This is a genomic window from Bacillus sp. BSL6 (genome assembly GCF_052928345.1).
Map to the genome: position 1 here is coordinate 403701 of NZ_JAVGCW010000005.1, position 45316 is coordinate 449016.

General features: G+C 35.4%; 42 protein-coding genes and 1 pseudogene (1 of these 43 running past the window's edge). 10 read left to right on the forward strand and 33 right to left on the reverse strand.

Annotation, left to right across the window (positions count from 1 at the left end; translation table 11 throughout):
- Positions 1-334, forward strand: the final stretch of a protein-coding gene (gerSC, locus tag RCJ96_RS18850; protein ID WP_074609115.1) for a spore germination protein GerSC. It extends 803 nt beyond the left edge of the window; 334 of the gene's 1137 nt are visible here — the last part of the coding sequence; its start codon lies off the left edge, out of view; its stop codon occupies positions 332-334.
- Positions 335-412: 78 nt separating this feature from the next.
- On the opposite strand, the gene RCJ96_RS18855 is transcribed toward gerSC, so the two are convergent.
- From RCJ96_RS18855 to RCJ96_RS18870, 4 genes are all read right to left on the reverse strand, one after another.
- Positions 413-547, reverse strand: coding sequence for a phosphonate ABC transporter permease (locus RCJ96_RS18855; RefSeq protein ID WP_074609113.1), 135 nt, complete (start codon positions 545-547; stop codon positions 413-415).
- A 57-nt stretch (positions 548-604) separates the two neighbouring features.
- Positions 605-3967, reverse strand: coding sequence for a tubulin-like doman-containing protein (locus RCJ96_RS18860; protein WP_074609111.1), 3363 nt, complete (start codon positions 3965-3967; stop codon positions 605-607).
- A gap of 73 nt (positions 3968-4040) precedes the next feature.
- Positions 4041-6140 (reverse strand): vWA domain-containing protein, encoded by a 2100-nt coding sequence (locus tag RCJ96_RS18865; RefSeq protein ID WP_074609109.1) that lies wholly within the window; start codon positions 6138-6140, stop codon positions 4041-4043.
- A 250-nt stretch (positions 6141-6390) separates the two neighbouring features.
- A complete protein-coding gene (locus tag RCJ96_RS18870) occupies positions 6391-6726 on the reverse strand; it encodes a hypothetical protein (RefSeq protein ID WP_000842904.1) in 336 nt (111 codons plus the stop codon).
- 134 nt (positions 6727-6860) lie between these two features.
- Here RCJ96_RS18870 and RCJ96_RS18875 point away from each other — a divergent pair, with 134 nt between their 5' ends.
- Positions 6861-7256, forward strand: coding sequence for a hypothetical protein (locus RCJ96_RS18875; protein ID WP_042875367.1), 396 nt, complete (start codon positions 6861-6863; stop codon positions 7254-7256).
- A gap of 40 nt (positions 7257-7296) precedes the next feature.
- On the opposite strand, the gene RCJ96_RS18880 is transcribed toward RCJ96_RS18875, so the two are convergent.
- The 10 genes from RCJ96_RS18880 to RCJ96_RS18925 form a co-directional block, all read right to left on the reverse strand.
- Positions 7297-8016 (reverse strand): class I SAM-dependent methyltransferase, encoded by a 720-nt coding sequence (locus RCJ96_RS18880; protein ID WP_074609105.1) that lies wholly within the window; start codon positions 8014-8016, stop codon positions 7297-7299.
- 112 nt (positions 8017-8128) lie between these two features.
- A complete protein-coding gene (locus RCJ96_RS18885) occupies positions 8129-9835 on the reverse strand; it encodes a peptide ABC transporter substrate-binding protein (RefSeq protein ID WP_074609103.1) in 1707 nt (568 codons plus the stop codon).
- Positions 9836-10115: 280 nt separating this feature from the next.
- Positions 10116-11822: a peptide ABC transporter substrate-binding protein gene (locus tag RCJ96_RS18890; RefSeq protein ID WP_074609101.1), complete on the reverse strand. Its 1707-nt coding sequence runs from the start codon at positions 11820-11822 to the stop codon at positions 10116-10118.
- 376 nt (positions 11823-12198) lie between these two features.
- Positions 12199-13911, reverse strand: a complete 1713-nt coding sequence (locus RCJ96_RS18895; RefSeq protein ID WP_446699830.1) for a peptide ABC transporter substrate-binding protein — start codon at positions 13909-13911, stop codon at positions 12199-12201.
- A gap of 347 nt (positions 13912-14258) precedes the next feature.
- Complete coding sequence (locus RCJ96_RS18900) at positions 14259-15521, reverse strand: dicarboxylate/amino acid:cation symporter (protein ID WP_074609099.1); 1263 nt, start codon at positions 15519-15521, stop codon at positions 14259-14261.
- 205 nt (positions 15522-15726) lie between these two features.
- Complete coding sequence (locus tag RCJ96_RS18905; protein ID WP_074609097.1) at positions 15727-16764, reverse strand: LCP family protein; 1038 nt, start codon at positions 16762-16764, stop codon at positions 15727-15729.
- A 17-nt stretch (positions 16765-16781) separates the two neighbouring features.
- Positions 16782-17780, reverse strand: a complete 999-nt coding sequence (locus tag RCJ96_RS18910; RefSeq protein ID WP_074609095.1) for an anti-sigma factor — start codon at positions 17778-17780, stop codon at positions 16782-16784.
- 12 nt (positions 17781-17792) lie between these two features.
- A complete protein-coding gene (locus RCJ96_RS18915; protein ID WP_074609093.1) occupies positions 17793-18326 on the reverse strand; it encodes a sigma-70 family RNA polymerase sigma factor in 534 nt (177 codons plus the stop codon).
- Between the two features lie 290 nt (positions 18327-18616).
- Positions 18617-19423 carry an ABC transporter permease subunit gene (locus RCJ96_RS18920; protein ID WP_074609091.1) on the reverse strand — a complete coding sequence of 269 codons (807 nt, stop codon included), beginning with the start codon at positions 19421-19423 and terminating at the stop codon, positions 18617-18619.
- Complete coding sequence (locus RCJ96_RS18925; RefSeq protein WP_000626600.1) at positions 19416-20309, reverse strand: ABC transporter ATP-binding protein; 894 nt, start codon at positions 20307-20309, stop codon at positions 19416-19418. The genes RCJ96_RS18920 and RCJ96_RS18925 overlap by 8 nt, the downstream gene beginning before the upstream one ends.
- A 155-nt stretch (positions 20310-20464) precedes the next feature.
- On the opposite strand from RCJ96_RS18925, the gene RCJ96_RS18930 reads away from it, so the two are divergent.
- Positions 20465-21067 carry a TetR/AcrR family transcriptional regulator gene (locus RCJ96_RS18930; RefSeq protein WP_002036855.1) on the forward strand — a complete coding sequence of 201 codons (603 nt, stop codon included), beginning with the start codon at positions 20465-20467 and terminating at the stop codon, positions 21065-21067.
- Between the two features lie 24 nt (positions 21068-21091).
- Here the strand turns inward: RCJ96_RS18930 and RCJ96_RS18935 are convergent, their stop codons facing one another.
- From RCJ96_RS18935 to RCJ96_RS18970, 8 genes are all read right to left on the reverse strand, one after another.
- The gene (locus RCJ96_RS18935; protein WP_074609089.1) at positions 21092-22123 is read right to left on the reverse strand and encodes an oxidoreductase; all 1032 of its coding nucleotides are present in this window, start codon (positions 22121-22123) and stop codon (positions 21092-21094) included.
- Between the two features lie 151 nt (positions 22124-22274).
- On the reverse strand, positions 22275-24698 hold the full coding sequence (gene parC, locus RCJ96_RS18940) for a DNA topoisomerase IV subunit A (RefSeq protein WP_001147474.1): 2424 nt from the start codon (positions 24696-24698) through the stop codon (positions 22275-22277).
- A gap of 1 nt (position 24699) precedes the next feature.
- On the reverse strand, positions 24700-26664 hold the full coding sequence (gene parE / locus RCJ96_RS18945; RefSeq protein WP_001062205.1) for a DNA topoisomerase IV subunit B: 1965 nt from the start codon (positions 26662-26664) through the stop codon (positions 24700-24702).
- Positions 26665-27039: 375 nt separating this feature from the next.
- Positions 27040-27453, reverse strand: coding sequence for a CoA-binding protein (locus RCJ96_RS18950; protein WP_000151382.1), 414 nt, complete (start codon positions 27451-27453; stop codon positions 27040-27042).
- A gap of 79 nt (positions 27454-27532) precedes the next feature.
- On the reverse strand, positions 27533-28774 hold the full coding sequence (locus tag RCJ96_RS18955) for a S1C family serine protease (protein ID WP_316151578.1): 1242 nt from the start codon (positions 28772-28774) through the stop codon (positions 27533-27535).
- A 202-nt stretch (positions 28775-28976) separates the two neighbouring features.
- Positions 28977-29654 (reverse strand): response regulator transcription factor, encoded by a 678-nt coding sequence (locus RCJ96_RS18960; protein ID WP_001044683.1) that lies wholly within the window; start codon positions 29652-29654, stop codon positions 28977-28979.
- Between the two features lie 19 nt (positions 29655-29673).
- Complete coding sequence (gene nrdG, locus RCJ96_RS18965; RefSeq protein WP_000867063.1) at positions 29674-30126, reverse strand: anaerobic ribonucleoside-triphosphate reductase activating protein; 453 nt, start codon at positions 30124-30126, stop codon at positions 29674-29676.
- The gene (locus RCJ96_RS18970) at positions 30123-31979 is read right to left on the reverse strand and encodes an anaerobic ribonucleoside triphosphate reductase (protein ID WP_074609087.1); all 1857 of its coding nucleotides are present in this window, start codon (positions 31977-31979) and stop codon (positions 30123-30125) included. Before RCJ96_RS18970 ends, nrdG begins: the two co-directional genes overlap by 4 nt.
- 225 nt (positions 31980-32204) lie before the next feature.
- Between RCJ96_RS18970 and plsY the strand changes: the two genes are divergently transcribed.
- Entirely contained in the window at positions 32205-32801 is a 597-nt protein-coding gene (gene plsY / locus RCJ96_RS18975) for a glycerol-3-phosphate 1-O-acyltransferase PlsY (RefSeq protein ID WP_000258977.1), read from the forward strand.
- 108 nt (positions 32802-32909) lie between these two features.
- Positions 32910-33200: a HesB/YadR/YfhF family protein gene (locus tag RCJ96_RS18980; RefSeq protein ID WP_001054442.1), complete on the forward strand. Its 291-nt coding sequence runs from the start codon at positions 32910-32912 to the stop codon at positions 33198-33200.
- A gap of 26 nt (positions 33201-33226) precedes the next feature.
- On the opposite strand, the gene RCJ96_RS18985 is transcribed toward RCJ96_RS18980, so the two are convergent.
- Entirely contained in the window at positions 33227-33646 is a 420-nt protein-coding gene (locus tag RCJ96_RS18985; RefSeq protein WP_000495810.1) for an acyl-CoA thioesterase, read from the reverse strand.
- 109 nt (positions 33647-33755) lie between these two features.
- Between RCJ96_RS18985 and RCJ96_RS18990 the strand changes: the two genes are divergently transcribed.
- A complete protein-coding gene (locus RCJ96_RS18990) occupies positions 33756-35048 on the forward strand; it encodes a glycosyl hydrolase family 18 protein (RefSeq protein WP_044793403.1) in 1293 nt (430 codons plus the stop codon).
- 28 nt (positions 35049-35076) lie between these two features.
- On the opposite strand, the gene tlp is transcribed toward RCJ96_RS18990, so the two are convergent.
- The 5 genes from tlp to RCJ96_RS19015 form a co-directional block, all read right to left on the reverse strand.
- A complete protein-coding gene (gene tlp, locus RCJ96_RS18995) occupies positions 35077-35274 on the reverse strand; it encodes a small acid-soluble spore protein Tlp (protein ID WP_001133509.1) in 198 nt (65 codons plus the stop codon).
- 99 nt (positions 35275-35373) lie between these two features.
- Entirely contained in the window at positions 35374-35508 is a 135-nt protein-coding gene (gene sspN / locus RCJ96_RS19000) for an acid-soluble spore protein SspN (RefSeq protein ID WP_000527987.1), read from the reverse strand.
- Between the two features lie 43 nt (positions 35509-35551).
- A complete protein-coding gene (locus RCJ96_RS19005; RefSeq protein WP_001254697.1) occupies positions 35552-35695 on the reverse strand; it encodes an FbpB family small basic protein in 144 nt (47 codons plus the stop codon).
- A gap of 139 nt (positions 35696-35834) precedes the next feature.
- Entirely contained in the window at positions 35835-36782 is a 948-nt protein-coding gene (locus RCJ96_RS19010; RefSeq protein ID WP_074609085.1) for a 3'-5' exonuclease, read from the reverse strand.
- A 117-nt stretch (positions 36783-36899) separates the two neighbouring features.
- Positions 36900-37475 (reverse strand): TlpA family protein disulfide reductase, encoded by a 576-nt coding sequence (locus RCJ96_RS19015; protein WP_074609084.1) that lies wholly within the window; start codon positions 37473-37475, stop codon positions 36900-36902.
- Between the two features lie 251 nt (positions 37476-37726).
- Between RCJ96_RS19015 and RCJ96_RS19020 the strand changes: the two are divergent.
- A pseudogene (locus RCJ96_RS19020) lies at positions 37727-37983 on the forward strand (hypothetical protein).
- 24 nt (positions 37984-38007) lie between these two features.
- Here the strand turns inward: RCJ96_RS19020 and RCJ96_RS19025 are convergent.
- On the reverse strand, positions 38008-39723 hold the full coding sequence (locus RCJ96_RS19025) for an ABC transporter ATP-binding protein (RefSeq protein ID WP_416503863.1): 1716 nt from the start codon (positions 39721-39723) through the stop codon (positions 38008-38010).
- 51 nt (positions 39724-39774) lie between these two features.
- Positions 39775-42498, reverse strand: a complete 2724-nt coding sequence (gene acnA, locus RCJ96_RS19030; protein ID WP_000238572.1) for an aconitate hydratase AcnA — start codon at positions 42496-42498, stop codon at positions 39775-39777.
- 290 nt (positions 42499-42788) lie between these two features.
- On the opposite strand from acnA, the gene sspO reads away from it, so the two are divergent.
- Complete coding sequence (gene sspO, locus RCJ96_RS19035; RefSeq protein WP_074540648.1) at positions 42789-42938, forward strand: acid-soluble spore protein SspO; 150 nt, start codon at positions 42789-42791, stop codon at positions 42936-42938.
- A 41-nt stretch (positions 42939-42979) separates the two neighbouring features.
- Here sspO and pdaB read toward each other — a convergent pair whose 3' ends face one another.
- Together pdaB and RCJ96_RS19045 are read right to left on the reverse strand one after the other, a co-directional pair.
- A complete protein-coding gene (gene pdaB, locus RCJ96_RS19040; protein WP_416503914.1) occupies positions 42980-43705 on the reverse strand; it encodes a polysaccharide deacetylase family sporulation protein PdaB in 726 nt (241 codons plus the stop codon).
- A gap of 45 nt (positions 43706-43750) precedes the next feature.
- Complete coding sequence (locus RCJ96_RS19045) at positions 43751-44014, reverse strand: hypothetical protein (protein WP_001146294.1); 264 nt, start codon at positions 44012-44014, stop codon at positions 43751-43753.
- Between the two features lie 121 nt (positions 44015-44135).
- On the opposite strand from RCJ96_RS19045, the gene RCJ96_RS19050 reads away from it, so the two are divergent.
- Positions 44136-44258 carry a small acid-soluble spore protein P gene (locus RCJ96_RS19050; protein WP_000042141.1) on the forward strand — a complete coding sequence of 41 codons (123 nt, stop codon included), beginning with the start codon at positions 44136-44138 and terminating at the stop codon, positions 44256-44258.
- A gap of 124 nt (positions 44259-44382) precedes the next feature.
- Positions 44383-44769 carry an Hsp20/alpha crystallin family protein gene (locus RCJ96_RS19055; RefSeq protein WP_000516745.1) on the forward strand — a complete coding sequence of 129 codons (387 nt, stop codon included), beginning with the start codon at positions 44383-44385 and terminating at the stop codon, positions 44767-44769.
- Positions 44770-45078: 309 nt separating this feature from the next.
- Here the strand turns inward: RCJ96_RS19055 and RCJ96_RS19060 are convergent.
- Positions 45079-45316 (reverse strand): transposase (locus RCJ96_RS19060; RefSeq protein ID WP_446699831.1); only part of this gene is annotated, 238 nt, incomplete at its 5' end.

The following is a 45316-nucleotide window of genomic DNA, read 5'->3' on the forward strand; positions in this document are numbered from 1 at the left end:
TATCCGTACAGGCTATAGCGATAACCACTTCAAATTTAATGTTAAAATGGATTTAAAAATCGCTGTATCTGAACTTACATTCAATATGGATATAGACAAAGATAGAAAGAAATTAACTTCTCTTATTACAAAACAACTAAACAAAGATTTGAACGATTTAATCCACAACATTCAAAAACAGCAGCTTGATCCATTCGGATTTGGTGATTATGCGAGAGCGTTTCAATATGAAGAATGGAAAAAAGTTGAAGACGATTGGCCGAGTGCCTTTTCAAAAGCTAACGTAAAAGTAGTACCTACTATTAAAATTTTAGAAAATGGGATTATTAAATAGCAAAAACACGCTACTTGTTCTTATACGTTTAAAGAATAAGTAGCGTGTTATCATTTTATTTTGAAACTTCCTATATAATTACGCTTCTGTTTCTGATTCTTCGTTTTCCGCTTGTTCCAACCTTTGCTGCTCCGCAATTTCAGCTGAAATCATCCCATAATAAATTTCTGGATACAATCCAAATATTTGATATACACTTCCTAAAAACGGCATCGGAATCCCTCTTTTCTAAAGTTGTATTGCCACTTTTAAGGATTCCCTTTTCATTCATTATACATTCGTTTTTGGCGTTTCTTCTTCATCATGAACGCTTAATAAATTTTGCCATTTTTTATAAGGCGCACTATTTGGATCTACGTATCCTTTCGCGTACGAACGATCCCACAATTGTTTAATAAACATTTCTTTCTCTTTCTTGGCAACCATATCGGCACCTGTACCGTAATAGTTTTGGAAATATAACTCAATTTCATCAAGGAATAACCTTAATAATTCATCAGAAGTTTCTTCTAACGTTGGATCATATTTCGCTTCACGGTCATACATTAAAATCATATCTAAAATATTATGGACATGCTCTTTACGTAGCCATCTAATATCTTGAGCACCTAATACAAATGGATGCGTATATAAATGTCCACCTTGTATCATCGCCTTTTCTTGTTCTTCTTCAAATCTGGATAAGATGTTTTCATAAATGAACGGATTATGAAGTAATGCTCTGTGCAATTTATAACTTTCGCTTGAAATATTTTTCCCCATCGACTGAATTAAGAAACTACGTCCAACGCCGTTATATTGATACACGAATTGACCATCAACAGCAACTAAACTAATCCAGCGATACATATACGCGTATAGAAGAGCTCGATTACATTTATCATAATCTAACTTCGTTTGCGTTGCATTTAAGTCTGGCATGAATGCTGGTAAGTGCCAATACTTATCTAAATGCGGTGTTAAACTAGATTTTTTACTATTCAACTTGTTTACACGGCGATAGTACGACTGAAAATAATCACCTTTATCATTCATAAATCCATTTGCAATATGTCCAGACGAAAGCTTAGGAAAGTCTTGTAGTGATAAACCGTAATGTGCACGATAACAAATGACTTCAAATGGCGAGAAAGCTTCATTTACTGTATCTTTTTCTTTAAACATTTCTTGCATTAATTCCTCTTGCAGTTCTTTCTTTAAAGATGGATGTATGCCCCAATATTGTAATTCCCTATGATGAGAAACTTTCGGCACGAATGGACTTGCTAAATGGAACAAGTCTTCAATTTTTTCACGAACATATTCATCACGATCACGATTCTTATAATCCGCTTCTTTTCGTAATGCTTCAACGATGTTCAGCTCTAATTTATCGCGATAGCGTATTTGTAATTCATCATAGCAATAACTTAGTATGTGCTCACGATAAAAGTCTTCTACCTTTTTCGATTGAATCTCTTCTGTTTTTGCATCCCGGCAATATTCCCCGTATAAGCTCATATAAATTTCCGCGCATATATCTTTCGGTAATACACCTAAATTTAAATGTTGTTGCATATCTTGCCATATCTTTTCTTGCAACTTCTCTTCAGCTAATACGTATACATTCGTTGGGTTTGTTTTTCCTTCAAATTCCTTGCTTCGTTTTTGAATTTCGAACAATAAATTTTCACGTGTTTCATGTAAATTATCAAAAAACCTTTCCCAATATTGAATCATTTTATTAACTGCTTGATATAGCGATTGATAAACGAGTTCTAATAGCATTTCTTTACGGTATTCGTTTAATTTGTGTACGTACTGCGTTACAATATCTTCAAATTCCTTTTTAAATAAACGCTGCTGGTTATTAATCATTTTTCCAAACCAGCCTTGTTGCTGCGCAATTTCTACTCGGCGTACAGCTGTTACCGTTCCATCAATATTACTCACATTAAATTTCTTATCGTAGTTTTGAATTAAATTACGCTTTTGTTCATTATTTTCATGTAGTCGATTCATTTTTTCGACTAACTGCTTTCGAATTTCATACAACATAAAACGAGCTGCTACTGGATGAACAGAATCTGTTTTCTTTAAAAACCATGTATTTAGTTGATATGACTGTCCTTCAGAACCACTTGGTGAAAAACGATCTGATTCAATCATGTCATATAAAAGTGTCGTTACATGTTCATGTACGCGGCTCGGAATCGCATACGCATATAAACGAACCGCATGGTCTACCCTTGCTACTTCACCTTTCATTTGTTCCGTCATTTTTAGCTTCGCAGCTGAAATTTTACACTCATGCTGCAGACGATTTAATTCCTCGTCTTTTTGTACCGTACGCTGTACATAACTTTCTACAGCTTCTAAAAACAGTTTAGATTTCGCAACACCAACCTTGCCGCCTTCTGCTCCTTCACGCGTTTCATTGTACATTTGTCTATAGAAAATATGAGCCTGCTCTGGACGAGTAGCAAGATGTTCTAAATCTTCTAAATAACTTTTCCCGCGCTCTGGCTTTTCACGCTGCATACCACGTTTTACATCTTGGTCATATCTATGCTTCTTCTCTTGAAACAATTGATCTAAATGAAGCCACGATTCATCTAAACCTTGCACGGCCCATTTTAAAGCACAATATTTTAACACATGCTCATATGGATAAATAATCTTTGCCGTTCCGGCCCCGCAATATCGCCCTTTCCCACTTGATTCTGCTAATTGCTGAATTTGATTATCTTCCTGTGCAAAATGATTTGCAGACATCGGACTAAATAACTGTAAATAAATCGTATTTGCCATTTGCTCCATATAATCTGATAAATTATGCAAATGGTGTCCATGTAAATTTTCATAATCGTATAAGAAACAATAATTGTACGGTAAATGGTGTTGTTTAATCGTGTGATTTGTTCTCCCATCCTCATCTACTTGATCCGGTCGATACTCTAATTCAATCGTAACCCCGCCGCGTTTTGATAACTCTCCAGTAGAACCGAGCGTAATGGCATGTAATTCTTTTAACGAAGCATAGCCATTTGCTTGCACCGTTTCAAACTCTTTCGCACTAACCGTTCTCGTCTTCACTAACACGTCCGGCATTAGAAACGCACCACGTATTAAAATGTTGTGATGTTGCAGTTTTTTCCGAAGCATTTCGCGTAAATATAGTGCAATTTGTAGAAACATTCCTGAACCTGTTCCGCCCGCTAGTGATGTTACGATAATGACACGCACTCCATATTCTGTTTGATCGCTCGTAACCGGAAAAATCTTCTCGATTTCTTGCCAAAAGGACGTGAGTTTATCTTCTTTCATTGCAGCACGTAACGCTAAACGGGAAATAACGCGTAACTGTCCTGCCCCTTCTGTCAGTGGTTTATCAAGTATAGTCGGGTCCATTGGAAACCATTCTGGAATCGTTGGATCTCCTGCAATATACTCCCTAGGCGTTTTGCTCGAACTCGTTTGCGTCTTAAACTTTCGAATATGATCAAATTTACTCAATGTATTCACATCTGTATCAAATACGTGCATTGCTACTTTTTTTCGGCGCTCCTCAGGCAGCCTTTCATATATTTGATGTGTCACAGTACTACCGATTCCACCTAAACCAATTAATATCGTTGGAACTTGTAACGTCATGTGAACCACCTTCCTATTCTTGCTTGTTTGAAAAAAGGAGGGAAAAATAATACTCTCCTCTTTTCCCCATCTACTATTCACACTCGTATTTGTAAATTTCCTTACCATATCCTCTATCAATTACTAAAAGTTCATTTGGATATAGTGTCTTATGTTCCATTCCAACCTCATCCTCTGTTATAAACATCCCATCAATAATCATTCCTACTACTTGTGACTCTTTCGCTACAAATATCGATTTCGATCCTTTCTTTGCTATAAACGTAACGGATTGCACAGTCTTTCTTTCTGCTCTAAACGGAATGCCAAAATAATGTTTCCACCATTTATTTTTAAGTAATTCTGGCTCAGATTGATATAACCAATCTTTCGCTACTTCTTGATCCCATTCGTAATACAATAGTGCTTTCCGGTGAAATCTCGGACGGACAATCCATCCTAAAACGATTATTCCTACTATTAACAGTAATAAAGTGATAGGAATAACAAACTTAAAAATAAGCGCATACTTTTCATAAAACGGTGCATTTTGAATATGGAGTGTTATTTTTTTCTTTACTTCTTGTAATTTTGAATCCTGCACTACGATGGTAGCTTCTACGGTGCCGGTATCTGTAAAATTGAACGTGTCGGAGTAATGAGGGCGAGGATAAATATAAATTTGATTACCATGCTGTTTTATTTCATAGTTGATTGATTGTTTAGATGTGACACCAGTAGATTTTAATAGTTTTTTTACAGCCTCTTCTGTCATCGGCTTATCATCTAACTGTGGTTGTATAATAAATGGTTTACTATTCTCTAAATTTGTTACTTTTTCTTCATAATCTTTCGTGACAGTTTGAAGTGATAATTTAGGCTTTTTCGTTGTTTCGATTTTAAATTCTTTCGTCTGTCTGTAAAACCCCTTTATGTTCATATGAACTTTCCCGCGTACTAATCCTTTAGTAAGCTTCGTTTCGTAATAAAATACATGTCTTTTATCGTCCCACTTCATCGCATGTTGCTTCCCGTCTATTTCTACTTCTGCCTGAAAGTAAGAAGACTGAACTGGCAACTCAGTAGGTTTTGCTTCAATAACAGCTGTCACATCTTCATACATTTCCTCAACATTTTTTCTATCCTTATCCTCTTTGTCATAAGTAGAAACAGTATAATTAAGTGCCGGTTCGACTAGTACTTGTAATCCTTCTTTCTCAATATCTCGGTCCACTTCTATCGTATACGTTCCTGGTTTAATAACTTCCTTATTTTCCGTACTTATATGAACTATATTTCCGAACAATTTCGCTTCGCCTGGTGCATGTATGGAAAAAGAAGATTGTAATTGTAATGGTTTAGAAATTTGTGTGACCTGATAATTAGACAAAGAAGGCGATTGTCGCACAAGCGTCATACGCTTTAATGGAAATGGTGTTGTAATCTCTACTTTCTTTCCTACCACTTTCGTTTTTACAATCGATTCCACAGAGGAGAACGGATCACGATTTGCAACTAATGCCGCCACTTGATTGACGCTTTTTACAATACCATCCTCTCCACTAGATGGCATCGTAACTCCATTTATCTCTTTCTTCCATATTTCTTTAAACGTATTTAGTTGTGCCTTTTCTTGCTGTCCTAAATCCTCTTCCATCGTAATTAAAATTGGATGTAACGATATCTTTTTTGCATCCATTTCTTTCTTAAACTGTGCTAACTTCTGTGTAATTTGTTCTTTTCCACCAATCTTATCTTTCTCTAAATCATTAAATGCCCCGTCAGTTAAGACAATAAGCCAAAATTCACGTTTCCCATCTATATCTGCTTCCTTTTTTATAGATTGCATCGCCGTTTCTACTGCGCTAAACGGAGTATTTAAATACGTTTTCCACGCTCCAATTCCCTCAATTTCCGTTTGTCTCTTATCCTTCGCTAACGAAATGTTTAATGGATCATTCGGCTTGCTCATTGGAACGTAAGAAAATGTATCTTTTTCATCTAATAGCGCAACTAAACTTTGCAAAGCATAATTGGCATATTTCCAGCGATCGTTATTTCTCATGCTGCCCGAATCATCATATACAAGTGAAACGACCCTTTCCTTTGCCTCCTCTCCTTTTGCAAAAGTCCAAAAAGGATGTAACCATATACATAGAAACAACATGAATGTGGCACAAATTCGAATTTTCATGATGAGGCTTCGCCACCTTTGTAGACAAATTCCTATGTTTAAATTTATGAGAGGATACAAGATATATGACTTGTATTTTAGGACAACTAGCGCAGCATAACTTTATTATGTAAACAGTTATAAAAACTGAATATGATTCCTTCTAGCGTTTTCTATCCGATCATATAAGTAAAAAAGCCTGTTTAAGCTCTACACTTAAAACAGACTTTTCCTACTTTTTATTTTAAAAACACATAACAAAAAGTTTGATTTATTGCTTCACATACACTTCAACAATCGGATTATCTTTATGATCCGCATGCAAGCGTATATTCTCCTCACTTGTACTATATATGCTAGCTAATAACATAATTGTTAACACGTTAGGAGTTTTTGCATCACTCCCGTATTTTCTTTCCAGCGCTTCCTTATATTCAAAATCCAAGTCCCCTTGCACATATGTATACACTTCAAAACCATCTTCTAAATTGCAAACTACTGTATCAATAATATCTGCCCCTACTTGCTTTTTCATTTCCTCTCGCAATGCTTCAATAAATTCTTCCCACGGTACTTCGTATGTCTGAAACTGATCTGTAGATTTCATGCCTTTTCCTCCTTATATATCCTCTTCCTATATTTCCCCTTTCCTATAACAATTATGATAGTTAGGGCATTCGTACAAGCCGCACTTGTCCCCCTTACATATCGTATTACTGTAATGGGGAAGGAGGAATGAATATGCATAGACAAAAATGTTATGATACGTGCCGACGTTACTTCGGAAAAGTTGTTCGGATTGAAGACCGTGATGGCCGTATACATTTAGGTAAAATAATCGATGTGACACAAAGCTCTGTATGGATTGAACCGGTGCAACAGCGCTCATCTTTTGATTCAGGATTCGGATACTATGACGCTTATGCAAATGGTGGTTGCGACCTTTGCGGCGGCCTTAGCAGATGTGATAGTTGCGGATTTGGTTGTGGTGGTGGATTCAGCGGCTGTGGATGTGGCGGTCGTGGTTGCAGTAATTGTGGTTGCGGCGGCTGGGGCGGTGGCGGTTGTGGCTGGGGTGTTGAACTCGGATTTGGTTTCATCTTCGGAATTACATTAGCTGCATTATTTTTCATTTAACATAGTAAAGAGTTGACTACCTTTAGCCAACTCTTTTCCTTTATTTTTCACATATAAAAATACGATGACCTAAAATATGTTGGTACATAAGCCTTATATTTTCATGCTGCACCCATGCCTCATATAACTCATTCGGAATAAATTGTGATACATTCCATTCCGGCTCTTCTATATAGCTAGAGATTGTTTCTGCAATTGTACCACCGCCAGCAATAGTAACCCGCCGAAAATTTGCTTTCTGAAATAATTGTACCCACTCGCTCTCAGTTAATAGTTCTTTCATCCCGTATAATTGAGCGATTTTTTCTTCCTCTCCCTTATCAATGTGCCTATCAATAATCATTTCAATGACAACAAGCTTACCGTCTTTCTGTAATACACGATAGCACTCTGAAATAACCTTTTCTTTTTCTGTAAAAGCGAGTATCGATTCTCCGAGTACGAACACAAATGAGTCATGTAAACAAGGTAATTGCTCTACATTCCCTTCAATTAATTGAATGTCTAGTCCTTCAAACGACCATCTATCTTTCGCCTTTTGAATCATAATTTCATTCTTTTCCACCGCTGTTACTTTATAACCACACTCTTTTGTCATATACGCTGCTGTTTTCCCCGTACCGCAGCCGAGTTCAAGGACATTTGCTCCATATCTAAAAGGCAATTGTGCTAACAGTTGTTTTGTTAACGTAAAACCACCAGGATGAGCACTCCCTATTCCATAATAAGCTAGGAAATCAATGTATGTGTTTCGTTTCATAAAATTCTCCTTTAAATTTTCTATAATACATATATTCACCCATCCATAATTAGTGCACATAAAAAAGCATTCCCAAGTGCGATACCGCAACTTGAAAATGCTCTTCTCTTTTTTATTTCTCTTCAATATACGCCCATTTAAAGCTATATTCCGGACTAATATTATGTTTCACAATTCCCTTTACATTCGGTTTCATAACATATGATTTAGCACTTTGATATAAAGGTACGAGCGCTACATCTTCCTCAAGTAATAATTTCTCTGCCTTACCTAACTCTGTCCAACGTTTTTTTGCATCAGCCATCCATTCTGTCTTACTTTTAGTAATAATGTCATCATATTTTGAATTTGAGTAGCTCATCTGGTTTTGCGAATTTTTTGTTTCAAACATATCAAGATATGTCATTGGATCCGCATAATCTGGATTCCAGCCACCATATGAAAAATCATAATCTTGGTCTGATTCTAATTTTAGTTTTTGTTTAAATGGTTGCAACTTAATATTTACTGTCACGCCTTTCAAATTCTTTTCAACTTGATCTTTTACATACTCCCCAACTTTTTTCGCATTACCAGTATCATAATTTAACAGTTCAATTGTTACTTGATCTTTTCCAAGTTCTTTTTTCGCTTCTTCCCATGCTGCTGCTGCCTTTTTAGAATCTTGTTTTAAACCATTCTTGAACGTTTCTGCGAAATCTTTACCGTCTGGTCCACTTGCTAAACCTTTTGGTACTAAGTAATCGACTGGTTTTGAACCATCATTTAAAATGACATTCGTTAAAGCTTTCTTATCAATTGATAATGCGATTGCTTCACGTAATTTTTTACTCTTTAGAGGTGTATCTTGCCCACCACGTTTTTGATTTAGACGTAAGTAAAACGTACTTGTTTCCGAATAGGCCCCAAACTCTTCTTTATTGTTTCTATACTTATCCACGAATTCACCTGATAATAGTGCGAAATCAATTGCACCTGTATCAAATAAGTTTACTCTTGTAGCTACTTCTTTTACTACACTATAGTTGATTTCATCTAGTTTTACAGTCTTTTTATCCCAATATTGATCATTTTTCTTTAATTTCCAGCCTTGCTCATGTTTCCAGTCTGTAAGCACAAATGGACCATTATACAGTGTTGTATCAGACTCTAAACCGAATTTATTTCCTTTTTCTTTTACGAACTTTTCATTTAATGGATAGTATGACGCAAATGCCATTAAGTTCAAGAAATATGGTACAGGTCTTTCTAGTTCTACTTCAAGCGTATAATCATCTACCGCTTTTACACCTAATGTCGAAACTTCTCCTTTTCCTTGATTAATCGCTTCTGCATTTTTAAGATAGTAAGCAATAAATGCATACTCAGCAGCTGTTTTTGGATCTACTAGACGTTGCCATGCAAATACGAAATCTTTCGCTGTTACAGGATCACCATTTGACCATTTTGCATCTTTCCGTAATTTAAATGTATATTTTTTGCCATCCTCGCTTTTTGTGCTAGATTCCGCTACAGCTGGGATTGGCTTATTATCTTTATCTAATCGATATAAACCTTCCATTGTATTCCCTAAAATTTGTGAGCCAAGTGTATCTGTATTTTTTGAAGTATCCATCGTCGGAATTTCATTCGTTTCTGTACGATTTAGCACTTGCTTTGCCGCATATTTAATATCAGATTTCTTCTCTTCTCCACCATTATTAGACGTTGTAGTCGGTTTCTTCTCCCCACCAGAAGATCCAGAACACGCTGTTAACGCCATACTCATCACTAAAACTGGTGCTACAACCGCCGTAAACTTTTTCATCTTTTTCTTCATTTTTGTACCCTCCCCAATTATATGTACGAAACTAACTTTGAGAGATGTTCTATGAACTTAGTTATTAATACCTTTTCACTAATTAACATCCTGTTAATTATCCTCATTTTTGAAGTTTCACTTATTTTATTTTTATAGTAACTAAGTATTTTACTATTACTACTATACGAATTCTCCCCCATCTACTATATGTCAGTACCACTTTTCTTATTCTTCTCTATTTAATTTAATAGAAAAAGAGCGTGTTAAAGGTAATTATCTTTTAACACGCTCCTTTTTATTATTTGCCTTCCGTTACATAAGCCCACTTAAAGCTATACTCTGGACTAATGTTATGTTTCACAATTCCTTTTACATTCGGTTTCATTACATATGCTCTACCTGTTTGATATAAAGGTACCATCCCTGCATCTTCTTCAAGTAATAATTTTTCTGCTTTACCTAACGTTTCCCAACGTTTCTTCGCATCAGACATTAACTCATTACCTGCTTTTTTCACCATTTCATCATATTTCGGATTCGAATAACTCATTTGGTTATATGGGCTCTTCGATTCGAACATATCAATAAATGTCATTGGATCCGAATAATCTGGGCTCCAACCAGCAAATGAAATTTCATAATCTTGTGCTGATTCTAATTTTAGTTTTTGTTTGAACGGCTGAATTTTCGTATTAACCGTTACACCTTTTAAATTTTTCTCAATTTGATCTTTAAAGTAGTCAGCAATTTTTTTCGCTGTTCCATCATCATAGCTTAGTAATTCAATTGTCACTTGATCTTTTCCAAGTTCTTTTTTCGCTGCTTCCCAAGCTGCTGCTCCTTTTTTCGGATCATATTTCAAACCATTTTTAAATGTATCTTGGTAATCTTTACCGTCTGGTCCTGTCGCAAGCCCTTTTGGTACTAATTGATCTGTTGCTTTTGAACCGTTATTTAAAATAACGTTTGCTAAACCTTTTTTATCAATTGATAATGCGATTGCTTCACGTAGTTTTTTGCTCTTTAACGGTGTATCTTGTCCGTTACGTTTTTGATTTAAACGTAAGAAGAATGTACTTGCTTCTGAATATTCACCATACTCTTCTTTATTCGATTTATATTTATCAACGAACTCCCCTGATAATAGTGTGAAATCAATTGATCCTGTATCATATAAGTTTACTTTCGTCGCAACTTCTTTTACTACACTATAGTTAATTTCTTCTAATTTCACAGTTTTATTATCCCAGTACTTATCATTTTTCTTTAGCTGCCATCCTTGTTCATGTTTCCATGAAGCCATAACGAACGGTCCGTTATACAACGTTGTATCTGCTTCTAAACCGAACTTATCTCCTTTTTCTTTTACGAACTTTTCATTTAAAGGATAGTACGATGGGAATGCCATTAAATTCAAGAAATATGGCACTGGTTTTTCTAATTCTACTTCTAGCGTATAATCATCTACCGCTTTTGCCCCTAAATCTGTTAGTGGCTTTTCACCTTTATTAATCGCCTCTGCGTTTTTAATATAGTAAGCGATAAACGCATATTCTGCCGCTGTATTTTTATCAAGTAAACGCTGCCATGCGTATACGAAATCTTTCGCTGTTACAGGCTCACCGTTTGACCATTTTGCATCTTTACGTAGTTTAAATGTATATTTTTTGCCATCCTCGCTTTTCGTACTAGATTCTGCTGCAGCTGGGATTGGCTTATTATCTTTATCTAATCGATATAAACCTTCCATTGTGTTCCCTAAAATTTGAGAACCTAATGTATCAGTAGATTTCGAAACATCCATCGTCGGAATCTCTTGATTCTCTGTACGATTTAACACTTGTTTCGCTGCGTATTTAATTTCAGATTTTTTCTCTTCCCCACCACCGCTAGACGTCGTAGTTGATTTCTTCTCCCCACCAGATCCAGAACAAGCTGTCAACGCCATACTCATCGCTAAAACTGGCGCTACAACCGCCGTGAACTTTTTCATCTTTTTCTTCATTTTTGTACCCTCCCCAATTATATGTACGAAACTATTTTTGAGAGATTTTCTAATAACTAGTTATCAGAAAATTCTTATTAATTAATATTCTACTAATTTTTCCGGTTTTGTAAAGTTATTTTTAAAATATTCTAAAAATTATTTTTTTGTAATAGTAACGAGTATTCTTTACAATTATCACGATACAAGTTCTTTCCTACATCTATCTATTTATTCGCATGTATTCTCATAATAAAAGAGCATTCCAAAAGTAAATAGTCTACTTTTAGAATGCTCTATCATTTTATCTTTCTATTGTGGACAATGAGATTCTCACTACAAAATAAGCTAAGAAACCTATATACATCCACTTAAATATAGCCTCACTACTTAAAAATTATTTTCCATCTTTTTCAGTCATGTACGCCCACTTGAAGCTATACTCTGGGCTAATGTTATGGTGAACGATGCCTTTTGCGTTTGGTTTTTGAACGTATGCATCACCACGTTGGTATAAAGGTACAAGCGCTACATCTTGCTCAAGAAGTAATTTCTCAGCTTTTCCTAGCTCTTCCCAACGTTTCTTCGCGTCACCCATTAATTCTCCGCCAGCTTTTTTGATCATATCATCATACTTCGGATCAGCGAAGCTCATTTGGTTATGAGAATGATTAGACTGGAACATATCTAAGAATGTCATTGGGTCAGCGTAGTCAGGTCCCCAACCAGCATATGATAAATCATAATCTTGCTCTGTTTCTAATTTCAGTTTTTGTTTGAATGGTTGAAGTTTAATATTAACAGTTACACCTTTTAAGTTTTTCTCAATTTGATCTTTTACATATTCCCCAACTTTTTTCGCATTACCAGTGTCATAGTTTAATAGCTCAATTGTAACTTGGTCTTTTCCAAGCTCTTTTTTCGCTTCATCCCATGCAGCTGCTGCTTTTTTCGCATCTGGTTTAATACCATTTTTAAATGTTTCTTGGAAGTCTTTACCGTCTGGTCCAGTTGCTAATCCTTTCGGTACTAAGAAGTCCGCAGGTTTAGATCCATCATTTAGAATAACGTTTGATAGATTTTTCTTATCGATTGAAAGTGCGATAGCTTCACGTAATTTCTGGCTCTTTAACGGTGTATCTTGCCCGCCACGTTTTTGGTTCATACGTAAGAAGTAAGTACTTACTTGTGAGTATGTGCCAAACTCTTCTTTATTGTTTCTATACTTATCAACGAATTCACCCGATAGAAGTGCAAAATCAATTGCATTTGTATCATATAAGTTTACTCTTGTCGCTACTTCTTTTACTACACTATAGTTAATTTCGTCTAGTTTTACAGTCTTTTTATCCCAATATTGATCGTTTTTCTTTAGTTTCCAGCCTTGCTCATGCTTCCAATCAGTAAGAACGAACGGTCCGTTATATACTGTCGTATCAGACTCTAAACCGAATTTATCCCCTTTTTCTGTTACAAATTTCTCATTTAACGGATAGTACGATGGGAATGCTACTAAGTTTAAGAAGTATGGTACTGCTTGTTCTAATTCAACTTCTAAAGTAAGGTCGTCTACTGCCTTTACTCCTAGTTCCGTTACAGGTTTTTCACCTTTATTAACAGCTTCTGCATTTTTAATTGGGAATGCGATAAATGCATACTCAGCAGCTGTTTTTGGATCTAATAGACGTTGCCAAGCATATACGAAATCTTTCGCTGTTACAGGATCACCATTTGACCATTTTGCATCTTTACGTAATTTGAATGTATATTTTTTACCCTCCTCACTCTTCGTGCTTGATTCTGCCGCAGCTGGGATTGGTTTGTTATCTTTATCTAATCGATATAAACCTTCCATCGTGTTCCCTAAAATTTGAGAACCTAATGTATCTGTATTTTTAGAAGTATCCATTGTTGGAATCTCATTTGTTTCAGTACGATTTAGTACTTGTTTCGCTGCTAATTTTTCTTCTGATTTGCTATCTCCGCCTGAGCTAGAATTTGTGCTTGTCTTCTTATCTCCACCTGATGTAGAACATGCTGTTAATGCCATACTCATTGCTAAAACTGGTGCTACAACTGCTGTTAGTTTTTTCATTTTTTTCTTTTTCACTTTCTGTACCCTCCCTAATTCTAAACGCTCTCATTTAAGAATTTTCTGATAATTCTGTTTTTCTTTATATATTTATCAGAAGATTCTTATTAACTATTATTCTACTAATTTTTTGAGTTTTGTAAAGTGTTATTATTGAAAATTTTTAAAAAATTATTTTATTACAGTAATATTCATAAAAATTCCATAATCTTTCGAAACACTATATCTTATTGAATCTTATGTATTGATTTAATAGTCTTTATATCCTTCCACTATAAAACGCCTGTAAAGTATTGTTAATAAATAATGTATATCATAACAAACCTCTTTTCTACAAAAATAAAAAAGTCAGCAAAGCTGACTTTTTACCCGGCCATTTTTTCTCTTTTCATTTCCTCTACTACTTTCATATACTTCTCGTTATCAAATTCATTTTCACTTTTTGCAACTACTACAGTCGCAATACCGTTACCAATTAAATTAACGATAGCACGTGCTTCTGACATGAAACGATCTACACCAAGTAATAGTGCTAACCCTTCTAACGGAATAACATTCATCACAGATAAAGTAGACGCTAGTACAATAAAGCCTCCACCTGTTACTGCGGCTGCTCCTTTAGATGTAACTAACAAAATAGCTATTATCGTTAATTGTTGACCTAGTGAAAGATCGACGTGAAAGACTTGCGCTAAAAATATAGTGGCCATCGATAAATAAATTGTTGTTCCATCTAAATTAAAAGAGTACCCCGTCGGAATGACTAAACCTACTACCGGCTTCGAACATCCGAAGTCTTCCATCTTTGTCATCATTCGCGGTAATACTGATTCTGATGATGATGTCCCAAGAACAATAAGTAATTCTTCTTTAATATGCGCTAAATATTTCCACAAACTAAATTTATAAAATTTACAAATGAAATTTAAAACAATAAAAACAAATAATGCCATTGTTGCATATACACAAATCATTAATTTACCAAGTGGAATAAGTGTACTTAAACCATATTTTCCAATTGTAAATGCCATTCCACCGAATGCTCCAACCGGTGCTAATTTCATTACAATTGATAAAATGTTAAAAAATACTTTCGATAATCTTTCAAAAAAGTCGATTACCGGCTGTCCATTTTTCCCTAACATCGTTAACCCTGCGCCAAATAAAATAGAGAAAAATAACACTTGTAAAATATCACCTTTTGCAAATGCTTCAAACATGTTAGACGGCACAATATGTAAAAAGAAATCCATCCATTTCATTTCTTGCCCGCTTTGTACATATTGTGAAACATCTCCGCCCTTTAGTTTTGAAGGGTCTAATCCGTCTCCTGGACGCACAACATTCGCTACAATGATACCAATTATTAAAGCCGCTGTTGTAACAATTTCAAAATATAATAGTGCCTTTCCACCAACACGACCTACCTTTTTCATACTTCCCATACTTGCAATACCAAGCACAATTGTTAAAAAGATAATTGGTGCAATAACCATTTTAATCATATTGATGAACGTTTCACCAATTGGCTTCATCTCTTGTCCAACACTCGGCCAAATTGCTCCTACTGCAATACCACAAATAATGGCCACAATAACTTGGAATGTTAAATTTTTTACAATTCTCATTTTTAATACTCCCCTGTTTCTTTCATTTCTCCCATACTATTTCAATAATTGCTAATGATATATTCTATGTAATAGCCCCCCTGTTATGTAACTTAAACTATAACTTTATGTTACACTATTATGTTTATTTTGAAAATAGTATATAACATTTCTATATAAACGACATACTATTTAACGTAATAAAAAAGCAGACATTACATCTGCTTTAATTCTCCTCAATCTGCTTTTCACTTAATCCTAAATGTGTTCTAAGCATATTACTCAAACTCTGCAAATCTTTTTTATTAGGATTATAATAATATACACGTTGCCCATTTGGACCATTAGGTAAATATAAATCATCACCAGCTAATTGTATTTTTTCAACTGAACTATTTAAACCGTATTTATAAAAAGATAAAATATCATCCATTGCTAAATTTGTTTTAAAATCACCATCAACCGCCTCAACTATTTTTTCTAGCTTCGTAATCGATCCTACACTTTTTAATTTACTTAAAATCGCTTCCATAACAAGTTGTTGGCGCTGTCCTCTCATTGCATCACTATCAATATGACGCGTTCTTGCTAAGGCAAGTGCCTCTTCCCCTGTTAATTTTTGTAGTCCTTTTTTCAAATGGATCGCGTCAGGTTCATCTTTACTATTTTGCTCCGTAAATTCAACTGGGACATCTACTTCAATCCCATCTAATCCATCAACAATTTTAGTAAATGAATTAAAATTAAACTTTACAAAATAATCAACAGGCACTTGTAATAACTTTTCTACCGCTTCCACTGAAGCTTGCGGCCCTCCATCTTTACCATTTTTAACGAAACCACTTCCATATGCATGCGTTATTTTATCTTTTTTCTTTTCAACCGGAACATATGTGTATGTATCACGTGGTATACTCGTTAATTTCACAGTCTTATCATCTTTATTAAAAGTAGCTAACAGTAGTGCATCTGTATGAAATGCACCATTATACTCCTTTTGTCGTTCTTGATTTTCATCAATTCCCATAATTAAAAGTGAAACATTATTCGTAATCGGTTTTACAGTTTCCTCACGTAAATTTGATTTTTCACCACGTACTAAATTAACATTTGATTTTTGTACGAGATTAGAAGTTTTCTTATATACGTAAGTACCATATCCAAATCCGCAAAATAGTAATATTGCTAACAATACACTTATTATCGTTGTCTTTTTATATTTTCGTTTATTTTTCTGTTCTCTTGAAGAAGAATGATTCTCCATATTGTTTCCTCCGTTTTCTATTCATCTAATATATTTTTCACTTTTTCATACTTAGCTCTATCCTTTTGAAATGTATTCTCTTTCAATCCTTTGTTTATTTGTATCCATTCTGTTGTAATCGAATATTGAATCATACCTTCGTGGAAACTAAGGAATTTTAGCATAATCCCTGTATTTTTCTCTACAACCATTTCAAATTTCCCTCTTAAATCTTCAGATGTACTTACAGGCATTTCTATATTTATTGTCCCTTCTATTTTGTAGCAATCAAGTCCAAGATACTTCGTTTCTTTATAATTCCAATCTTTATATCGGATTAATAGATCAGCAAATTCGGATTGAATACTATACTTCGCGAATCCCACATATTCATCATCATATCTTTTTTTCTCACCTGATTTTCTCAATAACCTTTCCGTAGGATTTAATTTTAATAGTTCATAGTTTCTTTCTTTCGGGCTCCATTTTGTTTCTTTGTACGTATACTTCTCATCATCAAATTCTTTTTTCTTGCCTTCGTTATATATAATGGTTCGTTTTTTCGTTAGCTTGTCTTCTTTTGAAGAGATTCCTCTTTGTTGCTCCGTATCAATCGCATATTTGTATGTTGTAGCAATTCTTGACGAACTAGAATATTCCTCAAATTGTCCTGAAATATTATTAAAATGATCAATGGAATCTAGCATCTTTTCATGAATCTTTTCTTTATCTGGATAATTTGCATTCGCTTTTATTTCCTCTTCATTTTCGTAATCAGAAAATGCCTTTTTCTTTACATATTCAAACACTCCGCCGTTTTGAGCAAAAATTTGATCAGAAAACTCCGACATAGACACAATTGAAAGTGCTAGAACCGCAGCACTTATAGCCATCATATAAACTCTGTAACCTTTCTTTTTTACCGGGAGATTATGTAGTGTACGATTAATCTTTTCATTTAACTCTGGTGGCACTATAACACTCTCTTCTTTTATTCTCTTTTTTAATTTCTCATCAAATAATTTGTCATCAGCCATCCTTTGCACCTCCTATTCCATCTTTAATCGTTTCTGTAGTTGTTCCCTCGCACGTGCCAATCTCGATTTCACTGTTCCTTTTGGTATTTCTAAAAGCTTCGCTATACTCTCTTGATTCATATCTTCATAATAATAAAGTACCGTAACAGCTCTTAACTCTTCATGTAACGATTGAATCGCATTACACAAATCTATATCTTCATACTGATCGCACGCACTCATATTGTAATCATTCTCTTCTGTCACAATTATCTTTTTATACGTTCTAATAATGTTATTACATTCATTCATTAAAATTCGAATTAACCAAGTTTGAAAAAACTCTTCCTTCTTTAATTTTTTTATATTTTCATAGGCTTTTAAAATTGTTGTTTGTATCGCATCCTCTATATTTGTCTCATCACGTAACATAGCCTTTGCAATGCGATACATCTTCACTTTTTCCGTATGTATAAGCGCCATAAACGCTTCATGATCACCTTTTTTCGCTAAAGAAACATCAGTTTCTTCTTTTACAATCATTTTATATAAAGGGATTACTTTCACAATTGCTCCTCCTGTTTCATCCTCGCTTCAAATTTAACTTTACATGTATTAGACGTATGAGCCTAGAAAAAGGTTCATTTTTTTGAATATTTCCATAAAAAAGGTAAACATTTTTCATGTTTACCTTTTTTTATACGTAACTCTGAGGAGATATCCATTTGGATCGACAACTTTAAAGCAATTATTTTTTATAAAACAATAATGACTTTTCTACATCATTTACATATAGCTGCAACTCATTCGTTTCCTCCTTATCAAAAAAAGTCCACTCATATAGTGGACTTTCTACCCTACAACGGTAAATCTCTCTTCTTAAACAATACAATCGCTACTATAAAAATACAAAGCGCTCCCGCAGCTAAACCTATACTTACCGGCCATATATTATACGTTCCTTCCGCAATTTCTTTTGGACGAAACAGTGTAAATAACGATAGACTTTTCATCCACTCTAACTTATCACTTAATTTCCCTACCATATTTAGTACAAAAAATAAAATAGTTAAACTTGCTGAATAACTAAGTGCCTTTCTTTCGTCATTACATATACAAGAAAAGAAAAATGAATAAGCACTAACGATTAAAAATATGAGCCCTCCGACTATATTTATCTTCAGGAATAATTCTTTATTTAAATTATTATCTTGTAAAAACCATTCCGCACCTACTATGCCCGCTACATACGTAACAACTACAATGATTAGTAGTCCTAATATGAGAACAGCGGCTTGCGTGATTGCAATTTTCACTCTAGATACAGGTGTCGCTAATAAATATGCCATCGCCCCTTTATCTACATGCCGCGCAATTAAATGTGTTGCAACTGTAACGCAAAAAATTGTTAATATGATAATAAACAATAGACTATAGTACTCACCAGCTAAAAAATCCATTACATTTTGAATCGGACTTTCCATGCCAACAATTTTTTTCACACTATCAGGCATAGCGCTTATTAATTCATTTAAACCTTTCGCTGATACCATTGAAGGGAATATCCAAATTAACAACCATAAATATAGAGCTGCACCAGTTGCGTAACTCAAAATACTTTTTTGCGTCTCTTTCAAACTAGCTAAAAACAATTGCTTATTCATGCTTTACCCCTTCTTTCTTATCGTAATAATGCATAAATAAATGTTCTAAATCCATTGCTCTCGTTTGAAGTGCCGTTACATTATAGTTTGAAAGTATTTGTAAAACAGTTTGATAGTTTCCTTGTACAATAATCGATGCCTCTCTACCTTTTACCGCTTCAAATTGCAAATTACATTTTGTAAGAGAATCAATCTCTTCCTCTGATGATACGGTTACATCTATCACTTGTCGTCTCATCCCTTGTAAATCATGAATATTTTCAACCGTTACAAGGCGCCCATCTTTAATAATCGCTACTCGGTCACATGTACGCTCAATCTCAGTGAAAATATGTGAAGACATAAGAATCGTTTTTCCCCTTTGCTTTTCCTCTACTATTAAATCTATAAATACTTGCTGCATAAGCGGATCGAGTCCTGAAGTCGGTTCATCTAAAATTAACACTTCCGGATCGTGCATAAATGCAGCAACAATTCCTACTTTTTGTTTCATTCCTTTAGACATTTTGCGAATTGGTGTTTTCACATCAAATTGCAGACGTTCTATTAGTTCATCTCGTCTTTTCGTATCCTTTAGCCCACGCATTCCTTGCATTAACTTCAGAAATTCTAATCCGTTCATTCCTTCAATAAAAGAAATTTCACCCGGCAAATAACCAACTTCCCTTTGAATTTTCGCTGCTTCCTTCCAACAATCCAATCCAAAAATTGAAGATTTTCCAGATGTCGGTTTTATAAATCCCATTAAATTACGAATCGTCGTTGATTTACCTGCACCATTCGGTCCTAAGTAACCGAACACTTCTCCTTCTTTTACATCAAATGTAATATGAAACAAGCCTTTTCCGTTCGAAAATTGTTTTGTGACATTTTGAACTGAAATCATAAATCCACCTCATTTTTTGAAATATTTAATGTATGATATTTCAAAATTATTGTACTCCTCCTCTTCCATATTCGCAACAACTTTTTGAAATATTTATATGTCCATATTTCAAAAATATTGTTTTCACCTATATTTTCCTGTATATTTTTATTGAGGTGATTGTATTGAATGGCTTTGAAAAAGTGAAAGAAAAGAAAAAACGCGCTATTAAAGAGGCAGCTTTCTTATTATTTTCAGAACGTGGATTTAATGAAGTAAAAATAGAACATATCGCAAAAGAAGCAAACGTTTCTCAAGTTACCATTTATAATCATTTTGGAAGTAAAGATGCGTTATTTAGAGAACTTATACAAGAATTTATTATATGTGAATTTCAATATTATAAAGAACTTGCTGAAGAAAAATTACCTTTCCATGACATGATGCAAAAAATGATTGTACGAAAAATGAATACTGGCGGGTTATTTCAACCTGATATGTTGCTACAAATGATGCAAAGAGACGAAATTCTCCGAGAGTTTATTTATAGTTATCAAAATGAAAAAATACTGCCATGGTATTTAGAAATATTAGAACGAGCGCAGCGCAATAATGAAATTAATCCTCATCTTACTAAAGAAATGATGTTACTTTACATTCAAATGTTTACTAAATTAGGTGATGATTTCGGGGCACAGCTTCTTGAAGGGGATCGTGAAAAACATATTCAAGATATTGTCACTATGTTTTTCTATGGTCTTTCTGTTCCACAAAAATAAAAAGACACGAAATTCGTGTCTTTTTTATTTTACAGTGATAACTCTACCTGTTTCACTACTTTCAACCGCTAATTGAATCAGCTTAATAACTTCTAAACCTTCTTGTGCTATCACAGGTAATTTCTCACCATTTATAATACTATCTCTTACACCTTTATAGTACATGTCATAACAGCCAACTTCTGTTGGAATACGTACTAACTCTTCTTCTGTTTCTACAGTAGCAAAATTAGCTTCAGTATCTACTCCGTAACCGTTATCCCCTGGCTTCATTCCATTTTTTAATTGTTCTTCCTGTGAATCTATACCGTATTTCACGATAGAACCTTTATCTCCATGCAGTGTAAAGTGTGGACCTGCCTTTTTCACATAACTGCTACTACGTAAAATGACACGTTTAACTCCGTAATGAAGTACTATGTGGAAATAATCATCCACCTCTGCACCTGGGCGTTGTTTAATTATATCTGCACGTATCGCGTCTGGTTTCCCAAATAATGATAATGCTTGGTCAATTAAATGCGAGCCTAAGTCATATAATATACCTGATCCTGGTAAGTTCTTTTCTCTCCAGCGATCACGTACATGTGGACGGAAGCGATCGAAATGCGCCTCATATGCGTATACATTTCCTATTCTATCCTCTTCTAATAATTTCTTTATCGTTAAGAAATCATTATCAAAACGGCGATTATGATATACACTTAATACCACATTATGTTTCTTTGCTAATGAAATAAGCTCTTCTCCTTCTTCAATTGAAACAACAAATGGTTTCTCTACAACAACATGCTTACCGTTTAATATTGCTTCTTTTACATATGGAAAATGAGTTGTATTTGGTGAAGTAATAACAACTAAGTCAATATCAGCTCGCTTCACCAATTCATCAATTGTACTCACGACGTTAGCATTCGGTAATGTTTCTTTTACTACCTCTTCTTTTGAAGATAATACGGCACGAATATCGTATTCTTCTATCGTTTGTAATAATGGGATGTGAAATGTTGTACTAGAAAATCCAAACCCTACAATCCCTACACCTATTTTTTTCATGTTGCCCCTCCATTTATCCCGCTATTTGTGGGTAGTAAGTCCACTTCATGAGAACGATTTCATTCAGTTATTATAACAAGATTATTATTATTTACATAATAAATTGCCTAGAAAAAAGCATCTTGCCATTATTCATGGCAAGATGCTTTTTTTATTCCGGTCGTTTTTTCGTCCACGTTTCAATAACTTCACCAGTATCATTAACATCTAGCACTAAACTACCGTTACTATACCGGTCTTTATTTCGATACGCTTTCGGATCAATTTCTTCTACAATATGTTTCTCTGTCTTCATGTAAACTAATTCATCGTCTCTAACGATTTCAATACCGACAATGCGGTATGGATTACGTTTTAACTCTTTGAAAATAACAAGACCTCGCTTCGCCCTCGTTGATTTCTCAATTTCTGACGCTTTTAGGCGTTTTATAGCACCGCGCTGCGTTACGAGAATAAGTTGATCTTTATCAGCATTTAATGGTTTACCAGAAGCGACATAGTCATCTTCTTTTAAATTAATTGCTTTCACACCAGCGGCTCTTACACCGACTGGACTTACTTCATCTTCATGGAAAATAAGTGCATATGCACCGTGTGTAGCAAGAACGATATCACTCGTTCCATCTGTCGCAAATATATCAACAACTTCATCATCTTTTTTCAAGTTTACAGCAACGAATGCTCTTGAGTAACGCTGTACTTTATATTGGTTTAATTCTGTTTTCTTAATCATACCGTTCTTTGTTACAAATACGATAAATCGCTTTTCTTCCTCAAAGTTCGGTACGACAGTTGCCCAAATAATCGTTTCATCCCGATCGAGTGAAACGATATTAGCAACGTGCTGTCCTAAATCTTTCCAACGAATATCTGGCATTTCGTATACTGGCAGATATATATAGTTTCCTTTATTCGTAAATAAGAGGACTGTCTCTGTCGTATTCGTATCGAATCGTTCAAGTAAGATGTCACCCTCTTTCATACCGAAGTCTTTGCCATTTGAGGCATTATGTGAGCGCCATCCAGTACGTTTCACATATCCTTCTTTCGTTACAGTAACGATGACATCTTCTTGTGGGATCATCACTTCTACATCGATTTTAATTTCCTCGATTTGATCTTCAATAATCGCGCGTCGATCATCACTATATGTTTTCTTAACTCTCTTTAAATCTGTTTTAATTACTTGAAGTAATCTTTTTTCACTTTGTAAAATTGCCTGTAGCTCAATAATTTTCTTATTAAGCTCATCTGCCTCTTGTTGTAGCGCTGTAATATCTGTATTCGTTAAACGATATAATTGCAAGGATACAATTGCTTCCGCTTGCGCTTCTGTAAAACCAAATTTCGCACTTAAATTATCTTTTGCATTACGCTTATCTTTTGAAGCTCGAATCGTTTCAATAACTTGGTCTAAAATCGATAATGCTTTCTTTAAACCTTCTACAATATGTTGACGATTTTCTGCCTTTCGTAATTCATATTGTGAACGTCTCGTAACAACTTCTTTTTGATGTCCAATATATGCATCTAAAATTTTCGGTAATGTCATAAGCGTTGGACGACGATTATTAATCGCTACCATATTAAAGTTATATGGAATTTGTAAATCTGTATTTTTATATAAATAATTTAAAATACCTTCAGAATTTGCTTCTTTTTTTAACTCTACGACAATGCGAAGACCTGTACGATCTGTCTCATCACGTACTTCAGCAATACCATCTAATTTTTTATCTAGACGTAACTCATCCATTTTCTTAACAAGGTTTGCTTTATTTACTTCGTATGGAATTTCAGTAATTACGATTTGCTGTTTCCCGCCACGAACCGTTTCAACCTCTGCTTTCCCGCGAATAATAATTTTACCTTTACCTGTTTCATACGCCTTTTTAATACCATCAATCCCTTGAATAATACCACCTGTTGGGAAATCTGGTCCTTTCATAACTGTTAATAAATCATCAACAGTACTATTCGGTTTATCAATACGCATCATTGTAGCGTCAATAACTTCTCCAAGATGATGCGGAGGAATTTCTGTTGCATAACCTGCGGAAATTCCTGTAGATCCGTTCACTAATAAGTTCGGGAACGCTGCTGGTAAAACAACCGGTTCTTCACTCGTATCATCAAAGTTTGATACGAATTCTACTGTTTCTTTATCAAGATCACGTAATAACTCAGATGCAATTGGTGATAATCGTGCTTCCGTATAACGCATTGCTGCTGCCGGATCCCCATCAACACTGCCGTTATTACCATGCATTTCAACTAAAACATTACGTACTTTCCAAGTTTGGCTTAAACGTACCATCGCCTCATATACAGAGGAATCACCATGCGGATGATAATTACCAATAACGTTACCGACTGTTTTAGCTGACTTACGGAACGCTTTATCGTGCACGTTTCCTTCTACATACATAGAATATAAAATACGTCTTTGTACTGGTTTTAAGCCGTCACGCGCATCTGGAAGTGCGCGATCTTGAATAATATATTTACTATAACGTGCAAAGCGATCACCTAACACGTCTTCAAGCGGGAGGTCATGAAACTTCTCTGCTTGCATGTTATTCCACCTCCGTCTCCATAATCATTTCATTTTCTAAAATATTTCCTTCTTCTTGCATACCAAACTGTACATTACGCTCAATCCATTTACGGCGCGGTTCTACTTTATCGCCCATTAATGTTGTTACGCGGCGCTCTGCTCTTGCTGCATCATCAATTTTCACGCGAATTAATGTACGTGTTTCAGGATTCATCGTTGTTTCCCATAATTGATCCGCATTCATTTCGCCAAGTCCTTTGTAACGCTGTAACATGTAACCTTTTCCAACTTTTTTCGTTACTTCATCTAATTCATCATCTGACCATGCGTATTCAATTACTTCACTTTTTCCTTTTCCTTTACTTACTTTGTATAAAGGAGGAAGTGCGATAAACACTTTACCAGCTTCGATAAGTGGTTTCATATATCTGTAGAAGAATGTTAATAACAATACTTGAATATGCGCTCCGTCTGTATCGGCATCGGTCATGATTACAACTTTATCGTAGTTAATGTCTTCCACATCGAATTCATTGCCTACACCGCCGCCAATCGCATAAATAATTGTATTAATCTCTTCATTTTTAAAGATATCAGCAAGCTTTGCTTTTTCTGTATTAATTACTTTACCACGCAATGGTAATACCGCTTGGAAGCGTCGATCTCGCCCTTGTTTTGCAGAACCACCGGCAGAGTCACCCTCTACTAGGTATAGTTCATTTTTCTGCGGGTTACGTGATTGTGCAGGTGTTAACTTACCACTTAATGTACCTTCTGATTTCTTTTTCTTTTTACCAGTACGCGCTTCCTCTCTCGCTTTACGAGCAGCTTCACGTGCTTGCGCTGCTTTAATTGCTTTTCTCACAAGAAGTGTGGCTACGTCCGGGTTTTCTTCTAAAAAGTAAGCCAAATGCTCTGATACAATGGCATCAATTGAAGAACGAGCTTCACTTGTACCTAGTTTCCCTTTTGTTTGTCCTTCAAACTGAAGTACTTCTTCTGGTACACGTACAGAAACGATAGCCGCTACACCTTCACGAATATCTGTACCTTCTAAGTTTTTATCTTTTTCTTTTAATAGTGAAACTTTGCGAGCATACTCATTGAACACACGCGTCATCGCTGTCTTAAATCCAGCTTCATGTGTTCCACCATCTTTTGTACGTACATTATTTACAAACGAAAGAATATTTTCTGAGTAGCCATCGTTAAATTGAAATGCTAGTTCTGCTTCAATCCCATTTTGTTCACCAGTGAAGTATACAACTGGGTGAATTGAATCTTTTTCTTCGTTTAAATAGGAAACGAAAGCTTCAATTCCTGTTTCATAATGAAAGACATCTTCTAAATCATTTCTTTCATCTTTTATTGAGATTTTCATCCCTTTTAATAAGAATGCAGATTCACGTAATCTCTCACATAATGTTTCATAATTGTAATTTGTTGTGCTGAAAATCGTTGTATCTGGTTTGAAATGCATTGTCGTACCAGATTCTTTCGTCTTTCCGATTTTCTCAAGCGTCGTTACAGGAACACCGCCATTTTCAAAGCGTTGTTCATAAATATTTCCGTCACGCTTAATCGTTACGACTAACCATTCAGATAAGGCGTTTACAACTGATGCCCCAACACCGTGTAAACCACCACTCGTTTTGTAACCACCTTGCCCAAACTTACCACCGGCATGAAGTACAGTTAAAATAACTTCTGGTGTAGGTTTTCCAAGCTTATGCATTCCCGTAGGCATTCCTCGCCCTTTATCTATAACGCTAATACTATTATCTTTATGTATTACGACAGAAATTTCGTCGCCAAATCCCGCTAACGCTTCATCAACGGAGTTATCTACTATTTCGTATACTAAATGATGCAATCCACGGCTGTCCGTGCTCCCGATATACATACCCGGGCGTTTTCGAACGGCTTCAAGTCCTTCTAACACTTGAATCGCATCTTCATTATATTGGAACTGATGCTTCGCCAAACTCCTTGCCCCTTTCCTAATCCAAAATCAGAACATATGTTTCTATCATAGAATAACGCCTCGACTATAGTTTTGGCAAGTTATCTTATCTCTTTTATATACCATTTTCAATAGAAAAATCCTTGTTTTTTCACAAGGATTCCTCTAGGCTACTATTTCAGAAAAATAATCGTTTGTCAACGAGAAATGGATATGTATTCCAAGATTACACATTCCAAACCTTTATTATGATCCAAATGATCAAGATCCAAAACGGGATTACAAGTAACAATCCCCAAAAACAGCCTTTAAAAAATCTCATGATGAACACCTCGTTCATCGGCCCTACTTATTATCATGAGGGCTGAAGCAATCTTCCTACCTTTACAATCTATACTATTTTGTCATCGCATGTTCTACTTTTATACAACGATCCATTATTACAGTATAGTCTTTTTCTTTTAAAAGTTTGTATGTATCTTCATCTTGTACTCCTAATTGTGCCCAAAAAACATCTGCATCAATCTCTACAAATTCTTTTGCAACATCCATTAAAAACTCTGAGCGACGAAATACATTTACAATGTCAACGTGTTCCTTAATATCCTTTAGTGAAGCAACTGCCTTTTCTCCAAGCACCTCATCTACTGTTGGGTTAACTGGAATAATGCGGTATCCAGCATCTTGCATTGCTTTTGAAACCATATACGATGTACGTTCTGGCTTATCCGATAAACCAACAACTGCAATCGTTTTACTTTTCTTTAATACTTCACCAATTTCCGTACGAGTTGGGTTTTCAATTGTCATAAATTATCCCTCCTATTCCTTTAGTATAGCCGATAAAGAAAGTCTCTTTCAATATGAAAGAGACTTTCTTTTATTCCGATTATTGATTCTTTGTAGCTGAGTTATCTGCTAAAGTAGCTGTTTTCGTCATTTTTTGACCGTTACGATAGAATGTAACTTCTACTTTCTCGCCTACTTTTTTCTTTTCATATAAATATTTACGGAATTGAAGTGAATTTTCTACTTTTTGATTATCTAATGCTACTACAATATCATATTGTTCTAAACCAGCTTTTTCAGCCGGTGATATTGGGTAAATTTTACCTAATACAACACCATTCGTTACTTCTTTCGGTACTTTCAATTGATTGACTGTATAAGCTTGCACATCTTCTAATGAAACAACACCTACTCCAAGAGCTGGACGTTTCACTACTCCGTCTTTTTCAAGTGATTCAATAACTGGTTTTGCGATGTTAATTGGAATAGCAAATCCAATTCCTTCAACTTCTTGTTGTGCAATTTTACTTGAATTAATCCCAATTATTTCTCCGTTTTGGTTAAATAACGCACCACCACTGTTACCAGGGTTAATTGCTGCATCTGTTTGAATAACTTGAGCATTCCAATCTGCACGCTTATCACCATCGATATCTACTGGAATTTCACGTTCTTTACTACTAATAATACCTTCCGTTACACTTCCATCAAATCCTAGTGGGTTACCGATTGCAATTGCTTTTTCACCCGCACGGATTTTACTAGAATCACCTAAAGTGGCAACTTTATTTACATTAGCACCATCAATTTCAACAACAGCTAAATCTAACCAAGGGTCTTTCCCTACAAGCTTCGCATCTACCTTCTTGCCATCACTCAGTTTTACAGCAAGTTTATTTGCACCATCTACTACATGATTGTTCGTTACAATATATGCTTTATTTCCTGCCTTTTTATAAATAACACCTGATCCTGAACCAGCTTGTTGTTCTTGACCTGTCGGTTGCATTGCAAATGGATCAATACTTTGTTGCATATTAATAACACCTACAACAACATCTTTCGCGCCTTCAATCATACCAGGTAAGTCCGTTTCATTTTTTGCTTTATTGACAACAGGAACTACAGTACCTTCAACTTTTGAATCTGAACTAAAAGATGATACAGTCGCTCCATTATTTTGAGCCCATGGCATATATGGTGCCGCAAAACTAATTGAAACAGCCCCAACTACAGCTCCGACTAAACCTGTGAAAAAATAGCCTTTTTTACTGCCCGATTTTCTCACTTCTCTCGTTTCACTATGCTCTTCATTTAAATTTGGTCCGTCGTAATATCCCATGTTTACTTCCCCTCTCTGGTGAATTCGTATTTTTAGTATAGTCACGTTTTGTGTCCTTCTTGTGAACTCATCGTGAAATCCAATTAAAAAAATACACTTATTTAACATTGTAGACAAAAAAAGCATTTTTTGTACATTCCACCTGCAAAAGAGGATATAAAATTGTTATTTTCCTAGACTGAAGCACACAATACGTTCCAAGTTACTCTTCAAATTTATAACCAACACGAATAACAGTACCGATATGCTTCGCTTTATCTCCTAGCTTATTTCGTAGTTTTTTAATATGAGTATCAACAGTTCGGTCATCACCGTAATAGTCATATCCCCATAACTGATCTAATAAATGTTGACGTGACAACACAATTCCTTTGTTCTCCATTAAATAAACGAGAAGTTCAAATTCTTTATGTGTTAATATAATTTCTTCTCCATCGACTAAAACAGTTCTAGATAGACGATTCACTTCTATTCCAGCTAAAGACATAGCATTTTCTTCTGCTACCCCTACCACGCCATCCGCACGTTTCAGTAACGTCTTCGCGCGAGCTACTAACACTTTCGGGCTGAAAGGTTTCGTTACATATTCATCTGCACCTAATTCGAACCCTAGTAATGTATCATCCTCATCCGAACGTGCTGTTAGCATAATAATTGGTACTGCTGATTCTTTTCTAATTCGTCTACAAACAGACCATCCATCTATTTCTGGTAACATAATATCTAACATAATTAAATCAATTTCATGCTCTGCAAATAATTCTAACGCTTTTTTTCCGTCTTCTGCTTCGATTACTTCAAAGCCTTCATTGCGAAAATAATCGCTGACAATTTCACGTAATCTTCTTTCATCTTCAACAAGTAATACTGTTTTATTCATAATAATCTATCCCGCCTTTTTACTCTTTCAATCGAATAATACGTTGATTGGAGCTTCCGCGAAATGGAAGTGTTAAATCTTTTTTCTCGATTTCAAATCTTCCATCGACTAAAACATCCCCATAATGTAACAACTCTATCATATCATTATTTTGAGAACTCTGTATCTCTTCTAACGTATAACCTGTATACATCCATAGATTTTTTTTCAAATCTTTCACGATTTTTGCTACTTTTTTCACTTCAGCAGCTTGGAAAAATGGATCTCCACCTGAAAATGTTACATCAGTTAATGGATTACTTGCAATCTCTTTCACAATTTCTTCTACTGTCATTTCAGTTCCATTACAAATATTCCACGATTTCGGATTATGACAACCGAAACAACGATGCGGACAGCCCGCAAAAAATACGACTGTCCGCAACCCTTCTCCATCTACTACACTATCATGAATGATGTTCATCACTTTCATTTATGTTTCACCCGATCCATCTCTTCACTACGTTTCGCACTATTCCACTTCGACATATCTCCTACAAGATAACCTGTTATACGGCGAATTCTTTCTATTTTAGCCTCATCTTCATTTCCGCAGCTTGGACATTCATTTCCAATAACTCCGTGATAACTACAGCACTTACAACGGTCAACAGGATGATTAATTGAACCGTATCCAACGCCATGTTCTGCCATCGCTTGTACAATTTGTTTTAATGCCTTTTTGTTATGCATTGCTGCTCCATCTAGTTCAATATACGTAATATGTCCCCCGTTACATAGAGCGTGGAACGGGCCTTCTAAACGAATTTTATTTATCGCTTGCATGTTATAATAAACTGGAATATGGAATGAATTCGTATAATAATTATGATTTGTTATACCGCTAATCACGCCAAATTCTTCTCTATCTTTTTTCACAAACTTTCCTGATAACCCTTCTGCAGGAGTTGCAATTACCGAGAAATTCAGTTCATGTTCTTCTGTCGCTTTATCCATTCTATCTCTCATAAAGGAAATGATTTCATACCCGAGTTTCCATGATTCTTCATCTTCTCCATGATGCTTTCCTGTTAAAGCTACTAAACACTCCGCAAGACCGATAAAGCCAAGACTTAACGTCCCTTGCTTTAAAATGGATGCTACAGAATCTTCAGGCTGTAACTTTTCTCCACCGCGCCATACACCTTGTGAGTATAAAAATCGAAAATCTCTTGCTCGTTTCGTACATTGATACTCAAATCGCTCTAATAATTGCTTAATTCCTAAATCTAAATAATAATTTAACGCTTCAAAAAACGCTTCTTTTGAACCACTAATTAATGCTAATTTCACTAAATTAATAGATGTAAATGATAAATTCCCTCTTCCAATCGCCGTTTCTTCTCCATGTATGTTCGACATAACACGAGTACGACATCCCATGTAACATACTTCACTTTCCGGTCGTCCATCATAATGCACAGCATTAAATGGCGCATCTAAAAATGAAAAGTTAGGGAATAATCTTTCAGCCGTTGTCTCTAACGCTAATTCAAATAAATCATAGTTCGGATCACTTTCTTCAAAGTTCACACCTTTTTTCATTTTAAAAATTTGAATAGGAAAAATTGGTGTTTCCCCTTTACCAAGACCTGCTTGTGTCGCTTTTAAAAGTTGTTTAATTAAAAGTCTTCCTTCATTCGATGTGTCTGTTCCATAATTAATAGAAATAAACGGTACTTGTCCTCCGCCCCGACTATGCATACTATTTGAATTATGAATGAAAGCTTCACAAGCCTGATACGTATCATTTTCTGTTTCTTTCCACGCAAATTCTTCTATTTGTTCTTTCGTAAGCGGATATGACTGTAATCGTTTCTTATGTCTCTCTACTGTTTTTCTCACATATGGAGCTAAATCAACATCAAAGAGTGCAAACGATTGACCACCGTGCTGCATATTTTGATTCGCTTGAAAAATAATAGACGAAAGAGCCAATGCACTTTTAATGTCTTGCGGTTGTCTCATATGTCCATGTCCGGTATGAAAACCGTTCGCAAGCATTTGCGCTAACGGAATTTGTGAACAAGTCGTCGTTCCCGTCACATAAAAGTCTAAGTCATGAGGATATAATATATTTTCATTTATCGCCTTTTTCACTTGATCTGATAATAAATTTTCAACAGCATAATATTTCGCACTCTCAGATGCGAACGTTCCCATTACTCCCATTGGAGAGCGGCCATCTACATTTGCATTTTCTTGCATTAAATCTTGTTCATTGCCGTGGACAATCGTCTCAAACACTCTCATTAATTCTTCTCCACGTGTATTTTTTTGTAACATTTATAACCCTCCACCAATATGTTGTTGTCTTTTGATTAAAATGTTACTACATATAGTCTTATTGTTTCTGTGAGAAATGTAACATTCCTGTGAAATTTTTTGCACGAAATAATGAATTTTTCATTTACAAAAAAGAAATGTGCTCTTTACAAATGTATGGTACAATATACGGGAAAAACTCTTTTTACCCTTTATCAACACATTTGAATAAAGGAGACTGAACTTATGGTTACTACATATCTTTTATTTATCGTTGCCTACTTACTTGGCTCGATTCCATTTGCACTAGTCGTTGGAAAGATTGGTTATGGAATTGACATTCGTGAGCATGGAAGCGGTAATTTAGGCGGAACAAACACATTCCGCACATTAGGGAAAAAAGCAGGTTTTACCGTTACAATTGCTGACATTTTAAAAGGGACATTAGCAACAAGTCTACCAATGGTTTTCGGATTAGATATTCACCCACTATGGTTCGGGTTAGCGGCTGTTCTTGGACATGTCTATCCAATCTTCGCGAAATTCCGTGGTGGTAAAGCAGTTGCTACTTCTGCTGGGGTGCTATTATGCTACTCACCAGTTGTTTTTGCAATATTAGCTGTTGTCTTTTTCACCCTTTTATTTACAACAAGATACGTATCACTTTCTTCTATGGTAACAGCAGTTGTTGCTGTTATTGCATCCATTGTTAGCGGGGATAAAATCTTCATTATTGCGATGTGTTTATTAGCAGGTATGGTTATTTATAAACACCGTGCAAATATTGGACGAATTATAAATAAAACTGAACCGAAAGCAAACTTTTCAAAAAAGCAAAAATAAGATCGTAACCCACATAACGCAAAAAGAAAACGTGAAGCATATTAATAGCGTCTTTTTGCGTTATTTTTTATACTAAAGAAAAAGCAACATAATTTGGAGGAACTATACATGAATCTTTCCGTAACAAAAGAAGCAGCACAATGGTATAAAAACGAATTAAACTTACAATCAGGTGAAACACTACGCTTTTTCGTACAATACGGTGGTTGCAGTACTGTGCAAAAAGGACTTTCTTTAGGTATTCGTAAAGATGATCCTGCACATCCTGCTGTGCAAATTCAAGAAGAAGATATTAACTTCTTTATTGAAAGCGATGATGAGTGGTTCTTCGATGGACATAATTTAGTTGTTACATTTAACGACGGTGATGATTTCCCGCAATTTAATTATGAAAAATAAAAAAACGTGGCTTCCGCCACGCTTTTTTATTTTTTCTTGATTTCCTCATATTTCGCATACCACTCTGGATAGAACTTTTTAAATGATACAGGGCGGAACCCTTCTTTTTTTGCACAAATATTCGTTGTACTTGCAGTAATACAAAGTTCGCCATCACCATTATAAATTTCATATCCATATACAACGCGAAGCGGGCTCACTGTATCAACCCACGTTTTTACAATTGCTTTTTCACCGTAACGCATCGCTTTACGATAAGAAATTTGCAAATCTAAAACAGGAGAAATGATTCCTTCCTTCTCCATTTCAACATATGAAAACCCTAAATCTTGTATAAGTTTCGTGCGACCTAGTTCAAGCCACACTAAATAGTTTGAATGGTAAACAACACCCATTTGATCTGTTTCCGCATAACGGATTTCAACTTCATGTTCTGCTACAAACATATGTATTCGCCTTCTTTCACTTCTGCTACCTTGCATACATTTAATCATAATACAGTGACATCAAAAATAAAATAAAAATAGTGAATCTTTTACCGAAAGGAGCAAGCATATGATTCAAATTGTAACGGTTCGTAGCGGTGATAGCGTATATAGCTTGGCATCAAAATATGGATCAACACCTGACGAGATAGTAAAAGACAATGGATTAAATCCAGCTGAAACACTCGTTGTTGGTCAGGCACTAATTGTGAATACGAAAGGAAATAATTATTATGTACAGCCTGGCGATAGCTTATATCGAATCTCTCAAACATATAACGTTCCTCTCGCTAGTTTAGCTAAAGTGAATAATTTATCTTTAAAATCCATTCTCCATGTTGGCCAGCAATTATATATTCCAAAAGGGACGAAACGAGCAGTAGAATCCATCGCTTATTTACAACCTTCAACTATCCCCATTAAAGAAAGTTTAGTTAATTCTACACGTGCTATTAATCCATTTTTAACATACTTAGCCTACTTCAGTTTCGAGGCAAAAAGAGATGGTACGTTAAAAGAACCAACTGAAACAGCTAAAATTGCTAATATTGCAACGCAAGGAAACACCATTCCTATGCTCGTTATTACAAATATTGAAAATGGAAACTTTAGTGCCGATCTAACATCCGTTATTTTACGTGATGCAACGATTCAAAATAAATTTATTACAAACATTTTGCAAACAGCTGAGAAGTACGGTATGCGAGACATTCATTTTGATTTCGAGAGCGTGGCACCTGAAGATCGCGAAGCGTATAATCGTTTTTTACGAAATGTGAAAACACGCTTACCTAATGGGTACACACTAAGTACAACACTTGTACCGAAAACAAGTTCAAATCAAAAGGGAAAATTTTTCGAAGCTCATGATTATAAAGCACAAGGTCAAATTGTTGATTTCGTCGTCATTATGACATATGACTGGGGTTGGCAAGGCGGACCACCGATGGCTATTTCTCCTATCGGTCCTGTAAAAGAAGTACTTCAATACGCAAAATCTCAAATGCCTCCACAAAAAATTATGATGGGGCAAAATTTGTACGGATTCGATTGGAAACTACCGTTTAAACAAGGAAATCCGCCTGCAAAAGCAATTAGCTCTGTTGCAGCTGTTGCACTAGCTCGTAAATACAATGTCCCTATCCGCTATGACTTCACAGCCCAAGCCCCTCATTTTAATTATTTCGATGAAAATGGTGTACAACACGAAGTTTGGTTTGAAGATTCACGTTCTGTTCAAAGTAAATTCAATTTAATGAAAGAACAAGGTATAGGCGGTATTAGCTACTGGAAGATCGGCTTGCCATTTCCACAAAATTGGCGTTTACTCGTTGAAAACTTTACGATTACGAAAAAGGGCTGACAAAAGTCAGCCCTTTTTGTACATTCTGTTAAGATTCATCTTTGATTTCACTTTTTAATGAGTCAATACTTTCTAAACGTCTTTGATTTTTTGCTTCAATAGCAGAACGGTCTTTTTCATTAGAAAGCTCCGCTGTTTCTTTTGCTTCATTAAAGTTATCAATTGTATTTTGCACCATTTCTTGTAACTTTTCAGCGTTATCACTTCGATTATCTGGATTTGGCATGTACTTTCCTCCTAATATTGTATATACACACCATCTTAAATTACCTATCTTCCCTCAAATTTATACATAAAAAAGGAGAATGCAATATTCTCCTTTTCTTTAACCGTTATCAACAATCGGTTGTTTACCCGTTTGGTCTTGCATTTGCTTCCCTTTATTGCCACCAGCTTTTTTTGATTGTGTTCCAATATGATTCGGTGCAAAGTCTTTTGAATTCTTTTTCGGATTACCCATTACTATCGCCTCCTTAACACTAGTATCGTACTAGTGTTAAGAATTATTCAGCTTGCTTAAAAAGTTTCATTTCATAACGTTTTTCAATACGCTCTTCAATACGATCGATTGCATCGCGATCGCTTAATAATTGTTGTTTATTTTCTTTCACAAGTTCGTCAAATGATTTACGGCGACTTCTTCTCATGCTGTTCACCCTCTCTCCATTACTTTCTTATTACATAGTATGAGCAAAGGAAAAACTCTTTAATCAGATTTGTAAGAAAATTTTATGTTTTAATACTCCTAAAAAAACTCCGTGTACAATAAAACGTACACGGAGTTTTTCATACCATAATATTCAAATACTCTTTTAACTTTTCATCTGCATTCATTTCACTTTGTTTATAATCATGCAGCGCTTGCAGTACGAAATCATACTGTTCTAAAATATAACTTTCTAATTTCAAGACATCCTCTAAGCTATTCAGCATAATTCTCGTATTACCAACTTCACTTTTTAATGCCGGTTCACATGCTAAACTCGTACATATTTCTTTCACATCATCTTCTAATATGTCTGTTAATACGTATTTCTTTCGCCCTTTTACCTTTAATCTCATAACTGGATAAAAAGCTTTTATATCTAAATAGCTTCCTACATTCATGCAACGAATCCATGCGATATCACGTTTATTTCGTACAAGTATCTCTTTTACCGCTTCATATACTGCTGTCTCATCAAGTACTTCTGTATTCGATTTCCTTTTCGCCTCTTCTTCAATAGAGGCACATTTTTGATAAACTGCTGCACAAGTAATACAATCATCAAATGCATTATGAGAACTTAAACGAATTCCAAGCATTCGCTTTAACGTTTCAAGTTTATGATTAGGAGCGTGCTTCATATATTTCTTCGCTAAAAATACAGTATCAATCACTTTATTTTTCGGTTCCGGCAACCCCAGCATATTCACATTACTTTTCAAAAAGCGCATATCAAAAGATGCATTATGAGCGACAATTACATTCGTATGTAAAAATGCTAAAAATAAAGGTAACACTTCTTCAATCGTCGGTGCATCTGAAACACGATAATTTGTAATACCCGTTAAACTCGTTATTCGGTCTGGAATTGGACGCTCTGGATTCACATAGGAAACAAATTGATCTACTAGTTCATGATTACGATATTTCACTGCTGCCACTTGAATGATTTTATCATTATAAGGGTTAAATCCTGTTGTTTCAAAGTCAATTACAACATAATCTAACGGTAAGGATATATTCCCCACTCCAAATACACTCCTTTATCTCTCAACGTTTATATTTCTTTTATCATATCATGAAGCTTTCACTACGTGAAAAAGAAAAGGCAGAAATGATTATATTCCATCTCTACCTTTTCACTGTTATTTTAATTTAGCAATTCGTTTCTCCATCTCTTTTTGCGTCATCGGCCCAATAAACTTATCTCGAATGACACCTTTTGTATCTATAAAATACGAAGTTGGGATCGTAATGACTTTATAGGCTGTTGTTACATCAATGTTCTTGTCCAATAAGATAGGAAATGTAATTCCTTTTTCCTTCGCAAAATTACTTACCTTTTCTACTCCTCCACCTTTTTCGGAAGGCGTATAATTTATTGCTAAAATTTCTACGTTATCTTTATGTTTTTTATAGAAAGCTTCCATATCCGGCATTTCTTGCTGGCAAGGTCCACACCACGTTGCCCAAAAGTTTAAAATCACTTTCTTTCCTTTTAAATCTGATAACTTTACATTCGTTCCATCTAACTTCGTTAATGCAAAGTCTGGTGCACTCTTCCCTATTTCAATACCATTACTTGCAATCATCTCTTTCATAGCAGCTTCACTTTTTTCTTGTTCCCCTTGTACCGCCTGATCGTTTTTACCAAACTGTTCATAAGCTGCATATCCCGCTAAACAAAGTAACACTACAATAATCGTAAGCTTCCGCCACATTTTATATCACCCTAACGTGTTTATCTTCTTTTAATATATTCATTCAAATGCTATATACCTTATTTTAGCTTATACGGACAAGCTTGGAAATATTCACAGTCGAAATAATTAGAATATTCTTATTTAAAGTGCATTTTTTTCCTTTTTATCATATAATTAGAAAAACAAATGAAGTATTACCTATCTTCTTCTAGACCCATTCACCTTTTATTTTCATGGTTATATAACCTTCAACAAAAGGGGGATTGTTTATGAATTCATTCGAAAAAATAACATTATATATTCTTAGTTTTCTTTTATATCCAATCGGTATTATTACATGGATCATTTCACTCTTTAGTAAAGATATTAAAAAAAGAAAGTAGGGCGTATTTGTCTTTACATCTCTCTAGTCTCATTCGTCCTTTTCATAATCCTCGGAATTACAACTTTCCTTATGACTGCTACTTTTAATGTTGATCTGAATCATTCCGAATCTATCGAGTATCAAATAAATGACGCTGAATAAAGATAAAGAGCATTGCTCTTATCTTTATTCACACCTCTTAAAAAATGAATGACTTTTTATTAATTTTTCAGGACTTCCACATGCTACAATAATTCCTTCTTTCATGATGACAACGCGATCTGCTAGTATTACTTTCTCTACATCATGCGTAGCCACAATTCTCGTAACCCCTCTTCCTAGTCCTTCTATCATATTCCAAACAAATTCTTGATTGCCCGGATCTAATCCCGCAGTCGGTTCATCTAAAATAATAAAATTCGGATTTGAACCAATTGCTCGCAATAATGCAAGCCGTTTTCTTTCTCCTCCCGAAAACTCTTCACCGCTTTTATGTAGTACAGTTTGAATTCCTTCAGGTAACCCCCTAATAATCGGCGTTACATTTACAAGTTCAGCACTTTTTTCTAACTCGTTTTCTAAGCCCACTTCCCCGAAATACATATTCTCTTTTACTGTCGTCCGAAAGAATCGAGGTTCTTGCCACACTGTAGTCAATCGAGCCTCATTTCCATAATAAGCAATGCTACCGTTAGATGGTTTATACAAACCTGTCATTAATTTTAAAAGCGTTGTTTTTCCTGCACCACTTTCTCCGACAATCATAACGAGTTCACCAGGATTAATTTGCAAATCAATATTATGAATTCTGCATGTCTCTTCACCTTTTTCCTGAAATGAGACATTTGTTATTGTCATCCCCATCGCTCTTTCTACATTACTATTTGCCACTCGTTTATCTAAAAAGAAAAACACTCTACTTGCCGAAGCAACTGCAACTTGTGACATCATTAATAAATCTCCCACATAACGGACAGGGAAAAAGAGCATCTCTATTGTCGCTAAAACTGCAACAAGTGAACCAACTTCCATTTCGCCCTGCATTATTTTTTGCGCACCTATAATAAGAACAACGATATATGCTCCTGTTTCAATCACCGTTCCAACTACTCCAATGCAATGTTGCATCATCGTCTTCTTTATTTCTGTTTTATAAGATTGTGCTGTTACTCCTTTAAATAAGCGAACGGCCCACTTTTCTTTTTGTAAACTACGTAAATCTTGTGCTCCTTTTACAAACTGTGACATCATCTCTACAACAGTTGATTGATTTTTTTGAGCAATACTGGCAATATTTCTTACCTTTTTCCCTAAAAGCATCGGAACCATTGCACTTAAAAATAAAAATGGAGTTACCCACAATATAAACTGTATATCTATATGTTGTAGTGCTATGATCGCACCGATAAATTGCGCAATGGCGTGTATATATTCTATTAATATAGAACCATATAACCTGACCCAGTTCGGAATATCAGATACGACTAACGTTTCTAGCTCTCCTTGTTTGATTTTCTCACTCTCTTCAAACGGTAATAGGAAAAAATGGCGCAATACATCTATACGCTTCTCTCGTAATATTCGCTGGCTCGCTTTTGAGCTTACATAATCAAATGAAAGATTGTTCACCCACATCAATAAGCGGGTAACTGTAAACAAAGTAATGTAAAAATACGCTCCCTTCAGCTCTCGTTGAATTAGGTTATCTACAATTAGTCCCATGAATAGTGGACGGGATAGATTTAAAATAGCTGCAAAAATCCCACTGCATACAGCTGCTATGACTAATATTTTTTCTTTCTGTAACGGTAACAAAATTCTTTTAAATTCTTTCATGACGTTTCCTCCATTTTTTATAGTAAAAAGAAAGGGATGAAACCATTTGGTTTCATCCCTTTCCATAAAATAAGGAAGCTAACAGTTGTTAGCTTCCTTATCATTCATTTCAATTGTTTAGTTCGACACTTTAGACTCTTCAATTTTCTCACGAAGAACCATTTGTAAGATCCCACCGTGACGGTAGTAGTCAATTTCAACTTCACTATCGAAACGAGCTACTACTTCAAATTGTTTTTCGTTGCCATCTGCATCAGTTGCAACTACTTTTACAAGATCGCGTGGTCTAACTGTTTTGTCAATTTGAATTTCAAATGACTCGTTACCAACAAGACCTAATGTTTCAGCACTTTCGCCATCTTTAAATTGAAGCGGTAATACGCCCATTAACACTAAGTTACTGCGGTGAATACGTTCGAAGCTTTCTGCAATTACTGCTTTAATACCTAATAAGTTTGTACCTTTTGCAGCCCAGTCACGAGAACTTCCCATACCGTAATCTTTACCAGCAACAACTAAAAGGCCTGTGCCATCTTCTTTATATTTCATAGCAGCATCATAGATAGATGTTACTTCACCAGTTGGCCAGTATGTTGTATATCCGCCTTCTGTTCCTGGTGCGATTTGGTTTTTAATACGGATGTTCGCGAATGTACCACGCATCATAACTTCATGGTTACCACGACGAGAACCGTAAGAGTTAAAGTCAACTGGTTGTACGCCGTTTTCTAATAAATAGCGTCCAGCTGGTGTGTGCTTACCGATTGAACCTGCTGGTGAAATGTGGTCTGTCGTTACAGAGTCACCAAATTTACCAACTACGCGTAAGCCTGATAACGTTTCAACTTCACCTGGCTCTTTAGATAAACCTTCAAAGAATGGTGGGTTTTGAATGTACGTTGAATCATTATCCCAAGTATATAAAGCTTCGTTTGAAGTTTGGATTTCATTCCAACGCTCATTGCTGTTAAATACTTGTGCATATTCTTTCTTGAACAGCTCAGATGTAACAACGCTTTGAACTACATCTTCAATTTCTTTAGCTGATGGCCAAATGTCATTGAAGTAAACAGCATTGCCATTTGCATCTTTACCGATTTCATCATTTTTCAGGTCAATATCAACAGTACCTGCAAGTGCATATGCCACAACAAGTGGTGGTGATGCTAAGTAGTTCGCTTTTACAAGCGGGTGAATACGACCTTCAAAGTTACGGTTACCAGATAAAACAGATGTTACTAATAAATCGTTTGCTGCGATTGCTTCTTCTAATTCCGGTGCTAATGGACCAGAGTTACCGATACAAGTCGTACAGCCGTAACCAACTGTTTGGAAACCTAATTGGTCTAAATACGTTGTTAAACCTGATTTATCTAAGTACTCTGTAACAACTTTAGACCCTGGTGCTAATGATGTTTTTACGTACTCAGGTACTTTAAGTCCTTTTTCAATTGCTTTCTTCGCAACTAAACCTGCCCCAATTAATACGTATGGGTTTGATGTATTTGTACAGCTTGTAATTGCAGCAATTGCAATTGCACCTGTTTTCATCGTTACTTCTTTATCTTCTAATGTAACCTTCACTTCTTTATCGAACTCTTGCTCATTAAATCCAAGTCCTTGTGTTCCAACTGGTGCTACAACAGCTTTGTGGAACGCATCTTTCATATCTGAAAGTGGAATTAAATCTTGTGGGCGTTTCGGTCCAGAAAGGTTAGATTCGATTGTATTTAAATCAATTTCAACAAGATCAGTGTAAATTGGATCTTTGCTGTCTGCTGTATAGAATAAGCCGTTCGCTTTACAATATTCTTCAACAACGCGAATTTGCTCTTCATCTCTACCTGTTAAACGTAAGTATTCTAATGAAATTTCGTCGATTGGGAAGAATCCACAAGTTGCGCCGTATTCTGGTGCCATGTTTGAAATTGTTGCACGGTCAGCTAAAGGCATGCTCTTTAAGCCATTACCGAAGAACTCAACAAATTTACCAACTACACCTTTTTGACGTAATACTTGTGTTACTTTTAATGCAACGTCTGTTGCTGTAGTACCACTTGGAAGTGTACCAGTTAATTTCACTCCGATTACTTCAGGTACTGGGAAGTATGAAGGCTGCCCAAGCATTCCTGCTTCTGCTTCAATACCACCAACGCCCCATCCAAGAACGCCGATACCGTTAATCATTGTTGTATGTGAGTCTGTTCCAACTAATGAATCTGGGTATGCAACTAAGTCACCTTCAGCATTTTTTACAGCGTGAACAACTGGTGCTAAATATTCAAGGTTTACTTGGTGTACAATACCTGTAGCTGGTGGAACTGCACGGTAGTTATCAAATGACTTTTGTGCCCAGCTTAAAAATTTATAACGTTCTTCATTACGTTTAAACTCTAAGTCCATGTTGAATGCAAGCGCGTCTGCTGTACCCGCTCTATCAACCTGTACAGAGTGATCAATTACAAGGTCTACAGTAATTTCCGGATTAATTTTATCAGGATCCCCACCCATGTCTGCCATTGCTTTACGAAGCGAAGCCAAATCAACAACAGCTGGAACACCAGTGAAATCTTGTAAAATTACACGAGATGGTTTAAATGGAACATCGATATCTTGCACATCTTTCGTTCCCCATTTCGCTAAATTTGTAACATGCTCTTCTGTAATTACACGTCCGTCTACTTGACGAAGTACTGATTCAAGTAAAACTTTCACGGAATATGGTAATTGAGATACGTTGCCAACCCCTGCATTTTCAAGCGCTTTCAAATCATAATAATGATACGTTTTTCCATCTACTTCAAAAGTTGCACGTGATTGAAATGGATTATGTTTGACCATTATGTTTCCCCCCTGTTAAACGTGACTAAGTTGTCTGAATATAAAATGTAGACAAACTTTTCAATACCTTACGATAATATCTTATTACAACTTTCTAAATAAGTAAATAATAAGAAACTTATAGATTATCATAAGTTTTCTTTATGTTTCTAAATTTGAATAGTGTTCATGTTCCTTATGAATACTATTACCATAAAGTAAAGTGCTCTATTAGCGCTTTCTTTACAGTTCATACATACTATGAACTGCTCATCATGCAACTTACAAAAAAGTTATAGAGGTGAAATAAAATGGGTAAAAGAAAAGCAAATCATACTAGTTCAGGAATGAATGCAGCATCTGCACAAGGACAAGGTGCTGGTTATAACGAAGAGTTTGCAAATGAAAACTTAACTGCTGCAGAACGACAAAATAATAAGAAACGCAAAAAGAACCAGTAACGAAAAATCCCAAAAGGAGCATTCACCTTTTGGGATTTTTTCTAATGTTTATAACGTAACAATTCCGAAACCGTTACAAATCGATAGCCCTGCTTTTTCAGTTCAGGTAATATTTTTGCTAGCGCTGCTACTGTTTGACTACGATTATTTCCTCCATCATGTAGCAATACGATATCACCACTTTTAGCATGTTTCACTACATGATTTACGATAGATTCAACCCCTGGATTTGCCCAATCACGTGGATCTTGATGCCACGACCATAGAACAGTTTGATAACCAGCTTCTTTCGCTGTTTTAAATACAGCATCGTTAATATAACCGCCAGGAGGACGGAATAGCAAAGGCTCTTTCACCCATTTTCCGAAAAATTTCTTTCCATCTAAAATATCATTTTCTAATTTTTCATCCGATGAATTACTCGCATACAAATGGTTCATCGTATGATTTCCAATTTCATGCCCCTCTTTTAACACTTGTTTCACTAAATATGGATTACGCTGCACTCGAAATCCAATCATAAAAAATGTCGCTTCTGCTTTATATTGGCGCAATAAATTTAAAATTTGTGGTGTATAAGTTGGATCCGGTCCATCATCAAATGTAATAGCAATAATCTTTTCATTATTAGGTACTTCCCATGTTACATAGCCAGTTGGTTCTAGCTCTTTTCTGAGCAACATTTTCGCTTCCACTTTTTCAACTTGAAATATATGTACTGCGCATAATAAAGAAAAAATGAGTAGAAAAATTTTCTGTTTTCGCATAATATTCGTTAAAGTAAGAGGTTGTCGAATACACAACAACCTCATTTACTTTTCTAATTGATCTACATGCTGCATAATATTTTGAAGATTATTTTCGTATTGCTCAAGTTGTGGGCGTTGTGTTTCCGAAGCTACTTCTAGTGCATTTTGAATCTGTTCATACGCTTCCTGAACCTCTTGGCGTAATTCTTTTAAATCATGACCGTAGTTTGGATCATTTTTTACAATGTTGTTAAATGCATTTTCTGCTTGTGTAACACCTTGCTGCGCTGCTTGAAAAGCTTGTTGCTTATCTTTATGATATGGCATTATACAATCCCCTTTCCATAATAGTTAGTCCCACTTATCTTTACCTTTTTTTCTAAAAACATTCTCGTATAAATTTGCAAACTTCTCTCATTCTAAAAAGAAAGAGGAGGTGTCACAGACAATGAGCAAAAACAATCGTGAAGCGAAAGAAAAAAAAGGACAACCCGAACCATTAAGCGGATCTCATAAAGTAAAAAACCGTAACCATTCACGTCAAAAACATCATGCACATCATGATATGTAAAACAAAAAATGCACACTAGCTACCTTTTCCACATACAATGTTTATATTTTTCCATTTATTCTTCACCCCTACTTCATTCATGCATAACATAGTATGAATTGAGATTTTACGGAGGGTGTCTTACATGGGCAAGAAAAAGAAGGATTGTCTTTTTCATGTTGATGGTTTCGAAGAATGGATGGATCAGTTTTGTTCTGATTCTTGTAGCAACTTTAGTTTCCCAAATCAAATTCATATTGACCTTTGTGAAACGGAACAAGAATACATTTTGGAAACAGATGTACCAAATGTGACAGAACAAAATGTAGTCATTAAAAAGATGAAGACAGGCCTAAACATTTGCATACTTCATAAAAATATTTCTTTGCAGAGGATCATTCCTTTACCCGATAATATTATTTATAAAAAGATGCTAGCCTGCTTAGAGAATGGATATTTAGCCATTCATATTTCCAAAAATGAAGTAGCTCATAAACATGAGGAAAAAGTTCTTTTTCAAATTGAGAATTAAAATAAAGTAAAACTTTAATCAACAGGAGTTTTACTACCCGTTAATAACGGGATAAATACAAAAATAAGCCCCAGCAGATGACTGGGGCTTATTTTATTTCGCATGTAATTCTAAATTACAATTTCCACCATGCCTTTTTTCAATAAACCTTTCTTGAGACTCCCACGACTAAAGTCGCAAGCCCTAATTCCTTACGGATTGACGGGTGGGATTCTTGAATGACTAAACGTTCGCAGTCCATTTCTGTTTTGAACAGACTTCAAGATGAGGACATCTCATTGCCCCTCCTAAGACAGTGCGTATAGCATCTTAGGCTGATTGACTGTTACCATCAATCACAGTTGCGTAGCGAATATTCATCGCCCCAACAATATCACGATGTTTCTCAAATCCACATCGGCACTTGTATTTTCTGTCTGGTGCTTTGTTCTTTTCAGAACATTTCGGACATGTTTGACTTGTATAAGCAGGGTTCACATATTCTACCTTAATACCAACTAAATTCGCTTTGTATTCAATGAATTGTGCTAAACGATAGAATGACCAA

Bases quoted from the DNA above. Each gene is read 5' to 3' on its own strand.
- RCJ96_RS18855 (WP_074609113.1), bottom strand. From the start codon at position 547: ATGCCGTTTTTAGGAAGTGTATATCAAATATTTGGATTGTATCCAGAA.
- RCJ96_RS18860 (WP_074609111.1), bottom strand. From the start codon at position 3,967: ATGACGTTACAAGTTCCAACGATATTAATTGGTTTAGGTGGAATCGGT.
- RCJ96_RS18865 (WP_074609109.1), bottom strand. From the start codon at position 6,140: ATGAAAATTCGAATTTGTGCCACATTCATGTTGTTTCTATGTATATGG.
- RCJ96_RS18870 (WP_000842904.1), bottom strand. From the start codon at position 6,726: ATGAAATCTACAGATCAGTTTCAGACATACGAAGTACCGTGGGAAGAA.
- RCJ96_RS18875 (WP_042875367.1), top strand. From the start codon at position 6,861: ATGCATAGACAAAAATGTTATGATACGTGCCGACGTTACTTCGGAAAA.
- RCJ96_RS18880 (WP_074609105.1), bottom strand. From the start codon at position 8,016: ATGAAACGAAACACATACATTGATTTCCTAGCTTATTATGGAATAGGG.
- RCJ96_RS18885 (WP_074609103.1), bottom strand. From the start codon at position 9,835: ATGAAGAAAAAGATGAAAAAGTTTACGGCGGTTGTAGCACCAGTTTTA.
- RCJ96_RS18890 (WP_074609101.1), bottom strand. From the start codon at position 11,822: ATGAAGAAAAAGATGAAAAAGTTCACGGCGGTTGTAGCGCCAGTTTTA.
- RCJ96_RS18900 (WP_074609099.1), bottom strand. From the start codon at position 15,521: ATGAGAATTGTAAAAAATTTAACATTCCAAGTTATTGTGGCCATTATT.
- RCJ96_RS18905 (WP_074609097.1), bottom strand. From the start codon at position 16,764: ATGGAGAATCATTCTTCTTCAAGAGAACAGAAAAATAAACGAAAATAT.
- RCJ96_RS18910 (WP_074609095.1), bottom strand. From the start codon at position 17,780: ATGGCTGATGACAAATTATTTGATGAGAAATTAAAAAAGAGAATAAAA.
- RCJ96_RS18920 (WP_074609091.1), bottom strand. From the start codon at position 19,423: ATGAATAAGCAATTGTTTTTAGCTAGTTTGAAAGAGACGCAAAAAAGT.
- RCJ96_RS18925 (WP_000626600.1), bottom strand. From the start codon at position 20,309: ATGATTTCAGTTCAAAATGTCACAAAACAATTTTCGAACGGAAAAGGC.
- RCJ96_RS18935 (WP_074609089.1), bottom strand. From the start codon at position 22,123: ATGAAAAAAATAGGTGTAGGGATTGTAGGGTTTGGATTTTCTAGTACA.
- parC (WP_001147474.1), bottom strand. From the start codon at position 24,698: ATGCAAGCAGAGAAGTTTCATGACCTCCCGCTTGAAGACGTGTTAGGT.
- RCJ96_RS18950 (WP_000151382.1), bottom strand. From the start codon at position 27,453: ATGACAATTGAAAACCCAACTCGTACGGAAATTGGTGAAGTATTAAAG.
- RCJ96_RS18955 (WP_316151578.1), bottom strand. From the start codon at position 28,774: ATGGGATATTACGACGGACCAAATTTAAATGAAGAGCATAGTGAAACG.
- RCJ96_RS18960 (WP_001044683.1), bottom strand. From the start codon at position 29,654: ATGAATAAAACAGTATTACTTGTTGAAGATGAAAGAAGATTACGTGAA.
- nrdG (WP_000867063.1), bottom strand. From the start codon at position 30,126: ATGAAAGTGATGAACATCATTCATGATAGTGTAGTAGATGGAGAAGGG.
- RCJ96_RS18970 (WP_074609087.1), bottom strand. From the start codon at position 31,979: ATGTTACAAAAAAATACACGTGGAGAAGAATTAATGAGAGTGTTTGAG.
- plsY (WP_000258977.1), top strand. From the start codon at position 32,205: ATGGTTACTACATATCTTTTATTTATCGTTGCCTACTTACTTGGCTCG.
- RCJ96_RS18980 (WP_001054442.1), top strand. From the start codon at position 32,910: ATGAATCTTTCCGTAACAAAAGAAGCAGCACAATGGTATAAAAACGAA.
- RCJ96_RS18985 (WP_000495810.1), bottom strand. From the start codon at position 33,646: ATGTTTGTAGCAGAACATGAAGTTGAAATCCGTTATGCGGAAACAGAT.
- RCJ96_RS18990 (WP_044793403.1), top strand. From the start codon at position 33,756: ATGATTCAAATTGTAACGGTTCGTAGCGGTGATAGCGTATATAGCTTG.
- tlp (WP_001133509.1), bottom strand. From the start codon at position 35,274: ATGCCAAATCCAGATAATCGAAGTGATAACGCTGAAAAGTTACAAGAA.
- sspN (WP_000527987.1), bottom strand. From the start codon at position 35,508: ATGGGTAATCCGAAAAAGAATTCAAAAGACTTTGCACCGAATCATATT.
- RCJ96_RS19005 (WP_001254697.1), bottom strand. From the start codon at position 35,695: ATGAGAAGAAGTCGCCGTAAATCATTTGACGAACTTGTGAAAGAAAAT.
- RCJ96_RS19015 (WP_074609084.1), bottom strand. From the start codon at position 37,475: ATGTGGCGGAAGCTTACGATTATTGTAGTGTTACTTTGTTTAGCGGGA.
- RCJ96_RS19025 (WP_416503863.1), bottom strand. From the start codon at position 39,723: ATGGAAAGGGATGAAACCAAATGGTTTCATCCCTTTCTTTTTACTATA.
- acnA (WP_000238572.1), bottom strand. From the start codon at position 42,498: ATGGTCAAACATAATCCATTTCAATCACGTGCAACTTTTGAAGTAGAT.
- sspO (WP_074540648.1), top strand. From the start codon at position 42,789: ATGGGTAAAAGAAAAGCAAATCATACTAGTTCAGGAATGAATGCAGCA.
- pdaB (WP_416503914.1), bottom strand. From the start codon at position 43,705: ATGCGAAAACAGAAAATTTTTCTACTCATTTTTTCTTTATTATGCGCA.
- RCJ96_RS19045 (WP_001146294.1), bottom strand. From the start codon at position 44,014: ATGCCATATCATAAAGATAAGCAACAAGCTTTTCAAGCAGCGCAGCAA.
- RCJ96_RS19050 (WP_000042141.1), top strand. From the start codon at position 44,136: ATGAGCAAAAACAATCGTGAAGCGAAAGAAAAAAAAGGACAACCCGAA.
- RCJ96_RS19055 (WP_000516745.1), top strand. From the start codon at position 44,383: ATGGGCAAGAAAAAGAAGGATTGTCTTTTTCATGTTGATGGTTTCGAA.